Here is a 47506-nt window from a genome sequence, read left to right as displayed (position 1 = left end):
CCCCCCCCCCCCCCCCCCCCCCCCCCCCCCCCCCCCCCCCCCCCCCCCCCCCGCTGCAGTTGGGGTCGGGATCATGGGTCGACGGGGATCGATGGGGAGGGCACTGTGTCGTTCTTGGGGAACTGGCGGCGTGGCGGGGAGCCGAGGTTCGACAACGGCGGGGCGTCATATGTAGTCGAGCTCACCAAGCGGAATCCGGTCGTCTCCCTCACCAAGCAGGGGGCCGCGACCGGGCACCTGAGGGTCAATCTGCACTGGCAGATGCGGACCTCGGACATAGGGACGAAGAGCGGTCAGCGCAAGGGCAGTCTGCTGCGTCACCCGGGCAAGCTGTTCAAGCCGGAGATGGTGCAGGCGCAGGGACCGGCGGTGGTCAAGATCGATCTGGATCTGGCCTGTCTGTACGAGCTCAAGGACGGCAGCAAGGGAGTGGTGCAGCCGCTGGGCAACTTCCTGGGCGACATCAACTCCTCGCCGTACGTGAAGCTCAGCGGCGACGACCGGTTCGGCTCGCCCTCCGGCGAGACGCTCTACATCAACATGGACCACAAGGACGAGATCAAGCGGCTGCTGATCTTCGTCTACATCTACGACGGGACCCCCGCCTTCGACCGTACGCAGGCGCTGGTGACGCTCTATCCCAGCAACGGCCCACGGGTGGAGATCGGGCTGGACGAGCGGGCCCCGCAGGCCCGGTCCTGCGCGATCTTCATGCTGGAGAACGTCAAGGGCGAGATTCTGGTGCGCCGCGAGGTGAAGTACGTCTACGGCTTCCAGGCGGAGCTGGACCGGCTGTACGGCTGGGGGCTCCAGTGGGGGCGGGGCTACAAGACCAAGGTATGAGGCGCGGCCCGCCTTCTGGGGCGGGACCGCGCCCGATGTGACGGTGGGCGGGCCGGGCCCGCAGGGATCAGCGGCGCTGGAACTGCGGGCCCTGCGGCGGCAGGACGAAGTTCGGGTCCGGCACGAACGGCTGCTGCGGATAGCCGTAGGCCGGCGCGCCCGCCGGGGGCTGCGGCGGTGGTGCCTGTAGCGGCTGGTGCTGCGGTGCCTGCTGCGGGTAGCCGTACGCGGGCTGGGGCGGCGCCTGCTGGGGCGGCGGGCCGGGGTAGCCGTACGCGGGCTGCGCCGGGGGCTGAGCCGGCGGCGGGGGGACGTTCGCGGGGTAGCCGTACCCTCCGGCCGGTGCGGGCTGCTGCGGGGCCGCGGCGGGCGGCGGGGGAGGGGTGAGCGAGGCGGCGGGCGCGGGGACGGCGGGCCGGGGTGCTGTCTCGGGGGCGGAGTGCGGCTCGGCGGGCACGGGCTGGGTGGCGCCCTCGTCCGGTACCGAGGCGGCGGGCGCCTGGGGCGCGGGCAGCGTCCAGTCCTGGTCGTCCGCCGTGTTCGCGGCGGCCGGTCCGGCGGTGGTGCCGGTGCCGGTATCGGGGGAAGCGGCGGGCCGGTCGGCGGTGGCGCCGGGGCCGCCGTGCGTGACGTCCGTGCCGGGTGCCGGGTGGTTCCCGGCGCTGCTCTCGCCGCCGTCCCCGTCGACCGAGACGCCGAACTCGGTGGCCAGTCCGACCAGTCCGTCGGCGTACCCCTGGCCCAGGGCGCGGAACTTCCAGGTCTGCGCGCGCCGGTAGAGCTCGCCGCAGATCAGGGCGGTCTCCTCGCCGGTCTCCGGCACTACGTCGAACAGGGCGATCGGCTTGCTCCCGGCCGCCGAGGCGTCGTACAGCAGCACGCGCAGATTTCGTACGAGGCCGAAGGCGCCGCCGTCCGCGGAGGCGGCGAGGACGACGCGGTCGACGGAGGCGTCCAGGGCGGACAGGTCGGCCTCGATGGTGTCGGTCAGGGCATCGGCGGTCCGTACCTTGGGCAGGTGCCGGACCAGCCCGCTGGGGTGCCGGGGCTGGTTGTAGAAGACGAAGTCCGCATCGGAGCGCACGCGCCCTTCGGCGCCCACGAGCAGGGCCGAGGCATCGACATCGGGGACGCCGGCGCCGGGGGTCCAGCGGAGTACGGCCCGTACCGCCGTGGCGTCGAGGGGTACGTTCGACCCTTTCAGCATCGCGTGCGTCATGCCGTCATCCTGCCTTCCCGGAGGTCGGGCGGACAACGCGGGGGCCCGCGCGGCGCGGCCCGAAGGCGGCCGGAACGGGCGCGCGCCGCGGCCCGGGGCGCTGTGGTGCGGTACGGGGGTTACGCGATATTCACCTCCAGGGGAACTTTCGATTGCTGCCCGCACGTACGATTACCGGCCGGATCCAGACAGTGGAAGTACGTGTGGGCGCCGGGAACCTGCCTGCACACGGGGAGTTGTATGCGTCATTTTGGGCACCTTGCGCCCGATATCCGGAACGAGTTGTTCCACAAGGAGCCGGCCGAGTTCACCGCCGACTCCCCGGCCGGCGCGCTCGCGGTCGCGCTCGGAGCCACGCTCTACAGCCCCGCCACCCGGCCCCGGCTCGCCGAGGACATCGTCAAACAGGCCGGACGCGGAGTGGTCTCCATGGTGCTGTGCCTGGAGGACTCCATCGGTGACGGCGATGTGGCGGCCGGTGAGGACAATCTCGTACGGCAGTTCGCGGAGCTGGCCGAGGCGGCCGCGAGCGGGCTGGCCCTGCCGCTGCTGTTCATACGGGTCCGCACGCCCGAGCAGATAGGCGACCTGGTCCGGCGCACCGGACCGGCCGGGCGGCTGCTGTCGGGATTCGTGCTGCCGAAGTTCACCGCCAAGCGCGGCGAGCCCTTCCTGGAGGCGCTGGCCAAGACCGAGGCGGACTGCGGACGGCGGCTGCTGGCGATGCCGGTGCTGGAATCGCCCGAACTGCTGCACCTGGAGAGCCGCGCCGAGACGCTGCGCGGCATCGCCCGCACCCTGGACGCCTATCGCGAGAGGGTGCTGGCCCTGCGGCTGGGGGTCACGGACTTCTGCTCCGCCTACGGGCTGCGCAGGGCACCGGACATGACCGCCTATGACGTACAGATCGTCGCGTCCGTGATCGCGGACGTGGTCAATGTGCTGGGCCGGGCGGACGGCACCGGCTTCATCGTCACCGGGCCGGTGTGGGAGTACTTCCGGCTGCACGAGCGGATGTTCAAGCCGCAGCTGCGCCAGAGCCCCTTCCTCGGCCGGGCCGAGGAACTGCGGGCGGCGCTGATCGAGCACGACATGGACGGGCTGCTGCGCGAGATCGAGCTGGACCGGGCCAACGGCCTGCAGGGCAAGACCTGCATCCACCCCTCGCATGTGGCGCCCGTGCACGCGCTGTCGGTCGTCAGCCACGAGGAGTACAGCGACGCCCAGGACATCCTGCGTCCCGACCGCACGGGCGGTGGGGTGCTGCGCTCGGCGTACACGAACAAGATGAACGAGATCAAACCGCACCGCGCCTGGGCCGAGCGGACCCTGCTGCGCGCCGAGGCCTTCGGGGTCGCGCGCGAGGGCGTGGGGTTCGTGGAACTGCTGGCCGCGAGCCTGCCCGGCACCTGACGGACGGCGCGCCGCCCACAGACGGGAGCGGCGGGCGGGCCGGGCGGGCCGAGGGGGATGAGCGGTATCGAGCGGGAAGAGAAAGGGAACAGCGCAGTGGTGTGGACGGGAGAGTGGGTCGCGCGGCGGCTCGGGGTCTCGCTGAGCGGCGGGGACGAACTGCCCGGACTGCTGGGGCTCGCGCTGCGGCGCAACCCCAGACGGGCCCATCTGCTCGTGTCGAACGTGCTCGGCAAGCATGTGCCGCAGCGCCCAAAGGCGGTCTACGGAGCGGGCCTGGGCCTGGGGCGCCGGGTACGGGAGCTGCTGGGCGACACCGAAGCGGCGCGCGCCGTCGTGGTGGGCTACGCCGAGACCGCGACGGGCCTGGGGCACAGCGTGGCCGACGGGCTGGCACTGGCGCCCTGTCTGCACTCCACACGACGGCCGGTGGCCGGAGTCGAGCAGGCGGGCGGCTTCGAGGAGGAGCACAGCCACGCCACCTCGCACCTGCTGCTGCCCGAGGACCGCGAACTGCTCGCGGGCGAGGGGCCGCTGGTGCTCGTGGACGACGAGTTCTCCACCGGGCGGACGGTCCTGAACACCATCCGGGCGCTGCACGCCCGCTACCCGCGCCGCCGATACGTCGTGGTCGCGCTGGTCGACATGCGCTCGGAGGCGGACCGCGAGCACCTGGAGAAGTTCGCGGCCGAACTGGGCGCGCGGGTCGACCTCGTGGCGCTGGCGGCCGGCGGCGTAACGCTGCCCGAGGACGTGCTGGAGCGGGGACAGGAGCTGGTCGCGGCGCAGGACGGCGCGGCGCAGGATGGCGCGGGTCCGGAGCCGGGGGAGGGGCCGGGCGCCCCGCTCGTACGCGTCGAGCTCGGCTGGCCCGAGGGGCTGCCGGACGGCGCGCGGCACGGATTCACCCCCGCGCACCGCGAACGGCTCGAGGCGGCGCTGCCCGGCATGGCGGCCCGCCTCGCCGGACCGCTGGCCGGCGCGAGGCGCGTACTCGTCCTGGGCAACGAGGAGTTGATGTACGCGCCGCTGCGCCTCGCCGCCGCCCTGGACGACACCCTGGACGCCGAGGTGTGCTTCTCGACCACCACCCGCTCGCCGGTACTCGCCGTCGACGACCCCGGCTATGCGATACGCACCCGGCTGGCCTTCCCCGCGCACGACCGGCCCGCCGACGGCCCCGGCGAGCGCTACGCCTACAACGTCGCGGCCGGAGGGGACCCGCGGCGCCGCTTCGACGCGGTCGTCGCCGTGGTCGACTCCTGCGGTGACACCCCCCAACTGCACGCCCCCGACGGCCTGTTGAGCGCCCTGTCGGCCCACACCGACCAGCTGCTGCTCGCGACCGTGCCCACCTACGCGCCCGCCCGCGCCGAACGACAGGCCTGATCCATGCCCCAGCCGCACCCGCTTCCCCGGCCGCTGCGCGGTCCCGACTTCTCCTCCTACGCCCCGGACGAGGTCGGCTGGCTGCTCCAGGACCTATCCGCCGTCACGCTCGAAGCGCCCACCGAGGAGCGCGAGGAGGCGATCCAGAGCGGCGGCGCACACTACGCGGAGTCGCTGCCCGTCGAATACCAGCCCAGCGAGGACTACCAGGCGCTGTACCGCGGCGCGCTGGAGTCCTGCGCGGTGCGGATCGCACGGGCCGTCGGAGCGGTCACCGAGATCGTGCTCGCCGAGCGGTCGCCGCGGCCCGTCCTGGTCTCCCTCGCCCGCGCGGGCACCCCCGTCGGCATCCTGATGCGCCGCTGGGCGCACCGCCGCCACGGCCTGGACCTGCCGCACTACGCCGTCTCGATCGTGCGTGGCAAGGGCGTCGACGCCACCGCGCTGCGCTGGCTGGCCGCGAACCACGACCCGGCGGACGTGGTCTTCGTCGACGGCTGGACGGGCAAGGGCGCCATCACCCGTGAACTGGCCCAGGCGCTGCGCGACTTCCCCGGGGCGGACTTCGACCCGCGCCTGGCCGTGCTGGCCGACCCGGGCCGCTGTGTGGAGACCTACGGCACCCGCGACGACTTCCTCATCCCCTCCGCCTGCCTCAACTCCACCGTCTCCGGGCTGATCTCGCGCACCGTGCTGCGCGACGACCTGGTGGGGCCGCACGACTTCCACGGCGCGAAGTTCTACCGCGAGCTGACCGGCGCGGATGTGTCGCGGGCCTTCCTGGACACGGTCGCCGCGCGCTTCGACGAGGTCGCCGAACAGGCCGTGGCCGACGCCAAGGAGCTCACGGCCACCGACCGGACACCCACCTGGGAGGGCTGGGCGGCAGTCGAGCGGATCAGCGCGGACCAGGGCATTCATGACGTCAACCTCGTCAAGCCGGGGGTCGGCGAGACCACGCGGGTCCTGCTGCGCCGGGTGCCCTGGAAGATCCTCGCCCAGCGGGGCGCGGGCGCCGATCTGGACCACGTACGCCTGCTGGCCGAACAGCGGGGCGTGCCCGTCGAGGAGGTCGACGGCCTGCCGTACACCTGTGTCGGACTGATCCATCCGCGCTTCACCCGAGGGGCGACCGGCGCTGACGGCAAGGCGGTGGCGGGACAGTGACGACGGTGAACGACGGCGCGGGGAACGCGTCGAGGGCCGAGGGCGTCGCCCGGACGGCGAAGGCTCTGATCGCCAGCGACCTGGACCGTACGCTGATCTACTCGGCCGCCGCGCTGGGCCTGGCCATGCCCGACGCCCAGGCGCCCCGCCTGCTGTGCGTGGAGATGTACGAGCACCAGCCGCTCTCCTACATGACCGAGACCGCCGCCGCACTGCTGGCCCGCCTCGCCGGGAACGGCGTGTTCATGCCGGCCACCACCCGCACCCGCGAGCAGTACCGGCGCATCCATCTCCCGGGCCCCGAGCCCGAGTTCGCCATCTGCGCCAACGGTGGCCATCTGCTCGTACGCGGGGAGTCGGACGCCGCCTGGCAGCGCACGGTCGCCGCCCGGCTGGCCGCGGAGTGCGCCCCTCTCGACGAGGTCCGTACGCACCTGCTGCGCACCGCCGACCCGGCCTGGCTGCTCAAGGAGCGGGTCGCGGAGGACCTGTTCGCCTACCTGGTCGTGGAGCGGTCGCTGCTGCCCGAGACCTGGGCCAAGGACCTGGCCGAATGGGCGCAGGGCCGCGGCTGGACCGTCTCCCTGCAAGGGCGCAAGATCTACGCCGTGCCCCGGCCGCTCACCAAGAGTGCCGCGGTCGCCGAGGTCGCGCGCCGCACCGGCGCCGAGGAGATCCTGGCGGCAGGGGACTCCCTGCTGGATGCCGATCTGCTGCTGGCCGCCGACCGCGGATGGCGGCCGGGACACGGGGAGTTGGCGGACTCCGGCTGGGACGCCCCGCATGTCACCGCGCTCGCCGAGCGCGGGGCGGCCGCGGGTGAGGAGATCCTGCGGGCCTTCACGGCCGCCGCCGCTGCCCCTGGCCGCGCCGGCTGAGGCGCAGCGCGAGGAAGGCGAGCACCGCCAGCCCCGCGACGGCCGCCACCACCTTGGAGTAGGTGTCCACATATCCCGTCACTTCCTCCCAGTTCTCGCCGAGCCCATAGCCGGCGAGGACGAAGACCGTGTTCCAGATGAGACTTCCGAGCGTGGTCAGGGCGAGGAAGACCGGCAGCGGTATGCGCTCGATGCCGGCCGGTATCGATATCAGGCTGCGGAAGACGGGGATCATGCGGCCGAAGAACACGGCCTTGGTGCCGTGCCGCTGGAACCAGCGCTCGGTCTTCTCGATGTCGGAGGGCTTGACCAGGGGCAGCTTGGCCGCGATCGCGATCGTGCGCTCGCGGCCGAGCAGCGCGCCGACGCCGTACAGCGCGAGTGCGCCGAGGACCGAGCCGAGCGTCGTCCAGACCAGCGCCGAGATCAGCTGCATGCTGCCCTGGCTCGCGGCGAAGCCGGCCAGTGGCAGGATCACCTCGCTCGGCAGCGGAGGGAAGAGGTTCTCGGCGGCGATGGCCAGGCCCGCGCCCGGCGCGCCGAGGGTGTCCATGAGGCCGGTGATCCAGCCCGGTGCGGTGCTCTCGTTCATGCTTCAACGGTAGGAAATCCGCGACTTCGCACGCATTGCGGAAGTCCGCAGGAAAGAGTGTGGTTTTCCGCAATGCGCGGCCGTCACGAACCCCGCTAGCTTCGTGATCATGCGCACGGTGATGCGGCGCGGACTGCGCCTGACGATGAGCCTGGGGATCGGTGCCTGCACGGCAGCGGTCGAGTTCCCCTTCGCGCTGCTGTGCTCGCTCGCCCTGTTCCCGGTCCTGGCCTGGCCGCGCGGGCGCCGGGCCGTGCTGCGCCCGCTGGCGACCGTCGCGGGGCGGCTGGCGGAGGTGGAGCGGGGGCGGCTGGTGCGGTTCGGCGAGGCCGAGGTCTCGCGCGCGTACGACCGCGAGCGCGCGATCCCCTATGTCATGCTGCGCTGGCCGTTGGGCGTGCTGGGCGCGCTGATGCTGGTCGTCCCGCTGCTGGCGACGGCGGTCTGGGCGGTGGCGGTCTGGCCGTTCACCGACCTGCGCCACCCCGGCGATGTCATCCTGACCGGCTTCGCCATCCTCTTCCTCGTCTTCCTCGCCGCCCAGGGCGTCTTCGCGGTCGCCGGCCTGGACGCGAGGCTGGCGCGCCACTACCTCGGCCCGCGGCACGAGGAGGAGCTGGAGCGCCGTATCCAGGAGCTGGCCGCCTCCCGGGCCGGTGTCGTCGCCGCCGTCAACGACGAGCGCCGCCGCATCGAGCGCGATCTGCACGACGGTGTGCAGCAGCGGCTGGTCGCGCTGGGCATGCTGCTCGGCCGTGCCCTGCGCAGCCAGGACGGGCAGCGTACGGACCAACTGCTGCGCCAGGCCCACGAGGAGAGCCGCCAGGCGCTGACCGAACTGCGCGAGGTGGCCTGGCGGGTGTATCCGACGGTGCTGGACGAGGCGGGTCTGCGGGCCGCGCTGGAGACCGTCGCCGAGCGCTCCGCCATCCCCGTGCGCCTGGAGTACGCCCTGGCCCGCGAGCCGCAGACCGCCGTGGCCACCGTCGCCTACTTCGTGGTCTCCGAAGCCGTCACCAACGCCGTCAAGCACTCCGGCGCCAGCTCGATAGACGTCTGTGTCGCCCCCGGCGAGGCCGGGGTGTTCCTGCGGATAACCGACGACGGAGTGGGCGGCGCGGACTCCCGCGGCAGCGGGCTGTTCGGGCTGGCCCGCCGGGTCGCCGCCCTCGACGGCTGGTTCACTGTGAACAGCCCGCTCGGCGGGCCCACCACCATCACCGCGGAGGTGCCGTGCGGGTAATGCTGGCCGATGATTCGACGCTGTTGCGGGAGGGCCTGGTGCGCCTCCTGGACGACGAGGGCCATGAGGTGGCCGCCGCGGTCGGCGACGCCGTCTGTCTGATCCAGGAGCTGGAGCGCGCGGATCGGGCCGGCCGGCGGCCCGACGCGGTGGTGGTGGACGTCCGGATGCCGCCCACGCACACCGACGAGGGCCTGCGCGCCGCGATGGAGATCCGCGAGCGCTGGCCCGGCACGGGCGTACTGGTCCTGTCCCAGTACGTCGAGCGGCGCTATGCGACCGAGCTGCTGACCGACGACAGCGAGGGGGTGGGCTATCTCCTCAAGGACCGGGTCGTGCAGGTGGACGAGTTCCTGGACGCGCTGGAGCGGGTCGGCTCGGGCCAGGCGGCCTTCGACCCCGAAGTCGTACGGCAGTTGCTGGCCCGCAGCCGCCGCAGCGACCCGCTGGGCACGCTCACCGCGCGCGAGCGGGACGTCCTCGCCGAAATGGCGCAGGGCCACACCAACGCGGCGATCGCGGCCCGGCTGCACATCTCGCAGAGCGCGGTGGAGAAGCACGCCAACGCGATCTTCGACAAGCTCGGGCTGACCGGTTCCTCCGGCTACTCTCGGCGGGTGCTGGCCGTCCTGCGCTTTCTGGGAACGTGAGGAGAATCGGTGACCGAGAGCAAGAGCACCCCGATCACACCCGAGCTGTACGACTACGTCCTGGCGCACAACCCGCCGCTGGACGCGGTGCAGCGAAGCCTTGTCGACCTCACCCACCAGCGGTTCCCCGAGTCCGCCGAGATGCAGTCGGCCCAGGAGCAGGGCCCGCTGCTCGCCTTCCTGGTGCGCCTGGTCGGCGCCCGGCACGTCGTCGAGGTCGGCACCTTCACCGGCTTCTCCGCGCTGTGCATGGCCCAGGCGCTGCCCGCGGACGGCACGCTGATCGCCTGTGACATCTCGCAGGAGTGGACGGCGTACGGCCGCGACGCGTGGGCCAAGGCCGGTGTCGCCGCCCGTATCGACCTGCGGATCGCGCCCGCGCTGGACACCCTGCGCGCCATGCCGGCCGAGCCGCACATCGACCTGGCCTACCTCGACGCCGACAAGGGCAACTACATCGCCTACTGGGAGGAGTTGGTGCCGCGGATGCGGGCCGGCGGGCTGATCGTGGCGGACAACGTCTTCTTCCACGGCCAGGTGGTCGCGCCGGTGCCGTCCGCCTCGGGCACGGCGATCCGCGCGTTCAACGACCATGTGCGGGCCGATGAGCGCGTCGAGGCGGTGATGCTGACCGTGGCGGACGGACTCACGATCGCCCGCAAGCGGTGACGTCGGCGACGGCTCACGAGCGGTGGCGTCGGCGACGGCTCGCCTGCGGCGACTCCTGCGATGGCCCGCGAGCTCTGACTTCGGCGGGGCGGTCCGCGAGGCCTGACTTCGGTGGGACGGCCTGCGAGCCCGGGCCTCGGCGGGACGGCCCGCACGCGGTGACCGGGCGCGGGGCCGGGCGGGCTCAGCCGCAGCAGCCGCCACCGCAGCAGCCGCCACCCTGGCCGCCACCGCTCGGCGCGGGCGCCGAAGCGGTGCCGCCCACCGCGACCGTGGACAGCAGCTTGACGGAGTCCACATGCCCCTGCGGGCACATGGCGGGCGCGTCGGACTGCGCCATCGGGCGGCGCATCTCAAACGTCGTGTCGCAGGAGCGGCAGCGGTACTCGTATCGAGGCATGGTCACAGATTAGCCGCAGCCGGGCCGCCGGGCGCAGGCGCCCGCGTACCACGGAGGCGGCCGCGCCCGCCCCGGAGCCACCGTCCGGCGCGCCGCTCAGCGCACCACCGTGCCGGGCCCCGCGCCCAGCAGGCCCAGTTCCGCGCGGGTGGGCGCGCCCTCCCAGTCGCCGTGCGAGGCCACCGCGAACGCGCCCGTGGTGACGGCCCGTTCGAGGCGCTGCGCGGTGTCCGCGCCGTCCAGCAGCGCGGAGAGATAGCCCGCCACGAACGCGTCCCCCGCGCCCACCGGGTCCACCGCCCGTACGCAGCGGGCGGGCCGGTGCAGGGAGCCGCCGCCCGTATGGGCCGTGGCCCCGTCCGCGCCGAGCTTCACCACGACCTCGGCCACCCCCAGGTCCAGCAGCACCTGCGCCTGCCCCGCCACATCGCCACCGGCCGGGCCGGGCCGCGCGTCCTGCGGCAGGCACAGGGGGAGTTCGTCGTCGGAGGCGATCAACGTGTGCACGTACGGAATCCACTCCCGCAGCTCCTCGGCGGCCTCCCGCGCGTCCCACAGGCGGGAGCGGAAGTTGACGTCGAGGCTGACCGGAGTGGCGTGCTCCCGGGCCAGACGGAGCGCGCGACGGCAGGCCGCGCGGGCGTCGGGGCCGAGGGCCGGGGTGATGCCGGTGAGGTGCAGCATCGCGGGAGGCGCGGCGCTGAACGCGCGCTCGACCGCGTCCGCCGACAGTCGCGAACCGGCGGACCGCGCACGGTAGTAGTGCACCCGCGTCACCTCCGGCAGTCTCGGCTCGAAGAGGATCAGCCCCGTCGGCGCTCCGGCATCGAGCGAGGCGCAGGAGACGTCCACGCCCTCGGCCCGGAGCGTACGCAGTACCAGCTGCCCCGCCTCGTCGTCGCCGACCGCCCCCGCCCAGCGCACCGCGTGCCCCAGGCGGGCCAGCCCGATGGCGACATTGCTCTCGGCGCCCGCGACGGAGACCTGCATCGTGCCGCCGAGCTTGAGCGGCCCGCTGCCGCGCAGCGCGACCATGCTCTCGCCGAGGGTCAGGACCGGGCGTGCGGGGGCCGTGGGGGGTGCGGTGGTGAAGTCCATGGTCCTTCCTAGCGGTTCGCCCGAGGCCGCCGGGACGCCAGGGGTGGCCCCAGCACCTTTTGGGTTACTTCGTCACCACACCGCGGCTTGGTCGCCGCACCGCAGCTTGACCACCGCACCACGCCTTGACCAGTACGCCGCGCCTTGGTCACCACACCTCGACTTCGCCACCACACAGCACCTTCGTCACCACACAGCACCTTCGTCACCACACCGAACCCTCCGTCAAAGCGGAACAAGCTCACGTCACCACTCCGCGAAGGAGCCGTCCTCATGGCGCCAGACGGGATTCCGCCAGGCGTGCCCCTTCCTGTCGGCCTCCCGTACCGCCCGCTCGTCCACGTCGACGCCCAGGCCCGGCCGGTCGGTCCGGACCAGTGAACCGTTCTCGAAGCGGAAGGGCTCCGGGTCGGTGACGTAGTCGAGCAGTTCGGCGCCCTGGTGGTAGTGGATGCCGAGGGACTGCTCCTGGATGAGGAAGTTCGGCGTGGTGAAGGCGACTTGGAGGCTGGCGGCCAGGGCGAGCGGGCCGAGCGGGCAGTGCGGTGCCAGCTGCGCGCCGTAGGTCTCGGCCAGCGCGGCGATCCGGCGCAGCTCGGAGATGCCGCCCGCGTGCGAGATGTCCGGCTGCAGGATCGCGACCCCGGCCCGCAGCGGCGCCAGGAATTCGTGCCGGGAGAAGAGGCGCTCGCCGAGGGCGATGGGGATGCCGGAGGCGTTCACCAGGTCGGGCAGGGCGTGTACGTGATCGGCGAGGACCGGTTCCTCGACGAACATCGGCGCGCTGTCGGCCAGTAGCGGCAGCAGCCGCCGGGCGTTGGCGGGGGAGACCCGGCCGTGGAAGTCCAGCCCGAAGTCCCGTTCTTCGCCCAGGACTTCGCGGGCGGTCTCGGCCCGCCGCAGGCACGCGCGCACCTCCGCGCGGGTGGCCACCGGCGTCATCCTGCCGCAGCCGTTCATCTTGACGGCCGTGAAACCCGCCTCGACCTGGGCGGTGACCGCGTCCCGGATCGCGTCCGGCTCGTCGCCGCCGACCCAGGAGTACGCGCGCACCCGCTCCCGTACGGGGCCGCCGAGCAGCTCGTACACCGGAGCCCCGTACCGCTTGCCCTTGATGTCCCACAACGCCTGGTCCAGGCCCGCGACGGCGGAGGACAGGACGGGCCCGCCACGGTAGAAACCGCCCTTGGTCATGACCTGCCAGTGGTCCTCGATGCGCGACGGGTCCTGGCCGAGGAGGTACTCCGACAGCACCTCGACGGCCGCGCGCACCGGCTCGGCACGCCCCTCGACCACCGGTTCGCCCCAGCCGACCAGGCCCTCGTCGGTCTCCACACGGACGAACAGCCAGCGCGGCGGCGCCAGAAACGTCTCGATACGGCCGATCCTCATACGGGTCCCGCCCCTTCCAGCAGCGTCACCATGGCCGCATACGCGCGGTCCGCCTCCTGCGCCCGCACCGCCTCGGCGACCGCGACATGCGCCGCGGGCGATCGCCTCAACTCGCCCGCGCCGTCGGCGGATTGGATGCCCTCCTGCCCCGCCTGGTGGTCCCACCGGGCCAGGGTCGGCGCGATGATGCGGTGCAGCTGCGCGTAGAAGGGGTTGTGCGAGGCGGCCAGCAGCGCCGTACGGAAGGCGGCCTCGGCCCGTACGTGCAGCGCGGCGGAACCGGCGCCCGCCGCGCTCATCGCTCCCAGCGCGGCATCCAGCGCGGCGAGATCGCCCTCGGTACGGCGCCGCGCGGCGAGCGCGGCAGCGGCCGGCTCGACGGAGCGGCGCAGCTCCAGCAGATCGGCGTAGAAGCCGGGGGAGGCGCCCGCCGCGCACTTCCAGCGCAGGACGTCCCCGTCCAGGAGATTCCAGTCCTCCCGGGGACGCACGAACGTGCCGCGCTTCTGGCGCGCGTCCAGCAGCCCCTTGGTGGTCAGCACTTTGATGACCTCGCGCAGCACGGTCTGGCTGATGTCCAGCTCCGCCATCAGCTCCGGCAGGGCCAGGGTCTCGCCCTCCCCGTACGTGCCGTCGACGATCCGCCGGGCGAGGGACTCGACCGCGACCCCGTGGATGCCGCGTCCGGCGTAGGAGGCGGTGTTGCGCGACTGCCGCATGGTGCTGCTCCCCTGATCGTCCGGCTGCGCCATGCTTGTCGCTGCCCGCCGACAGGTGAAGACTTGCACAAGTAGTCGTTATTTAGCAGTTATTGCGCAAGCGATGAGCAGTTACCGCGCATGCGCACGCCGGGCGGCCCTGTGGTCCTCGCGATCGGCTTCGTCGGGGTGCCGGGCGCGCCAGTACGGGTTGTCGTGCGGCAGCCCGCCGCTGACGCGTCCGTACATTCCGAAGACCAGCAGCATCAGGCCGACCAGGAAGCTGAACAGCACGTTCTGGATGCGGAAGGCCAGGAAGTTCAGGCCGGTCTCCAGCAGCGCGAGGTTGACGAAGCCGCTGAGCAGGAAGGCCGTGCCCAGCACGATGTTGAGCGTCGAGGCGAAGTTCCCGCCGATCACCATGCCGCCGAAGAGCAGCACGCCGACGACGATCGACAGCACGCTCAGCGCGCCGTTGGTGTTCAGGCCCGCGACCGTGTCGCCGCGGGTGTCGAAGAAGCCGATCTTGTCGATCAGGCCGAGGATGCCGAAGGCGACGAGCACCAGGCCCGTCAGCCCGGCCCCGATCCGGTAGACCCGGCTGAGCCGGTGGTCGACGGGCAGATGCTCGTCGAGCTTGATGTGCCGGGCTCGCAAGCGGAGGGTCTTGTCGTGGGAGGGCCCGTGCAGGGCGTGGCCAGCAGCCATGTCCGGCCTCCTTCGCGCAGGTGTGCCGCTTGGGCCGTACGTAATTCCAGGATCCGCCCGCCGGTGACATCACGCCATCGCAGGGGCACGGCACCGACCGCGGGCGAGCGCGGGGCGGCCGTGCCACGCCGTCGACGGCCCGGGACGCGCTCCTCAGCCCGCGCCCGCTCCCCGCTCCTCGCGGATCTCCTGCACCACCCGGGCCGCGGTCTGGCGCACCGCCTCCGTCTCGGTCAGGAAGTGCCACCAGTCCGGATGCCTGCCGTGTCCCTCCAGGTCCGCGAGCGCGCGCTCCAGCCGGGCCACCGCGTCGTCCAGCGGGCGGGCGTGGCGCGGGTCGGGGGTACTGCGCCCGGCCATCGCCAGGCGCTGGGCGTCACGGATGGCGAACCGGGTGCGCTCGACCTCCCTGTTGCGGTCGAAGGAGACCTCGTCCAGCCGCCGCAGCCGGTCCCCGGCCGCCGAGACCGCCTCGCCCGTGGTGTTCAGCAGCGCACGCACCGTCGCCAGCAGGCTCGTCGCATCCGCCCACCGCTGCTCGTCGCGCGCCGTCTGCGCCTCCCGCAGCTTGGCCTCCGCCTGCTTGACCGATTCGGCGGCCCGGTCGGGCACCTGCTGGAGGTCCTGCCAGCAGGCGGCGCTGTACCGCCGCCGCAGCTCGCTGAGCACCGGGTCCACCTGGCTCGCCCGGGTGGTGATCGCCTGGGCCCGGGTACGCAGTGAGACCAGCCGCTTGTCGATCTCCGCCGCCCGCTCGGGCAGCCGCTCCGCCTCGGTGCGTACGGACTCGGCCTTGCGCAGTACGTCGTCGGCGCGCCGGATCGTGTCCTGGACGCCGTGCTGCCCCGCACCCTGGTTGAGCTTGGTCAACTCCGGCCCCAGCGCGGCCAGTCGGGCCGCCAGGTCATCGGCCTTGAGCCCGCGGGCCCGTACGGCGTCCAGCGCGTTGCTCGCCGCCAGCAGCGCCTGCCGGGCCCGCTCCACGGCCGGCGCCAGCCGCGCCAGCTGCGTCTCGGCCTGCGACAGCAGCGGCCCCAGCCCCTGCGCGAAGCGGTCCAGATCCTTCTTGACCTGCTCCAGCTCCTCCTTGGCGCGGGTGAGATCCGCCCGGGCTCTGGAGGCGGCCGAGGCCTCCAGGTCGTCGCGGTCCAGGTCGTGGGAGTCCACGGCGCTGATGTAGCGCTGGCTCACCTCGTCGATGCGCCGCCCGAACCCGGCGTAGTGCTCGGCGGACCGCCGCGCGGCCGGGGAGTCGTCCACCGCCGTGATGGTCTCTATCGAGATCCGCAGGTCCCGCTGCGCGGAGTCCAACTCGTAGAACGCGGCCGCCGCGGCGTCCTTGGCCGCCTGCGCATCGGCCCGCTGGCCCTCCCCGCGCCCGAACCAGCGGCGGGTGCCCCCGCCCGTGAACGCCCCCGGCACCGCCGCCACCAGCAGCGGCAGCGGGAGCACCATCAGCGCCAGCACATCCCGGACCGGCCGGCCAAGACCCACCGGCCTCCGGGGGCGACGGCGTGCTCGCTGCTCGTACGGCTGCGTGTGTGTCGCCGTCACATCCCTCTCCCGATCGCATCGCCCCAGGCCCGGTTGCCATTCTCCCATCCGTGAACAACGAACACAGCGTCCGGTCCGTTCGCACTTCCCCCGCCGAACCGGACCCCACCCACGTACTGGTTTGCAGATCAGCCCCCATGGCAAGGTAGTGTGTCGATTCGTCCAGGGCGCATAGCTCAGCGGTAGAGCGCTGCTCTTACAAAGCAGATGTCGGCGGTTCAAATCCGTCTGTGCCCACCAGCAGAAAGACCCCCAACCGATCTCGGTTGGGGGTCTTTGTCGTGTTCGGAGTCCACAAAGAATCCACATCCCCGTGGCGTGGGGGCGGTGGGGTGGACGGTGTCGGGGTTGTTGTTCAAGGTTTAAGCAGTGTGTATCGTCGAGAGTGAGACTTGAAGTTTCAAGTACTTGTTGTCGATGTACCTCGTCCCCCCACTCAGGAGTGCTTTCATGACCTCCCCCATCAGTGCTTCGCGCACCTCCTCGTCCTCGCGCGGTTACGACGCCGGGCTTCTGCTGTTGCGGGTCGTGTTGGGGGTGATCATGGTCGGGCACGGTGCGCAGAAGCTGTTCGGCTGGTTCGGTGGGGGAGGGCTGGACGGGACCGGGAAGTTCTTCGAGATGAGTGGTTACCCGTCCGGAAAGGCCATGGCCGCGGTGGCCGGGCTGAGTGAGACGCTGGGCGGGCTCGGGCTCGTCTTCGGGCTGCTGACGCCGCTGGCCGGGGCGGCCGTCGTCGGGACCATGGTCAACGCCCTGGCCGTGAAGTGGGGCGGGGGCTTCTTCGCGCCCGAGGGTGTGGAGTACGAGATCTTGATCGGCGCCGCAGCGGCCGCCATCGCGCTCGCCGGGCCCGGGCGGTATGCCCTGGACCGGTTCGTACCGGGGCTTCGCGTGCACCGGCCCGTGTACGGCGCCGCGGCGGTGGTGCTCGGGCTGGTGCTGGCGGGCGTGGTTCTGCTGCTGCGTAAGTGAGCAGTGTGAGTGAGCGGTGTGAGTGAGCAGGATGAGTGAGTGAAGGCTTCGGGGGTGGAGAAGTGGAAGGGAAAGGAAGGGGAGCGTTGTGGCTGTTCGGCGGTTGAATCATGCGGTGCTCTACGTCCGTGATGTGGCGCGGGCCGTCGAGTTCTACCGGGATGTCTTCGATTTCGCGGTGGATTTCGAGATCCCGGGGCGGGCCGCATTCCTCAGGGCCCGGGACACGCTCAACGACCACGATCTCGGTCTGTTCGCGGTCGGGGAGCAGGCGCCGGGGCCCGAGCACGGGCGGGTGGGGCTCTACCACCTGGCCTGGGAGGTGGGCACGCTCGGTGAACTGGCCGAGACCGCGGACGAGTTGACCCGGCGCGGCGCGCTGGTCGGCGCCAGTGACCACCTGGTGTCCAAGTCGCTGTACGCCAAGGACCCGGACGGCAACGAGTTCGAGGTGATGTGGCGGGTGCCGCGCGAGGACTGGCCGGAGGCGGACGAGCAGGACCGCGTACAGCCGCTGGATCTTCAGGCCGCGCTCGAGCGGTGGGGCGCGGACCGCAGGACGGGCGCCGCCGCGGGGTCCGTCACCTGACGGGAGCCTGCCCAGCAGGGCAGCGGCAGGGGCAGCGGCAGGGGCAGGAACAGGGGCAGCAGGAGGGGCAGGAGGAGGAGCAGGAGCAGGAGCAGTGCAGGGGCCGCTCGCCGGTGAGGTGGGCGGCCCCTCGCTGTCGTGTCGGCGTCGTATCGCTGTCGTACTGCCGTCGTGCGAAAGTCCGTCGTCTGACTATGGCGGTGAGTCCGTCTGCCCTCAGTACGTCAGCGACGACAGGAACGCGTGCAGTTGGTGGTCGAAGAGGGGGGTGTTCTCCAGGTTGACCATGTGGGCCGCGCCCGGGACGCGTACGCGGTGGGCGCCCGGCACGGCCAGGGTGATCGCATGGGCGTTGGCCGAGATGTCGGTGCTGTCCAGGTCGCCGTCCAGGACGAGGGTCGGCACCCGGATCTCGCCCAGCCGGTCGGCGGCGCCGACCTCCAGCATGGCGCCGGCCCCCATCCCCTCCGCGTGGGCCATCACGGTCGACTCGGCCGACGCGCGCATCCGCTCGCGCAGTTCGGGGTGTACGGCGGACGGCTCGCGGTGCGGCCCGTCGACCCACATGCGCAGGAAGTGCTCCACATAGCGGTCGATGCCGTCCGGCTCCTCGGCGGCGGCGATCTGCTCCTTGATGTGGTGCAGCACGAACGGGTCGGAGAAGGGCCGCCCGCTCACGCCCGGTGAGGCGAGCGCCAGCGCCGTGACCGATCCGGGATACGCGAGGGCCGTATCGAGGGCGACCCGGGCCCCGTGGGAGTGGCCGACCAGTACGGCGCGGTCCGCGCCGAGGTGGGCGAGCAGGGCGATGAGGTCCTCGTGATGGGCCCAGTCGCCGTTCACGGTGGAGGAGAGGCCGTGGCCGCGGGCGTCGTAGCGGATCGCGCGGAGCCCGGAGCGTACGAGCCAGGCGAACTGCTCGTCCCACATGCGCTGGTCGAGCATGCCGCCGTGCAGCAGCACCACGGCGGGTCCGTGGCCGGCCACCTCGTAGAACAGCTCGCCGTTCTCGACGGGTGCGAGGCCGTTGTCGACCTCGGGCGCGATCTGGGCCCATATGCCGTTTGCTTGCGTCATTCGCCGTGCAGTCCTTCGTGTCGCGGATCTACGGGGGGAACGGCGAGCTCGCACGCGAGGTTCCGGATTTCGGGGCCGAGCCGGGCCGAATCGAGCCGAGCCTGCCACAGGCCGGGCGAAGGGGTCCTCCGGGGGGCCTGAGGGCGCCCGGTACGCAGGCTCCGGATGGCCGATTCCTGTATGCACTCCAGGTATGCGCCCCGCGTATGCACAGTGTGTGTACTCGCGGTGTATAGTTCCCCGTGTTCATGCATCGCGCCACGAGTGCGATCACTGTGCCGTTCCTCATGGCGAGCGGCGTTCTGTGCAGGCCGTGGCGTTGCTCGGTCGCTGCTCGGTCAGTGCGCGATCACCCGTCTTCACGGGCCGTTTCTCCTACCATCGTTCAAAGAGAGATGAAGTATGCCTAAAAGCATGTCAGTGGGCCGATTTAAGCCGATTGCCGGGCTGCTGGCGGCTGCCTCCCTGGCTCTGACGCTGAGCAGTTGCGCCTCGTACGACACCACCTCCCCGCGCAGTGCCCGGGAGAAGGCGATGGAGGGGAACCAGGGCGCGGCCCGCCCCGTGTCGGACACCAAGAGCAAGGGCGCGGCCGAGGAGAAGCCCGTCGACTGCAGCAAGGCCAAGTGCGTCGCCCTCACCTTCGACGCCGGCCCCAGCGAGCACACGCCCCGCCTGCTGGACATCCTGAAGAAGGAGAAGGTGCACGCGACCTTCTTCATGCTCGGCAAGAACCACGTCGTCAAGCGCCCCGCCGATGTGCGCCGGATCGATGCCGAGGGGCACGAACTGGCCAACCACACCTGGTCGCACGGCATCCTGACCGATCTCAAGCCCGACGAGATCCGCGAGGAGCTGTCCAGCACCCAGGACGCCGTCGAGAAGATCACCGGCAAGAAGCCCGCGCTGATGCGCCCGCCGCAGGGCCGTACCAACGACGAGATCTCGCAGATCAGCAAGGATCTGGGGCTCGCGCAGGTGCTGTGGAGCGTGACCGCCAAGGACTACCAGACCACCGACTCGGAGCTGATCAAGAAGCGGGTGCTGGAGCAGACCAAGCGCGACGGCGTCATCCTGCTGCACGACATCTACGACGGGACGGTGCCCGCCGTGCCCGGGATCATCAAGGAGCTCAAGGAGCGCGGCTTCACGATCGTGACCGTCGGCCAGCTCCTGTCCCCGGCCAAGCCGGAGCCGGGCGTGGTCTACAAGCCCTGACGCAGAGGGACAAGGACGTGTGATCTGCGTGCCCTGACGCGGGGATGCGGTCTACGCGTCCTGGCGCGGCGGTGCCTCGTCGGGTGCGAAGGTCACGACGAGGTCGGCGCGGGACCGGCCCGCTTCCACCAGGCGCGCGTTGGCCTCGTCCGAGGCGTGGACGAAGCGCCGGGCCAGGTCACGGGGCTTGCCGAAGTGCTCGTGACGGTCGATCAGCCGCCGTACCCGCTCCGCGCCGTCCAGCTCCACGTACCAGACCTCGTCGAGCAGGCCGCGGGCCCGCGGCCAGGCGCCCTCCTCCAGGAGGAGGTAGTTGCCCTCGGTGATCACGAGCGGGACCTGCGGGGGTACGGGGATGCTGCCCGCGACCGGCTCCTCCAGGCGGCGGTCGAAGGCCGGGGCGTAGACGGCGCAGTCCTGATCCGGGGTGCGCAGCCGGGCCAGCAGGGCGGCGTACCCGGCGGCGTCGAAGGTGTCGGGGGCGCCCTTGCGGTCGGCGCGGCCCAGCCGGCGCAGCTCCGCCTCGGCCAGATGGAAGCCGTCCATCGGCACCAGCGCCGCCAGGTCCGGGCCCAGCCGCTCGACGAGATGGGCGGCGAGGGTGGACTTCCCGGCCCCCGGCGGCCCCGCGATGCCCAGCAGGCAGCGCTCTTTGGGGAGCGCGGTGGCCGCCAGGCGACGGGCGCGGGCGAGAAGCTGATCCGGGTGCAGCCGCACGGCGGTCTGGCGTACGGCGCCCTGCCGCGCGGCGGTCTGCCGCACAGCGCCCTGCCTCGCGGCGTTCTGCCTCACGGTGTCCCGCCTCACGCCTTCGCGCTCAGCCGCCACAGCGAGGTGACCTCGGCGGCGCGGGCCGCGTGCAGCGGGTCGGCGGCGTCGCGGGCGCGCGCGTGGCGCGGTGCGATGTCGTGCCGGTCGACCACCGTCAGGCCCGCCGACTCGAAGGCGGCCAGAAGTTCGGAGCGCGGGCGCAGCCCCAGGTGCTCGGCGAGGTCGGAGAGGACCAGCCAGCCCTCGCCGCCCGGTTCGAGGTGGTCGGCCAGGCCGTCCAGGAAGCCGCGCAGCATCCGGCTGCCCGGGTCGTAGACCGCGTACTCCACGGGCGAGGTGGGCTTGGCGGGCACCCAGGGCGGATTGCACACCACCAGCGGCGCGCGCCCGGCGGGGAACAGATCCGCCTTGACGACCTCCACCCGCTCGGCCACCCCCAGCCGGCCGGCGTTCTCCCGCGCGCAGGCCAGCGCGCGAGGGTCCTGGTCGGTGGCCACCACGCGGCCCACGCCCCGGCGGGCCAGCACACAGGCCAGCACGCCCGTGCCCGTACCGATGTCGAAGGCCAGGGCAGGCGCTGCGTCGGGTGCCGACTCGCCGCCGGGGAGCGGCGCTTGGGCGACCAGGTCCACGTACTCGCCGCGCACGGGCGAGAAGACGCCGTAGTACGGGTGGACGCGGTCGCCGCCGAGCGCGGGGATCTCCACGCCCTTCCTGCGCCACTCGTACGCGCCGATCAGACCCAGCAGTTCGCGCAGCGGGACGACCGAGGGCCCCGCGTCGGGCCCGGCCGGTCCGTACGCCTGCGCACAGGCCTCCCGTACGTCGGGGGCGCGGTGCAGCGGGACGGTGTAGTCCCCCTCCAGCGGGATCAGGAGCATGCCCAGGATGCGGGCGCGCTGGTTCTGGGAGGCGCGGTGGCGGTGGAAGGCCTGGGCGGGGTCGGTGGACAGCGGTACGGGCTTGCGCGGGCGGCGGTCGATGCGGCGGGCCAGCGCGGACAGCAGCTGGCGGGCGTTGTGGAAGTCGCCGCGCCAGAGCAACGCCGTGCCCTCGCAGACGAGTTTGTAGGCGGCGTCCGCCTTCGTGCGGTCGTCGGCCACCGCCACCCGACGCGGGGGGAGCGCGCCGTTCTCCGATCGCCAGCGCGCGGACCGGTCCTCGTCGGACTCGGTCCATTCAACGGTCTGCGGAACCTGGGCGGGCTGGGGTGAATTCATCGCATTCCATCGAAGGGGCCCGTCTCGGGGCGTGGCGGGGTCGGCCCTCGACTCTACTCCGTACCCGCACGGCGCCCGCGGCGTGGCTTGATCCCTTCCGGTGCGGGACGTCAGCGCTTGTCCTCGGGCCCGGCGAGGGAGCAGGGTGGAGATAGATGGGCATAGCACACGCTCTTGGTCGTATGGAGGCGTATATGGACACCCTGCCGGTCATTGTCGCGGTGGACGGATCCCCGGACAGCGAACGGGCGTTGCGCTGGGCGATGGAGACGGCCCGTCTGCGGACGGCGCCGCTCCAGGTGGTCCATGTCTGGCCCTACGCCACCGCCGAGCGGGCCGCGGCCGCCGAGTCCGGCACCGGCGATCCGGTGCTGGACGACCTGCGCGAACGGTTCGGCGGGGTGGCCGGAGTGGAGGCGTCGGGGCCCGCGGAGATCGAGTTCCGCAGCCTGAGCGGTCTGACCGACACCCTGCTGCCCTCGCTGGGCGAGGAGGCGCAGCTGCTGGTCCTCGGCTCGCGCGGCCGCGGCGGCTTCGCCAGCCTGCTGCTCGGCTCCAATGGCATGGCCAGCGCGGCCCACGCGTCCTGCCCGGTGGTGGTCGTGCCGCGCCCGGACCGCGCCGGCACCCTGCGCGGCGCGGACGGCGAGGCGCTGCGGCCCGCCGAGCGGCAGGTGACGCTCGGCGTCGACGCGTCCTCGGAGGAGCCGGGCGCGCTCGGCTTCGCCTTCGAGGAGGCGAGCCGCCGCGGCGCGCGCCTGAAGGTCGTCTCCGGTTACTCCTGGCCGATGCTGGTGCCGCCCGCCTTCGAGTACGTGGCGGTGTACGAGAACACGCAGCGGGAGTACGAGGACGCGCTCACCAAGCAGCTGCGGGAGGTGCTGGCGCCGCACCGCGAGCGGTACCCCGAGGTGGCGGTGGAGGTCGAGCTGCGGGAGGCGGACGCCGCGGGGCAGCTCGTCGAGGCGTCCAAGGAGAGCGACCTGGTCGTGGTCGCCCGGCACCGGCGCAGGCTCCCGGTCGGCCGCCGTCTCGGCTCGGTGGCACACGCCGTACTGCTGCACGCGCTCTGCCCGATCGCCGTCGTACCGGAGGAGACGGAGGAGCACTGAGCGCTCCGGGGGAGGCGCCGTCGTCGCGCCGCGGGCCGGAGGGAGGGGTGGTCGTGCCCACACGGCGGAGCCGCGGATCGGCGGGGTTTCGTGCCCCTTACGGGGCCCGGACCGCGACGGCCGTTTCAGTGGGCGGTGCGCCGCGGCCTGCGCATCAGGAAGACCGCCGCCGAGCCCGCGGCGAACAGGGCGAAGACCGAGACGGCGGTGCTCACCCAGGTGGCGCCGAGCCACTGCCCGCCGAAGTAGCCCAGGCTCACGCTGTAGGCGGCCCAGGCCAGGCCCGCCAGCGCCGACCAGGGCAGGAACTCGCGGACCGTACGGTGCGCGGCGCCCGCGCCGAGGCTGACCACCGAGCGCCCCGCGGGGGCGAAGCGGGCCAGGACGACGATGCCGCCGCCGCCCCGCGTCAGCGCGGTGCCGAGTCGTTCCTGCGCGGCGCTCAGGCGGCGGGAGCGGGCGATGGCGCGGTCGAAGCGGTCGCCGCCGCGCCAGGCCAGCCGGTAGGCGACCATGTCGCCCAGTACGGAGGCGGTGGCGGCGCACAGCACCAGGGCGAGTATCTCGGGGAGGTCCGCCCGGCCCGGTACGGAGGCGGTCACGCCCACGGCGCCGGCGGCGGTACGGGTGCCGGCCGCCGTGGTGGCCGCGGCGATGACCAGGACACCGCTGGGCAGGATCGGGACGAACACGTCCAGGAGGACGGAGAGCCCGATGACCGCGTAGACCCAAGGGGTGTCGGTCAATGACCCCAGGCTTTCCAACAACGCACTGCTCCCGGTCCGGTCCCCGCCGCGACGTCGCGTGGGGGCGGCAGGGGCGGCTCTACAGCCATACAGCGTACGCCCGGCTTGTCCGTGGACGGGTGCTGGGGCGGCTTGTGTTGTCCGCGTCATGCGAGCGGGAACGGTGTGTGGCGTAATGCGTGCAATGAGTGATTACGGCCGCGCCGGGCCGGGCCCGGCGCCGGAACCGAGTGGAGGAGCGGGCGATGGGCGAGCGGCGGACGCGGAAGGCGCGGGCGGGCAGGGCGGCGGGGATGGCAGCCGTTGCGGCGGGGCTGGTGCTGGCCTCCGGGGCGGGGCCGGCCGCCGCGGACGGCGGGCCGCATCACGGCGGGGCGTACTGGCTCCATACGGAGGCGCGGTTCGCGCCGCCCACCGCCTTCATCCCCTCCCGCGCGGTGACGTACGACATGAAGCGGGTGCCGGCGGCGTCGCGGATCGCGGTGAGCGAGTACGCCGATGACGAGGGCATGCTGATCGCGCTGCGGGTGGGGGGCCTGCTGCCGAAGCGGACGTACGGGGCGCATGTGCACACCAAGCCGTGCGGCTCGCGGCCCGACGACTCGGGCCCGCACTATCAGGACCGCAAGGACCCGCGGCAGCCCTCGACCGACCCCGCGTACGCCAATCCGCGCAACGAGGTGTGGCTGGACTTCACCACCAACGGCAAGGGGACCGGCCATGCCGTCGCCCGCCACGACTGGCGCTTCAGGCCGGGCGGCGCGGCGTCCGTGGTGATCCACGAGCGCAGGACGTCGACGGGGCACGGCGAGGCGGGCGGCGCGGGGGCGCGGCTGGGGTGCTTCACCGTGCCCTTCGACAAGCCCCTCGACAAGTCTGCGGGCGAGATCGCCGACTGAACCACCGGCTGGACCGCCGACTGGACCACCGGCTGAACCGCCGGCTGGACCGCCGGCGAACCTGCCGACAGGGCCGTCGACGCGATCTTCGGCGTACAGCACTGAGCGCCGGGCCCGGAGCGGCCGGCCGACCGGCCGCGGGACCCGGCGCTCACGCGCTCACGCGGTCAGGCGGTGCTGGGCTTCTGCGAGGTGCCGGCCGGGGCGGTCTTCGCCGCGGCGTGGCGCGCGCCGAAGAAGAGGCGGTCCAGCGACCAGGAACCCGGGCCGGTGAAGACGATCAGGAAGAAGGCCCAGCAGAACATCGCGGAGGCCTCGCCGCCGTTCTGGATCGGCCACAGGGCCTCGCCCTGGTGGGCGGAGAAGTAGGCGTAGGCCATCGAGCCCGAGCAGATCAGGGCTGCGGTACGGGTGCCCAGGCCGAGCATGACCAGAAGGCCGCCGACGAGCTGGATCACGGCGGCGTACCAGCCGGGCCAGGCGCCCGCCGGGACGGTGCTGCCGTTGCCCATGGCGCCGCCGAGGATGCCGAAGAGCGACGAGGCGCCGTGGCAGGCGAAGAGCAGGCCGGTGACGATGCGGAACAGGGCCAGCGCGTGCGGCTTGGTTCTGTCGGCGAACGCGGTGGCCGGAGCGGTTGCAGGTGCGGACATGAAGGGGGACTCCTTCGGTCTCGGTTTCGGGGACGGGAACCGATGAGGCCACCAGGTTAGGGATCCCTAATTATGCTTGCAAGTTCAACAAGTGGATGTATGGGCCCGCTATGACTTCGCTATGACCCCGCTGTGACCAGCGGAGATCGTCCTATGCGCCCGCCCGCGGGCGCAGTCCGGAAGGTCAGCGTCCGTCGTCCGGGGCGTCCTCGAAGCCGAGGAAGGCTTGCTCCCAAGCCCTGGCAAGCCGTGCTCTTTCCGGCGACGTGCGCGGCCCCGCTCCTGGCCCCGGCTTCTCGTGCCGAGCCTGGTCCAGCCGGATCTGCCACGCCCGCCCCCGCAGCGTCAGCGTCATCAGCTGATTGCCGAACCACGGCCCGCCCGTACGGCGCCAGCTCACCGGCGGCGGCGTCACCCGCCCGTGCCGGGCCAGCACCCTGCCCAGCCACCGGCCCGCCCGGCTCCAGCCGAAGCGGAAGCCGACCCGCATCGAGGCCGGGATGCTGTTGTGGACCGGGGAGCAGGTCAGCTGCATCACCCGGCTGTCGGGTCCGGTGCCCTCGGGCCACTGCGGCTCGGCGACATAGGCGTGGTGCACATCCCCCGAGAGCACGCACACCGTCGCGGGCGCGGGGTGCAGCGCGTCCCCCGAACCGGCCTCGGCGATCAGCTCGGTGAGCGCGGCGAAGGACTCCGGGAAGGCCGCCCAGTGCTCCAGGTCGGCGCGCTGGCGCAGGTTCTCGCTGTGCCGGGCCCAGCGCGCGCCGCGCCGCCCGCCGCACAGCGCGGCGTTCCAGGCCTCCGCGTCGTGCACCAGGTGGGGCAGCAGCCACGGCAGCGAACTGCCGATCAGCAGGTGGTCGTAGCTGCCCGGGTCTGCCAGCAGTTCCTGGCGCACCCACTTGGCCTCGGCCGGGTCCAGCATCGCCCGCTGCCCCTCGTCCAGGACGCGGGTGGCCCGGGTGTCGATCATGACCAGGCGCACCCGGCCGAAGTCGCGGCGAAAGCTCCAGCGCGCACACGCCGGGTCGGCGTCCGCGACGGCCGCGAACTCCCGTACCAGGTCCGTCCCGTCGGGCAGCGCCCGCACCCGCTGGTAGAGCTCGTCGGCGGCGAGGGCCGCGGGGGAGAGATTGCCCAGGTGCTGATGGACCCAGTACGACATCAGGCCGCCCAGCACCCGCTCGCGCCACCAGGGGGTCGCGCGCATGCGGGTCTGCCAGGCGGCGGAGGTGTTCCAGTCGTCGATGACGTCGTGGTCGTCGAAGATCATGCAGCTGGGGACCGTGGACAGCAGCCAGCGCACGTCGGGGTCGAGCCAGGACTCGTCATAGAGGTGGGTGTACTCCTCGTAGTCGGCCACCTGCGTCCAGGGGGCCTGCGCGGTGTCGCGCCGCAAGGAGAGCAGCTCGGCGATGCGCTGGGAGGTCTGGTCGGCGTAGACCTGGTCGCCGAGCAGGAGCAGGACGTGGGGGCGTTCGCGCTCGGGGTCGCTGCCCAGTTCGTGCGCGAGGGTGTCCAGGGCGTCCGGGCCCACCGGGTCGTGGCCGTGGCCCCCGCCGTCGGCGGAGGGGGGCGCGGCCCAGCGGCAGGAGCCGAAGGCTATCCGCAGCTCCGGAGCCTCCTCGGGCCGCTCCCCGGCCGTCTTGGCGGGCGGCAGCGTACGGATCGTGCTGACGGGATACGGGCTCTCGGGCAGCGGCCAGACCTCCTGGCCGTCCAGCAGCACCCGGTACGGCGTCTCGCTGCCCGGCGTCAGGCCCACGACCGGCACCAGGGCGTAGTGGTGCCCGGCCACCTGCCAGGTGCGCTCGGCGCCGCCCGCCCCGCTCTCGCACCGGACGTGCACCTCGCACGGCCGGTCCGTCTCCACCCACACCGTCGCGCTGTCCTCGTCCACGTAGCGCAGCAGCGGCCCCAAGCGCAGCCCAGCCATCGACGGCCCTCCCCTGAAGCGGTCCCACCGGGATCATGCGGGCCGGCGCCCGCAAGTCGTGATCAGAGGATAGGAGTTGACGGCGAAGCGCGGGTCGTCGAGCAGGGCGGAGAAGGCGGACAGCTCCTCGGGGGCGGTGCCCGCGGCCAGCAGCGCGTCGTGCAGCTGCGCGGCGTTGGCCCGGATGACGTCCACCTCGGCCGTGCCGCCGCGCCACACCTCGGCGAAGGTGGTGCACCGCAGCTCGCCCAGGCCCGCCCGGCCCAGCGCGTCGTACGTGCGCAGCCCCCAGCGGAAGTCGGCGCCGTGCGCGCCTATCTCGGCCAGCATCCGCCCGTGCACGGTGTTGAACAGTACGACCGACTCCGGGTCGGGCGCGGCCAGCACCTCCACCCACGCGGCGTCGAACTCCTCCAGGACGAGCCAGCCCTGGGTTCTGAGGGCGGGCACCAGCCGCTCAAGGACCTCCAGGCGCTGCGGGAGATGGTGCAGCACCAGCCGGGCGTGGATGAGGTCGAAGGCCGCCTCGGGCAGCGGGTCGGCGACGATGTCGTGCTGGACGACGCGCAGTTGGGGCGGGCGGGCTGGGTCCTCGGCGGCCTTGGCCATCCAGCGCGGGTCGATGTCGGTGACCAGGACGCTGCCGGAGGGCCCGACGCGCTCGGCGAGCCAGCTGCCCACCGAGCCGCCGCCACCGCCGATTTCCAGACAGTGCCAGCCCGGTGCGAGGCCGGTGCCCTCCAGGCCGCGCCGGGTGGCGGGGTCGTACGCGGACTGGAGGGCGTTCAGGCGCAGCTCGTTGGAGGAGTGCGCGTTGTCGAAGACGTACCGGGAGCGGGTCATGGGGCCTCCTGACGGGCGGTTGCGCCTCACGTTAGAGAAGACGGCGCGGCCCGGCGGTTCAGTTGCCCCGAGAAGTCCTCGGGGTATGTCAGAAAGGCCCGGGAGGGACCGGTGCTCAGCAGCCGTCGAGGATCTTCTTCAGCGCGGCCTTCTCGGCGGAGTCGGCGCTGAGCTGGTACTCGTGCTTGACCCACACCCACATCCGGGCGTACTCGCAGTGGTAGCCGGCCTTCGGCGGCAGCCACTCGGCGGGGTCCTTGTCGCCCTTCTCCTGATTGACGTTGTCGGTGACCGCGATCAGCTGGGAGTGGGTGAGGTCGTTGGCGAATTGTTTGCGGCGCTCGGTGGTCCACTGCGCGGCGCCCGACTTCCAGGACTCCGAGAGCGGTACGACATGGTCGATGTCCAGGTCGGAGGCCTGCGTCCAGGTCGCGTCGTCGTAGGCGGAGACCCAGGTCCCGCTCACCGCGGCGCACTTGCCGTCCTGCTGGACGTCCTTGCCGTCCCGCTTGAGCACGACCTCGCGGGTGTTGCAGTTGCTCCCCTGGTCGCTCCAGTGCGGGAACTTCTCGCGGCTGTAGCCGTCCTGCGGCCCTTCGGCCTGCTCCTTGATCTGGGCGAGGTAGGTCCGGGCCGTGGCGGCGTCCGGAGGGGTGGGCGGGGCGGCCTGGGCGCTCTGCGCGCTGAGGGTCAGCGTGCACAGCAGCGCGGCGGCGGAGCCGGCGGCGACGGACACGCGACGCGCGTAGATCTTGGGCATCGAAACTCCAGTGGTGTGGGGGGAGTTGGCGGTCACGGAGCGCCCATGGTGGCGACGTGGGGTTTCCACCAGGTGGGCGCCAGGTAACAGAGTGACGACATGCCCACGTCAGTTCAAGGGTTTGTGACGTCCGACGCGGTGCCATGCCCGGCCCGCGGCGGGCCAGTTGGGGCGTACGGGGTGGTACGCCCCCATAAGGTGAGCGCGTGCTGCTGCCGGTCAACGCCACCCTCGGGGTCGTCCTCGCCGTCCTGCTGGTCCTCGCCGTCGCCGTCGCCGCCCTCGCGCGGCTGGGCCACGCCCGCTCCATCGCCGTCGCCGGAGTCCGCGCGACGCTCCAACTGGCCGCCGTCTCCTACCTCATCGGCTGGGTCGTACGCACCGTCCCCTGGCTGCTGTGCTTTCTGGCCCTGATGTTCGCGGTGGCCGTACGCACCGCGGGCCGCCGCATCACCCGCAACCGCACCTGGTGGTGGGCGGCCGCGCCGATCGGCGCGGGCGTGCTGCCGGTGGTGGCCGCCCTGCTGCTGACCGGGCTGGTGCCGCTGCGCGGGATCGCGCTGATCCCCGTCACCGGCATCCTCATCGGCGGTGCGCTGACCGCCACCGTGCTGAGCGGGCGCCGGGCGCTGGACGAGCTGGAGACCCGGCGCGGGGAGGTGGAGGCGGGCCTGGCGCTGGGGCTGCTGGACCGCGACGCCCGGCTGGAGATCGCCCGGCCCGTCGCCTCGGACGCGCTGCTTCCGGGGCTGGACCAGACCAGGACCGTGGGATTGGTCACGCTGCCCGGGGCCTTCGTCGGCATGCTGCTGGGCGGCGCCTCGCCCGTACAGGCCGGTGCGGTGCAGCTGTTCGTGCTGGTCGCGCTGCTGGCGGTGCAGGTGGTGGCGGTCGCGGTGGTGCTGGAGCTGGTGGCGCGCGGCCGGATCCACCGCGTACCCTTGGCCGAAGCGAAGGGGAGTAGCTCCTAGCCGGACCGTCGACATACTGCTCGGATTTCTCCGGGGTTCTCACAACTCCTGGGATCTCCCAGCCGGCGCCCGGAGCCCCGTACGTCCCGTACGAGGCCAGCGAGACCTTCGGCCGCAGTGTTTGACGCTGCCGTGCCGAAGCGACCCCTTTTCCCCGGGCCCCTTTGGTGCGGCCCGACCGATCGAGGTATCCAGCCCCGTGTTCAGCATCACCGTCGCCGCCGTCGTCTTCGGCGTCGTCTTCCTCGCCGAACTCCCCGACAAGACGGCGCTCGCCGGACTCATGCTCGGCACCCGCTACCGCGCCTCCTACGTCTTCGCCGGTGTCGCCGCCGCCTTCGCCGTGCATGTGGCCCTGGCCATCGCCGCGGGCAGCGTGCTGACCCTGCTGCCGCACCGCCTGGTCCAGGCGGTGGTGGGCGTGCTGTTCCTGGCGGGCGCGGCCATCTTGCTCTTCAAGAAGGACGAGGGCGAGGAAGAGGTCAAGAAGCCCGCCGACCAGAGCTTCTGGAAGGTCTCCGGGGCGGGCTTCATGATGATCCTGGTCGCCGAGTTCGGCGATCTGACCCAGATCATGACCGCCAACCTCGCGGCCCGTTACGAGGACCCCGTCTCCGTCGGCGTCGGCGCCGTACTGGCGCTGTGGGCGGTGGCGGGCCTGGGCATCGTCGGCGGCCGGACGCTGATGAAGTACGTGCCCCTCAAGCTGATCACCAAGATCGCCGCCTGCGTGATGATCGCGCTCGCGGGGCTGAGCCTGTACGAGGCGATCGCGGGCTGAGGGGCCCGCCGTGCCCGTCTCAGAGCGTGCGGCGGATGACGTCCAAGGTGGTGGCCACCGTCCGCCGTACGCTCTCGCGCATCGCCCGGAGCGTCGCGCCGCCGTCGTTGCGGGCGGCCTCCACGGCCGGGCCCGCCGTCATCTCGGTGGCGAAGGTCAGGGTGAGCGCTCCGTCGGCGTCCTGGCCGATCACGTTGTGGATGACCCAGGAGGCGCGGTCGTCGCGGCGGGTGAAGCTGACCCGCTCCTGCGGGACGAAGACGACGTCCTCGCGCAGCGTCTCGCCCTTGACGACGACCTCGCGCACCAGCCCGTCCGAGGTGCGCTCCAGCACGGTGCAGGACTGCATGCCGGGCACGAACGGCACCGCGTTCTCCGCCTTGCGCAGCAGCCCCCGCCACACCTGGGCGCGGTCCAGGCGCACCGCGTCCGGCCGGGCCGGGTCGTTGACGGGCAGGGTGACGCCGAGGCTGATCACGGTGACTCCAAGGGGCTCGCAGGGCCGGTGTCCGGTGGGCCGTACGCCCGCCGGAGACGATCTTGCGACGTCAAGTGCCCTTGAGGTCAAGCGGCTGCGGAGAGGATCTCAGGCGCTGATGTGCAGGGCGATGGCGCCGTCGGGCAGCGCCTCCACGCGGACCTGGGTCAGGTCCCGTACGGCGGAGGTGGGCGCGAAGGCCGCGGCCCGCTCGCCGACGCCGACCACCCGCATACCTGCCGCCTGCCCCGCCCTGATGCCCGCCTCGGAGTCCTCGAAGACCACGCAGTCCTCGGGCGCGAAGCCCAGCTCGGCGGCGCCCTTGAGGAATCCCTCCGGGTCGGGCTTGCTGGCGCTCACGGACTCCGCGGTGATGCGCACCCGCGGCATCGGCAGCCCGGCGGCGCCCATGCGGGCGTCGGAGAGCGCGACGTCGGCGGAGGTCACCAGGGCGTGCGGGAGGCCGGTGAGCGCGGCCATGAAGGCGGGGGCGCCGGGGACCGGCACGACGCCCTCGACGTCGGCGGTCTCCTGCTGCAGCATCCGCGCGTTGTCCGCCATGTTGAGCTCCATGGGGCGCTCCGGCAGCAGGGCGGCCATGGTGGCCCAGCCCTGGCGCCCGTGCACGACCTTGAGCACCTCGTCCGCGTCCAGGCCCTGCTCGGCGGCCCACTGCAGCCAGCAGCGCTCCACGACCGCCTCGGAGTTCACGATGGTGCTGTCCATGTCGAGCAGCAGGGCGCGGGCGGTGAGCGTGGTGGTGGCCGTCATCGGCGGGCTCCTGAGCGCTTGGTGCAGGAAAGAGTCAAGCGGTCCCGCCCACCGGTCAGGGAGTGCGGGCGGAACCACTTTGTTCATCCAACATACAAAGCGAGGGGGGCCAGCGCCAAGCGGCCCCCTGTTTTAGGTGCGATCCGGGCCGGCGGGCGGGCGCGCCCGGCATCGGGAGGCAGGCGTCACGAGGGCGCTTCCGTCGATCGGGCCCGTACGGGAGACGGCCTCACGGCTCGGTCGTCCGCGCCTCCAGGGAACGCCGGGTCGGCAGGCCGTAGACGCCCTGGGCATCGCCCTGCACGCCATAGGCGCGCTGGTAGGCGGCCACGGCATCGCGTACGTCCCCGTCGTAGCGCCCGTCCGCCGGAGCGGCGTACAGCCCCACCTGCCGCAGCCGCAGCTGCAACTCCACCACCTCGGGGCCGCCGGCCCCTTCGCGCAGGACGAGCGGGCCGCTGGGCGGCGGGCTGGGGGAACGGCTGCCGGGGGAGTCGGTGACGCTGCCGGAGGCCCGGGCCGTGGAGGGGGCCGTCGACGGCGCGGGGGGCACGGGGGCCGGTGCGGTACGGGGCGCAGCGCTGGCCGCGCGGGAGCGGGAGGCGCGCGGGGGGACGGGGGCGGCCGGGGAGACGGCGGGGGAGTGGCCGGTTTCGGCGCGGGGGGTTGCGGTGGTGCGGGAGGGGCCGGGTAATCGCGTGCGGTCCTCGGGCAGGCCGCGGGCGTCGCCGGAATCGGCGGGCGGGCCGCCGGCCAGGAGGACGGCGGCGCCGGCCAGCGCGGCCACGGCGGCGGCCGAGACGGCCAGCAGGGTGCGTTTGCGGGGACGGGAGGGGCGCGGGGGCGGGCCCGCCGCGCCGCCGCTCCCGTACGGGGCGCCGGGGAGCGGCTCGGCGGCCTCGTGCTCGGCGCGGTCCCGGCTCCTGGGAGGGGCGGCGAAAGGCGAGGGGAACGGTGGCGGGACGCCGCCCGCGTCCGGCAGCGTCCGCTGCGGCTCCTGCGCGTCCTCCGGCTCCTCCGCGTCCGGCAGCGATACGTACGGCCGTATCCGCAGCGGGTCGAAGTCCTCGGCCGCGGCCGCCTCGCAGCCGCAGCTCGGTCTGCCGTCGGGGCGTGCGGGCGCGAAACAGTGCGCGCAGGCTCGTGCCGTCACCAGTGGTCCCCTCCCCGGAGCCCGGGGGCCGAGGCCCCCTGTGCCCTATGGAGCCGCCGGATCGGTGCGCCCCATGGAGCCGTCGGATCGGCAGTGATTATGCAGTCGCCGCCGCCCCCTGCACAGGGCGCGGGCTCGAACAGCGCTGTCGTCAGGCCGTATCCGTACGCCGCACTCAGCGGGCCGTACCGCAGCAAACCCACCAGGATGGGTACTGCAGTCTCGAATGGAGGAGACGCTCATGGCGCAGGACACCCACGCTCCCGCCGTCCCCGGCGAGGGGCAGTCCAAGCGGACCGTCCTCGTCGCGATCGGCGCGCTGCTGCTCGGCATGCTCATCGCGGCGCTCGACCAGACCATCGTCGCCACCGCGCTGCCCACCATCGTCAGCGACCTGGGCGGCCTGGACCACCTGTCCTGGGTCGTCACCGCCTACCTGCTCGCCTCCACCGCCGCGACCCCGCTGTGGGGCAAGCTCGGTGACCAGTACGGCCGCAAGAAGCTCTTCCAGGCCGCGATCGTCATCTTCCTGATCGGCTCGGCGCTGTGCGGACTCGCCCGGAACATGCCGGAGTTGATCGCTTTCCGCGCCCTCCAGGGCGTGGGCGGCGGCGGGTTGATGGTGCTGTCGATGGCGATCGTCGGCGACATCGTGCCGCCCCGCGACCGCGGCCGCTACCAGGGCCTGTTCGGCGCGGTCTTCGGCGGTACGAGCGTGCTGGGGCCGCTGCTGGGCGGCCTGTTCGTGGACCACCTCAGCTGGCGCTGGGTCTTCTACATCAACCTCCCCATCGGCGCCATCGCACTCATCGTCATCGCGGCCGTCCTGCACATCCCCGCCAGCCGCACCCCGCACAAGATCGACTACCTGGGTACGTTCCTGATCGCCGCGGTCGCCGCCTCCCTGGTCCTGATGACCTCGCTGGGCGGCGTCAGTTACCCGTGGGGCTCCTGGCAGATCATCGGCCTCGGCGTGCTGGGGGCCGTCCTGCTGGTGGCCTTCGTCTTCGTGGAGCGGCGCGCCGCCGAACCCGTCCTGCCGCTGCGGCTGTTCACGCTCCGCACCTTCGCGCTGACGTCCGTGATCGGCTTCGTCATCGGCTTCGCGATGTTCGGCTCGATGACCTACCTGCCGACCTTCCTCCAGGTCGTACAGGGCGTCTCCCCCACCATGTCCGGTGTGCACATGCTGCCGATGGTGCTGGGCATGCTGATCTCCTCCACCGCCTCGGGGCAGATCGTCAGCCGTACGGGCCGCTACAAGGTCTTCCCGATCGCCGGCACCGCCGTCACGGCCCTGGGGCTGCTGCTCCTGCACCAGCTCGCACCCGCCACCGGCGTCTGGCTGATGAGCCTGTACTTCTTCGTCTTCGGCTTCGGGCTCGGCCTGGTGATGCAGGTCCTGGTGCTGATCGTGCAGAACGCCGTCGCCTACCAGGACCTGGGCGTGGCCACCTCGGGGGCCACCTTCTTCCGCTCCATCGGCGCCTCCTTCGGCGTCTCCATCTTCGGCACGATCTTCGCCAACAAGCTCGGCCCGCGGATCGCCGACGCGCTCGCCGGGCAGCAACTGCCGCCCGGCGTCGACGCGTCCAAGCTCGCCGAGGACCCGCGCGCGGTGGCCCAGCTGCCGCCGTCGGAGGCGAAGGGCGTCCTGGACGCGTACTCCCTGTCCATCACGGACGTCTTCCTCTACGCGGTCCCCGTCGTGCTCATCGCCTTCGTACTGGCCTGGTTCCTGCGCGAGGAACCGCTGCGCGGCAGCGTCACCGCGCCGGACACCACCGAAGTCCTCTCCTCCAACCCCGTGCAGCGCTCCTCCTACGACGAGTGCGCCCGCGCCCTGAGCAAGCTCGGCAGCCTGGAAGGCCGCAAGAAGATCTACGAACGGATCACCGAGCGGGCGGGCCTGGACCTCAAACCCGCCGCGAGCTGGATGCTGCTGCGCATCAACCGCTACGGGTCGGTGGAGCCCGCGGTGCTCGCCGAGCGCAGCACCGTGCCCTTCACGGTGATCTCCGAGGCCGCCCGGCAGATCGAGGAGCGCGGACTGGCCGTACGCGAAGGGCTGCCGCTGGTCCTGACCGAGCGCGGGCGGGAGACGGCGGCCCAGCTCTCCGCCGCCCGCCAGGAGGCGCTGGCCGAACTGCTCGGCGACTGGTGGACCAAGGACCGGCCCACCGATCTGGCCGAACTGGTCGAGCAGCTGACGGCGGAGATGGGCGGCTCGGACGCCGAGCAGCCGCGGGACGGGGACGCGCGGCGGAGGCCTCCGGGGGCGTGAGGCGGCGGCCTTCGGGGCTGCTCGGTCTTCGCGGCCGCTCGGTCGTCAGAGCCGCTTTTCGAAGAAGATCTCCGCGTAGGGGTCGCCGAAGTGGTACGGCGGGATCTCCCGGAAGCCGTGCGCCCGGTACAGCGCGACGGCCTCCGTCAGGTCCCGGCGGGTGTCCAGCCGCATGCGCCGCGCGCCCAGGTCGGCGGCGAGCGTCTCCAGGGCGGTCATCAGCTCGCCCGCGCCGCCCAGTCCGCGCTTGTGCGGCCGGACGAAGACCTGCTTGACCTCCGCGGTCACCCCGCCGTCGAGGAGCCGCAGGCCCGCGCAGCCCGCGGGCTCGTCGCCGTGCCGGGCCACCAGCAACGCGCCGCCGGGAGGGGCGAGTTGACCGGCCGGGTACTCCGCCAGGCCCTGGTCGATCTCCTGCGCGGTGGAGCGGCGCCCCTCGTGCAGCTCGTAGTAGCGGTCCGCCACCTCGGTGTAGTACTCGCGCAGCAGTGCCCTGGCGTCCGGCGAGTCGGGGGACGCGGGCGAGATGACCCAGGGGAGGCGGGTGGTGGCGGAGTTCTTCATGGGGACATTGTGCCGACACGGTGCGAACAGCGGCCCGGTGGCCCGGGTTTGGGACGGAGGGGCAGGGCTACCCGTCCGCCATGTCTGTTGGCACGATCATTCTGCTGGCCGTCGCGGCGGTACTGCTCGCCGCGATCATCTTCTTCGTGATGACGAAGACCCGCAGCGACCGCAGGGGACTGCGGCGGCGCTTCGGGCCGGAGTACGACCGCACCGTCGATGTGCACGACGGCGACACCAAGGCGGCGGAGCGGGAGCTGGACGGGCGGCTGCGCCGGCACGGCGACTTCCACCCGCTGCCGCTGGCCTCCGACGCGCGCCGCGCGTACAGCAGCCGGTGGGACGCCGTCCAGGAGCGCTTCGTGGACGAGCCGCTGCGCGCCGTCGTCCAGGCGGACGCGCTGATCTCGGCGCTCGCCCGTGAGCGCGGCTACCCGGCCGACGGGTACCGCGAGCAGGTCGACGCGCTGTCCATCCACCACGCGCACACCGTCCACGGCTACCGGGAGGCCCACGAGGTGGCCGCGCACGCCCATGAGGACCGGGGCGCGGCCGATGCGAGCGCCGCTGCGCAGACCGGTGCCCGTACCGGAGCGAACGCCGGGACCGAGCACCTGCGCGAAACCCTGGTCCACGCCCGCGCGCTGTTCGAGGAACTGCTCAGGACGGCGCCGGAACAGAGCACCGGCCGCTACCGCCGCCGCGGCAGCCGGCACGGCACATCAGGGGGCACCGGACGCCTGGGCAAGCGGCTGCACCTGCCGGGCGGCGGGCGCGGCGGGCACCGGCCCGGCCACGCGGCCCGGTCGGCGAACACCCCCGGCACGGCACAAGGAGGCGCACGATGAGCGGCTACGACAAGCGGCGCCCGGGCGGCCCCGCGACGCCGCACGGCCCCGCCGACCCCGGCTCCCGTACGGTCTCCGGCCCCGGCCCCGAGGTCGAACGGGCCGCGGGGGAGGGCATGGTGGCCCCCGAGACCGGCCAACTCGCCGCGGATCCCGATGCCTTGGGGCGCGGCACCCCCTCGGCACCCGACCCCGCGGACCACGAGCGGCACGGCAACGGAGCGCTGCTGCGCTCCGACGCCCGCGACAAGCTCGCGCAGCGGCTGGAGGGCGCGGTCAACGGCTTCGTGGACCGGCCGAAGGAATCGCTGCGCGAGGCCGACGCCGTCTACGAGGAGATCACCGAACTGGTACCCCAGGCCCTCGCCGCCCGCCGCCAGGCCCTTCGGGCGTCCTGGGAGGACGCGGCGGACACCGAGAACCTGAGGCTGGCCCTGCGCCGCTACCGCGAAGCCACGGAGCGCCTGCTGGGCCTGTGACCCGGGCCTGAGTGCCCCCGAACCACGGCTGTGGCCGGCCGTCCCGGCCGCAGCCGTGCCATGTCGGCCCCCGCCGTCAGCCACGGCCGCAGCCGTGCCATGTCGGCCCCCGCCGTCAGCCCTGCTTCGGCGCTGCCTGCTGCACGACCTCGAAGGACCACAGCGTGGAGCCGTTCGCGGCAGGCTTCGGACGGTCGCCGCCCCCCTGGTGCGCGGCCTTCATCGGACCCTCCATCCAGGCCTTGAACGACTCCTCGTCCCGCCACCGGGTGTAGACGAGGTACTGGTCGGTCCCCTCGACGGGGCGCAGCAGTTCGAACCACTCGAAGCCGTCGGAGGACTCCACCGAACCGGCACGCGAGCCGAACCGCTGCTCCAGTACCTCTCGCTGCTCAGCGGGAACGGACAGCACATTGATCTTCACGATGCTCATGCGGCCATCCTGCCTCACGCGTTTTCCGCAGCCCCGGGCGGATGGCCGTATGCCGCCGCTTACATCCTTTAACGCCCTTTTTAGATAGTTCTCAGCTAGTTTTTGCGCTATCGGTAGCGGTATCGAGATGTGCTCTCGCTGAGGAGTCCCATGAGCGGCAAGGCCGAACCCCTGATCGTCGTCGGTGTCGACGGGTCCCCGCACTCGCAGGACGCGCTGCGCTGGGCAGCCGAGCAGGCCCGGCTGACCGGTGGCACGGTGCACGCCGTGATGTCCTGGGACTGGCCCAACGCCTTCTCCCTGGCGGGGCTGACGCTCAAGCCGGACCCCGGGAGCCTCACCATCGAGCAGGCCACCACCGAGAAGCTCGACGAGACGGTCGCGGCCGTGCTCGGCGCCGAGCCGTCCGTGCCGGTCCGCCGGCGCGTGCTGCAGGGCGCCCCCGCCAAGGTCCTGCTGGAGGCCTCCGAGAGCGCCGATCTGCTGGTCGTGGGCACCCGTGGCCACGGAGGGTTCAAGGGCGCACTGCTCGGTTCGGTCAGCCAGCAGGTCATGGAGTACGCGCACTGTACGGTCGTGGTCGTACGGACCGGGGGCGAAGCGGCGCACTGACGCGGGGGCGGGCGATGGCCGGCGGGGGCGAGGACCGGGCGGGGGACTGGGCGCGGTACTGGCGCGACCCCCGGCGCCCGTTGGAGGCCATGCACGCGCACTTCGTCCGCCATGTCTTCCACCCGCACAGCCACGACGCGTACTCCTTCGGCGTCACCGAGGACGGCGCGCAGCGCTTCACGTGCCGGGGTGGTGACCACACCAGCGCCGCGGGGCTGGTCATGGCCTTCAACCCGGACGACCCGCACGACGGCCGGGCCGCCGTCGAACTCGGCTTCACCTACCGGGTCGTGCGCATCGGCCCCGAGATCGTCCGCGGCATCCTCGCCGATGTGACCTGCGGGCGCGCCGAGATGCCCCTCTTCGACCGCCCGGTGGTCGACGACCCGGCGCTGGCCGGGGCGCTGCGCGGCCTGTACCCCGCGCTCGTCGGCGGCGCCGAGCCGCTCGTACGCGACGAACGGCTCACCGCGGTCGTCACGGCGATGGTCCGGCGCGGCGCGACCCGCCCGCCGCGCGCCCGCGACCTGCCGCCCGGCGCACGGGCCCGCACCGCCCGCCGGGCCCGCACCCTGCTGGAACAGGCCTGGGACCAGGAGCTGTGCGCACAGGACCTGGCGGACGCGGCGGGCTGCAGCCGCTTCGCGCTCTACCGCGCCTTCCGCGCCGAATACGGCCTCACCCCCAGCGCCTTCCAGCGGCTGCTGCGCCTGCGCCGGGCCAGGGCCCTGCTCGTCGCGGGCCACAGCGCCGCGTCCGCCGCGACCGCGACCGGCTTCGCGGACCAGGCCCATCTGCACCGCTGGTTCGTACGGTGCTTCGGGGTGACCCCTGGCACCTTCCGGCGGGCGGGCCGTCCCGGCCTCGATCGCTGCCTCCAACACCGCTCCGAATAAGCGGAGTTGAGCGGCCTGTTCCTTGTGACCGGCCCCGCTGTGAGGTGCCGCCGGGCCCAGGAGCATGATCGTCGGTAGCGCCGCGGGAGTTGCCGGAACCGGTGGACGCGGCGGGGAGGGTGATGCAGATGGCCACGCAGACAAGGTGGCAGTACCCGACGCCGCCTCTGTTGCCGCCCCGGATCCCCTCAGTGGGTCACCGCACCGGCTGGACCGGCGGGGCCGTCGTGGCGGCGGCAGCGACCTTGCTGGCGGAGACGTTCGTCGCGGGCGTGGGCCTGGTCCTCTTCGCGCTGACGCAGGAGGAATCCGGCGGCTACGGCGGAGTGCTGTTCGTGCTGGTGATACCGCTGTCGGCCGTGGTTGTCGGGCTGCTGTGCCTGTTCATGACGGTTGTGCTGGTGCTGCCCGCGGTCTCGCTCGCGCGCTGGGCGGCGGACCGCTGGAGCCCGGCGGGGAAGCGGACATGGTGGTGGGTGCTGGTCGCCGTACCGGTGGTGTCGGCGGTTCCGGTCCTGGCGGCCGGCGGTATCCGCGCGGCGGCCGGGGGGTCGGCGGGAGCGCCGATGGGGTACGTGTGGTGGTGGCTCGCGCTCGCCGTGACCACCGTTCCGGCCGCGCTGAGCGGCTGGAACGCCCCGCGGCGCACCGAGCGGCTGGGCGGTCTGCGGCTGGGGCTGCGCGCGCTCGCCGTGGGCGCCGTCGCCGCTCTCGTCCTCGCCGTACTGGGCGCGGTGGCCTTCAAGACCGGGGTGCTGAAGCTGTACGAACCGCCGCGGCTGAGCCATGCCGAGGTGGTGGGGGCCTGGCGGGACGGCAAGGGCGGCACTCTTGAGCTGGCCGGTGACGGCCGGGCGACCGCCCGCGGGCTGGACGACGGCCGGTCGGACGACGATCGGCGGGATGCGGGCTGGGGCCGCTGTGAGGGCACCGGCACATGGAAGATCGACGCCGGCGGGAAGTACGGCAGCGATGTCGTGCTGCGGATCCTGGACGGCTGCCGCATCGAGGACCGGTGGCGTATCCGCGGCACGGACGAACACCCCACGCTGGTCATCGATGTGGGCGACCCGGACGAAGGGCGGACCTACACCCTCACGCGCGGCGACCGGCAGGCGTAAGCCGCGGTGAGCGTCTCACCGCGGCTTACGCACTCGTCACCAGCGCCCGTCAGACGCGGTTGCGCCCCCGCGCCAACGCCCGTGCCTCCGCCTCGGTTTCCACCGCGGGCGGTGAGCCGGGCAGCGGGCGGCCGGCGCTCTCGGACATCAGGAGTACGGCGATGCCGCCGACGACCGCCGCCGCCATCATGTAGTAGGCGGGCATCATCGTGTCGCCGGTGGCGCCGATGAGCGCCGTGACCACCAGCGGGGTCGTACCGCCGAAGACCGACACCGAGATGTTGAAGCCGATCGACAGCGAGCCGTAGCGCACCTTGGTCGGGAAGAGGGCGGGGAGGGTGGCGGGCATGGTCGAGGTGAAGCAGACCAGCAGCAGGCCGAGGGCGGCCGTGCCCAGGCCGATGGCCACCAGGGAGCCCTGGCGGATCAGCAGCAGCGCCGGGATGGACAGGAGGAAGAAGCCCAGGCAGCCCGCGGCGATCACGGGCCGCCGCCCGACGCGGTCCGACAGCCGTCCCGCGAACGGCTGGACGCACATCATCAGCGCCATCACCGCCAGGATCACCAGCAGCCCGTGCGTCCGGTCGTAGTTCAGCTCGGCCGTCAGATAGCTGGGCAGGTACGACAGCAGCATGTAGTCGGTGACGTTGAAGACCAGGACGAGACCGACGCACAGCAGCATCGCGCGCCACTGCCCGAACACCATCTCGCGCAGGCCCATCCGCTTCTCGGCCTCTCTCCGGGCCTTCTCCTGCTCCCGCGCTTCCTTCTCCAGCTGCGCGAAGGCCGGGGTCTCCTCCAGCCGCATCCGCAGATAGAGGCCGATCAGGCCCATCGGCCCGGCGATCAGGAACGGGATGCGCCAGCCCCACGAGACCATCGTGTCGTCGCCGAGGAGCTGGGTGAGCAGCAGGACCATGCCGGCGCCGCCGATGTAGCCGGCCAGGGTGCCGAACTCCAGCCAGCTGCCGAGGAATCCGCGCTTCTTGTCGGGCGCGTACTCGGCGATGAAGGTGGACGCGCCGCCGTACTCGCCGCCGGTGGAGAAGCCCTGGACGAGACGGGCGAGCAGCAGCAGGGCCGGTGCCCACACGCCGATGGAGGCGTAGGAGGGGATCAGCCCGATGGCGAAGGTGCCCACCGCCATCATGATCATGGTGAGGGCGAGGACCTTCTGGCGGCCGATGCGGTCGCCCAGCGGCCCGAAGACCATGCCGCCGATGGGGCGGACCAGGAAGGCGGCGGCGAACGTTCCGAACGTCGCCAGCAACTGCGCGGTCGAGTCGCCGGACGGGAAGAAGACCTGTCCGAGCGTGACCGCGATGTAGCTGTAGACGCCGAAGTCGAACCACTCCATCGCGTTGCCGAGGGCGGCGGCCGAGACCGCGCGCTTGACCATGGCCGGTTCGACGACGGTGGCCTCGGCGGACGTGGATCCGGCGGTGGTGCCGGTCCCCGTATCGCCGGGGTCGGTACGCGTGGCCACCCCGGGCCTCATCGGTGCGACGGAGGACTGCGTCGGCACGTGTTCGCTCGCCTGCGCTCTCTGGGTCGACTGCATGGCAGCGCCCGCCATGGCGCGACGGGCAAAGGACGACCATAGGGGCAGAGCCGATCATCACGGGCTGTGTGTGAATGGCTACGGAATCAACCGGAATGCCGCTCCCTCCAGGGGAAACGGAAGGTCCGGCTCCGTTGTACGGGGCATCAAACTGTGATCCTTCTCGCGATCATCGCGGCGGCGGAGGGGAACCGGAGGGGGGTCGTTCGGCGTATCGCGAGGGCCTTCGCGGGGCGCGTTGCGTGGCCCTGCGTGAACGCGCCACGGGTGCGGGGGCGGGGGGCGGAGTCGGGCGGGGGCGGGCGGGGTCGGCGCGATGTGCGCCAACGCGCGGTACCCGTAAGGGATTTCGGCGTTCGCGCGCCGCTCCCGGCGGTGCAGGGGCCGACCCTCGGCGCCTGTTTACGTAGAGCGACGATTTGCGCACGCAGGGTCGGGTATTTAGCGTAATTCGGGCAAGCGGGTAGTTGACTCGATACGCATCGTGTTGGCTCATCCTGCCGGGAACAGGGCTGGAGTGCGGCCCCTCCCCGGGGCCGCACTCCAGCCGGCGACCGCACTCCGGCCGACTCTCCAGGCCACGGCGTCCAACGCCCCCCGGTATCCCCCGGACCCCAACGGGTTCCTTCCCCCTCCGCAGGAGGCAACGGATGCTTCCGCAGTCCAAGTTCGGCAAGTTCAGCAAGATGTCCCTCGCCGCGGCCACCGGCGTGATCGCGGCCGCCGTCTCCGCCACTCCGGCCCTCGCGGCCGCCGCCGCCCCTGACAGCGACGGCCCGTACAAGGGCCGGGTCACCAGCAAGAGCGGTCTGCTGATCCGCACGGCGCCCACCGCCCACTCCAAGGTCGTCGGCTCGGTTCCGCACGGCGCGACGGTCAAGATCGCGTGCAAGGTGCGCGGCGAGGCCGTCGGCGGCAACGCGCGCTGGTACAGGCTGAGGGACGGCCGCTACGTCGAGGGCTTCTCCGCCGCCCGCTTCATCGCGAACATCGGCGCGGGTCCCCAGTGGTGCAGCGGCCCGGCGCCGTACAAGGGCAAGGTCGTCTCCCACGCCGGCGTGAACGTCCGCACCGGGCCCGGCAACGGACACCGGATCGTCGGCATGATCCCCAACGGCGCGGTGGTGCACATCATGTGCAAGGTGCGCGGTCAGGCCGTCGGCGGCAACGCGCGCTGGTACAAGCTGAGGGACGGCCGCTACGTCGAGGGCTTCTCCGCCGCCCGCTACATCGCCAACATCGGCGCGACTCCCAAGTGGTGCTGACCTGGCACCGGTTCCCCATCGACCGGCGGGGAGTTTGGCGGCGCGGTGGCGTAGTCGGCCACCGCGCCGCCGGATCGTCGCGTCCTTCCAGGGTCGCTCCGCCGGCCGCCGCCCGCCACTCAGGCGGGGTTACGATCGCCTCCGGTCACTGTGGAGCCGGTCCGGCACGTCATGGGGAACGGGGGAAACGCCGTGGGGAGCGGTTTTCAGGGGGTCGGGGTCCGTACGCTCGGCCGGGGCGGGCCCGCGGTGTCCGCGATCGGCCTCGGCTGCATGGGGATGTCCGTCGCGTACGGCCCGGTCGACGAGCAAGAGGCCCACTGGACGCTGGAGCGCGCCGCCGAGCTGGGCGTCACGCTGCTGGACACCGCGGACGCCTACGGCCGCGGCGCCAACGAGAACTTCCTCGGCCGGTGGCTGCGCGGGCGCGGACGGGGCCGCTCCCGTGAGGGGAGCGTGGTGGTCGCCACCAAGTTCGGGCTGCGGCACGACCCCGCCACGGGCCGGGTCGACACGGTCGATACGACGCCCGCGTACGTCCCCCAGGCCTGCGAGGCCTCCCTGCGGCGCCTCGGCGTCGAGCACATCGACCTCTACTACGCCCACCGCCGCGCCCCCGAAGTCCCCGTCGAGGACACGGTGGGCGCCATGGCGGAGCTGGTGGCGGCCGGCAAGGTCCGCCACCTCGGGCTGTCCGAGGTCAGCGCGCAGACGTTGCGCAGGGCCCACGCGGTGCACCCCATCAGCGCCGTACAGCTGGAGTACTCCCTGTTCACCAGGGACGTGGTGGAGGGCGAAATGCTCGCCACCTGCCGCGAGTTGGGCATCGGCATCGTGGCGTACTCGCCGCTGGGGCGCGGGATGCTCACCGGCGGCATCTCCTCCCGCGCGGACCTCGGCGCGGGCGACAACCGGCTGCGCTGGCCGCGCTTCGCCGACACGAACATCGACCGCAACCTCGCGCTGGTACGTGAAGTGCGGCGCGTCGCGGCGCAGATCGGGGCCACTCCGGCGCAGGCGGCCCTGGCGTGGCTGCTCGCGCAGGGTGACGACATCGTGCCGATCCCGGGCACCGAGCGCCCGGAGTATCTGGCGGAGAACGTCGCGGCGGCCGGACTGCGGCTCACAGAGGCCCAGTTGACGGCGTTGCGGCAGGCCGTGCCGACCGAGTCCGTGGCCGGTGCCCGCTATCCGCAGCAGGCGCTGGACCGCCTGGGGCAGTGACGTACAGTGACTGACTTAGGGTGAACGGATGGCTACCGTCGTTGAATTGACCACCTACCCCGTCAAGGGGTGCGCGGGGATACCGCTGACCGACGCCGTACTGACCGAGGCGGGCCTCGCACACGACCGCAGCTTCATGGTCACCGACGAGGACGGCGTCTTCCGTACGCAGCGCAAGGACCCGCGGCTGGCCGTCATCCGGCCCACGGTGGACCCCGACGGCCGCTCGCTGACGCTCGCCGCGCCGGGCGTCAAACCCCTCACCATCGACGTCGACACCGTCTCGGCGCGGCGCGAGGTGAACCTGTTCGGGGCGCCCTACCAGGGCATCGACCAGGGCGCCGCGGTGGCCGGCTGGCTCTCGCACGTCCTCGGGGTGCCCAGCCGGCTCGTCCGCGTACCGCCGGAGCACGACCGGGTCACCGACGGCTGGATCCCGGGCACGTCCGGCTACGCCGACAGCAGCGCCGTACACCTCCTGTCGCGCTCCTCGCTGGCCGCGCTGAACCAGCGGCTGTCCCAAGGAGGCGGCGAGCCGCTGCCGATGACCCGCTTCCGCCCCAACATCGTGATCGACGGCTGGGACGAGCCGCACCGCGAGGATCTGGTACGCCGGGCCGCCATCGGCGACACCGAACTGGGCTACACCAAGCTCGCCCAGCGCTGCCCGGTCACCACCGTCGACCAGGAGCACGGCGTCAAGCGCGGCCCGGAGCCGCTGCGCGCCTTCGCCGCCTACCGCAGGGCGTCCGCGGGCGGGGTGATGTTCGGGGCGAAGTTCAGCGTCGTACGGACGGGGAAGGTGGCGGTGGGCGATGCGTTCACGGTCGGGGAGTGGGGCGAGGCGGAGCTCTGAGCGGCGGGCCGCCGGGGGTGCAGCGGAGCTCTGGGCGGAGCGGGCCCAAAGCTCCGGCGGTGGGTCACACGGCGCGCAGGGAACTCCAGGTCTGCGGACCGACGACGCCGTCGACCCGGAGGCCCCTCACGTCCTGGAAGTAGACGACCCAGCTCTCCGTGCGCGGACCGAAGACGCCGTCCACTTGCAGGGGGGTGCCCCCGTTCCAGAGGTTGATGATGCACTGCACTTCCTTGACCCGGTCGCCGCGGTCACCGCGCCGGGTCGTGGTATTGCCGCTGTAGTAGCCGCAGTTCGCGGCGGCGTCCTGCACCGAGACGGCGGCCGCGGTGGGCGCGGCCTGCGCGCTGGTCGGTGCGACGGCGGCCAGCAGCAGTCCGCCGAAGACGGCGGCCGTGGCCACGGCCCCCCGCTGACGGCGCATCAGATGACGTGCGAGCATGCGAGATGCTCCTTTCCCCTCGTTGTCCCTCGTTGCGGGTGCCCGGATACCGGACGCCCGCCAACAGCTTGACGTCCGCAACGTCCCGGAGCGGGCGCATCGTCCGCTATCCGCTCTTGTGGGTGATCGAACGGGGGCGCGCACAGGGGGCGTGAGGGGAGCGAGTGAGGCTACGGCAGCCACGCCTCGTAGGAGAGGACGTCGCCGGCCTTGATCTTGAAGTCGGGCAGGTCCTTGGTGAAGGTGGCCTCGATGCCCAGGACCTGGCCGGTGCGGGGGGCGAGGATGATCATGTGGCGGGTGGCGTCGGAGGCGCCGTCGGGGCCGTCGTAGACGTAGGCCTGGCCGGTGCGGCCGAGGCGGTCGGTGATTTCGCCCGCCGGGCGCAGGCCCTTGGCGTCGACCAGCAGCTTGGTGATGGCGGCCGTCTCGCGGGGGCCCGGGGTCCACTCCTGGAGGAAGGTGGAGAGGGCCAGCAGGAGCTGGGGGGTCTTGGTGTCGGCGCCGCCGTACAGGCGCGAGAGGTACTCGCGCAGGCCGTCGGGGTCGGCGGGCGGCGGAGTGGCGGCGAGCCCGCGGCGGCTGCCGGAGCCCGCCGGGTAGGTCTTGCGGTGCAGGACCTTGCCGTCGTTGACCGTACGCCAGGCGCTCTCGGAGTCGGAGCCGGTGTTGGCGATGACGGGGCGGCCGGGGTGCTGCGGGTCGGTGGCGACGACGAGTTCGGATCCGCTGCCGTCGGCGTTCCAGCGGGTGATGCGCTCCTCGGGGACGGTGACCGGCGGCGCGGCGTCCGGGCCCGCCTGCATGCTCAGGGACCAGGTCTGCAGATGGCTGCCGCGGTGCGGGCCCGCCGTGCTGCCCGCCGCTTTGCCCGCGGCCCTGCGGGAGATCTCGCCCAGCGGGACGGCGGAGGAGCCGGTGTCCGGGAGGAGCGGGGTGGGGGTGGCCAGGGCGGGGACCGCGGTGCCGAGGGTGGAGAGCATCAGGGCCAGTACGCCGACCACGCCCAGTACGGCGGCCTCGGCCCGCAGGACGAGGCGGCGCCGGGCCCGCCGGGTGTGCCCGGTGCGCAGCAGGCGGTCCAGGGCGTGTTCGGCGCGGGCGGTCAGGGGGCGGTCGCGCCAGGGGCCTTCGTCGGCCGGTACGGGGTCGGCCGCGCGCAGCAGCTCCAGTTCGTCAGCCATCGGCGCGGCCTCCTGCTCGTACGGTCACGGTCATCTGCATACGGTCGATCTCGGCGCGCAGGCGCTTGCGGGCGCGGTGCAGGCGCATGGCCGCCGCGCTGTGGCTGCAGCCCAGGGCCACGGCCAGCTCGTCCAGGGAGAGCTCCTCCCAGGTGGTCAGGCGCAGCGCCTCCTGGTCGGCGGGGGAGAGGCGGGCCAGCGCCTCGTGCACCCAGGAGCCGGGGCGCTCGGCGTCGGGGCTCTGGACGGTCTGGCGGTCGTGAGCGGCTTCGTGGTGGCCGAGCCTGAGCAGCAGACGGCGGTAGCGGCCCAGGCCGCGGACGGTGTTGGCCAGGCAGTTGCGCGCGACCCCGTACAGCCAGGGGAGCGGCGACTCGGGAAGCTCGGTGCGCCGCCGCCAGGCTATGGAGAAGACCTCCGCGACCACTTCCTCGACATCGTGTGCCTGGCCGTCCAGCCGTCGCGCCACGAAGCGGCTGACCGCCCAATAGTGCTCGCGATAGGCAGCGGCGAAGGCTTCGTCCGTGCTCATGACCCGTTGGTGTCCGGCATGCCACCGATCTTCACACATGCGTCGGGTGAGTTTTCGAACACCGGCCCGCGGTGACACCGCGGGGGGTCGCGGACACCTACGGGGCATGAGGTATCCCAAGTCCCCCGTGAAGTGGCTGACGACCACGGACCACAAGACGATCGGCACGCTGTACCTGGTCACGTCGTTCGCGTTCTTTTGCATCGGCGGCCTGCTGGCGCTGCTGATGCGCGCCGAACTGGCGCGGCCGGGCCAGCAGCTGATGTCGAACGAGCAGTTCAACCAGGCGTTCACGATGCACGGCACGATCATGCTGCTGATGTTCGCGACGCCGCTGTT

Annotated in this window: 48 protein-coding genes, 1 tRNA gene and 1 pseudogene; 25 read left to right on the top strand and 25 right to left on the bottom strand. The window is 72.6% G+C overall.

Annotated features, from left to right (window positions below; all coding sequences use genetic code 11):
• The first annotated feature begins 105 nt into the window (after positions 1-105).
• Positions 106-843: a TerD family protein gene (locus tag AC4IJH_RS33165; protein WP_490855639.1), complete on the top strand. Its 738-nt coding sequence runs from the start codon at positions 106-108 to the stop codon at positions 841-843.
• A 67-nt stretch (positions 844-910) separates the two neighbouring features.
• Here the strand turns inward: AC4IJH_RS33165 and AC4IJH_RS33160 are convergent, their stop codons facing one another.
• Positions 911-2062 carry a TerD family protein gene (locus AC4IJH_RS33160; RefSeq protein WP_490855638.1) on the bottom strand — a complete coding sequence of 384 codons (1152 nt, stop codon included), beginning with the start codon at positions 2060-2062 and terminating at the stop codon, positions 911-913.
• Positions 2063-2302: 240 nt separating this feature from the next.
• Between AC4IJH_RS33160 and AC4IJH_RS33155 the strand changes: the two genes are divergently transcribed.
• The 3 genes and pseudogenes from AC4IJH_RS33155 (at position 2303) to AC4IJH_RS33145 (ending at position 6909) form a co-directional block, all read left to right on the top strand.
• Positions 2303-3475, top strand: coding sequence for an HpcH/HpaI aldolase/citrate lyase family protein (locus AC4IJH_RS33155; protein ID WP_490855637.1), 1173 nt, complete (start codon positions 2303-2305; stop codon positions 3473-3475).
• 57 nt (positions 3476-3532) lie between these two features.
• Positions 3533-6031: pseudogene (locus AC4IJH_RS33150) on the top strand (phosphoribosyltransferase).
• 125 nt (positions 6032-6156) lie between these two features.
• Complete coding sequence (locus tag AC4IJH_RS33145) at positions 6157-6909, top strand: HAD family hydrolase (protein WP_490855642.1); 753 nt, start codon at positions 6157-6159, stop codon at positions 6907-6909.
• On the opposite strand, the gene AC4IJH_RS33140 is transcribed toward AC4IJH_RS33145, so the two are convergent.
• Entirely contained in the window at positions 6872-7501 is a 630-nt protein-coding gene (locus AC4IJH_RS33140; RefSeq protein WP_490855636.1) for a DedA family protein, read from the bottom strand. The two genes, AC4IJH_RS33145 and AC4IJH_RS33140, sit on opposite strands and share 38 nt — an antisense overlap.
• A gap of 109 nt (positions 7502-7610) precedes the next feature.
• On the opposite strand from AC4IJH_RS33140, the gene AC4IJH_RS33135 reads away from it, so the two are divergent.
• The 3 genes from AC4IJH_RS33135 to AC4IJH_RS33125 are packed head-to-tail and all read left to right on the top strand — an operon-like array spanning position 7611 to position 10063.
• A complete protein-coding gene (locus tag AC4IJH_RS33135; protein ID WP_490855635.1) occupies positions 7611-8744 on the top strand; it encodes a sensor histidine kinase in 1134 nt (377 codons plus the stop codon).
• A complete protein-coding gene (locus AC4IJH_RS33130; protein ID WP_490855634.1) occupies positions 8744-9394 on the top strand; it encodes a response regulator transcription factor in 651 nt (216 codons plus the stop codon). The genes AC4IJH_RS33135 and AC4IJH_RS33130 overlap by 1 nt, the downstream gene beginning before the upstream one ends.
• Positions 9395-9403: 9 nt before the next feature.
• Positions 9404-10063: an O-methyltransferase gene (locus tag AC4IJH_RS33125; protein ID WP_490855633.1), complete on the top strand. Its 660-nt coding sequence runs from the start codon at positions 9404-9406 to the stop codon at positions 10061-10063.
• Positions 10064-10247: 184 nt separating this feature from the next.
• Here the strand turns inward: AC4IJH_RS33125 and AC4IJH_RS33120 are convergent, their stop codons facing one another.
• The 6 genes from AC4IJH_RS33120 to AC4IJH_RS33095 form a co-directional block, all read right to left on the bottom strand.
• Positions 10248-10463 carry an FmdB family zinc ribbon protein gene (locus AC4IJH_RS33120; protein ID WP_490855632.1) on the bottom strand — a complete coding sequence of 72 codons (216 nt, stop codon included), beginning with the start codon at positions 10461-10463 and terminating at the stop codon, positions 10248-10250.
• A gap of 96 nt (positions 10464-10559) precedes the next feature.
• Positions 10560-11561, bottom strand: coding sequence for a sugar kinase (locus AC4IJH_RS33115; protein WP_490855631.1), 1002 nt, complete (start codon positions 11559-11561; stop codon positions 10560-10562).
• A gap of 246 nt (positions 11562-11807) precedes the next feature.
• Positions 11808-12953, bottom strand: coding sequence for a galactonate dehydratase (gene dgoD, locus AC4IJH_RS33110; protein ID WP_490855630.1), 1146 nt, complete (start codon positions 12951-12953; stop codon positions 11808-11810).
• On the bottom strand, positions 12950-13672 hold the full coding sequence (locus AC4IJH_RS33105; RefSeq protein ID WP_490855629.1) for a FadR/GntR family transcriptional regulator: 723 nt from the start codon (positions 13670-13672) through the stop codon (positions 12950-12952). Before AC4IJH_RS33105 ends, dgoD begins: the two co-directional genes overlap by 4 nt.
• Before the next feature lie 111 nt (positions 13673-13783).
• Entirely contained in the window at positions 13784-14359 is a 576-nt protein-coding gene (locus tag AC4IJH_RS33100) for a DUF4383 domain-containing protein (RefSeq protein ID WP_490855628.1), read from the bottom strand.
• Positions 14360-14512: 153 nt separating this feature from the next.
• A complete protein-coding gene (locus AC4IJH_RS33095; RefSeq protein WP_490855627.1) occupies positions 14513-15853 on the bottom strand; it encodes a hypothetical protein in 1341 nt (446 codons plus the stop codon).
• A gap of 225 nt (positions 15854-16078) precedes the next feature.
• Between AC4IJH_RS33095 and AC4IJH_RS33090 the strand changes: the two genes are divergently transcribed.
• The 3 genes from AC4IJH_RS33090 to AC4IJH_RS33080 all read left to right on the top strand — a co-directional run bounded on the left by AC4IJH_RS33090 (position 16079) and on the right by AC4IJH_RS33080 (position 17477).
• Positions 16079-16153 (top strand) — tRNA-Val (locus AC4IJH_RS33090).
• A 210-nt stretch (positions 16154-16363) separates the two neighbouring features.
• Entirely contained in the window at positions 16364-16888 is a 525-nt protein-coding gene (locus AC4IJH_RS33085) for a DoxX family membrane protein (RefSeq protein ID WP_490855626.1), read from the top strand.
• A gap of 88 nt (positions 16889-16976) precedes the next feature.
• The gene (locus AC4IJH_RS33080; protein WP_490855625.1) at positions 16977-17477 is read left to right on the top strand and encodes a VOC family protein; all 501 of its coding nucleotides are present in this window, start codon (positions 16977-16979) and stop codon (positions 17475-17477) included.
• Positions 17478-17693: 216 nt separating this feature from the next.
• On the opposite strand, the gene AC4IJH_RS33075 is transcribed toward AC4IJH_RS33080, so the two are convergent.
• Positions 17694-18554, bottom strand: coding sequence for an alpha/beta fold hydrolase (locus tag AC4IJH_RS33075; RefSeq protein ID WP_490855624.1), 861 nt, complete (start codon positions 18552-18554; stop codon positions 17694-17696).
• A gap of 414 nt (positions 18555-18968) precedes the next feature.
• Here AC4IJH_RS33075 and AC4IJH_RS33070 point away from each other — a divergent pair, with 414 nt between their 5' ends.
• Positions 18969-19772 carry a polysaccharide deacetylase family protein gene (locus tag AC4IJH_RS33070; RefSeq protein ID WP_490855623.1) on the top strand — a complete coding sequence of 268 codons (804 nt, stop codon included), beginning with the start codon at positions 18969-18971 and terminating at the stop codon, positions 19770-19772.
• Positions 19773-19823: 51 nt separating this feature from the next.
• Here the strand turns inward: AC4IJH_RS33070 and AC4IJH_RS33065 are convergent, their stop codons facing one another.
• Both AC4IJH_RS33065 and AC4IJH_RS33060 read right to left on the bottom strand, forming a co-directional pair.
• Positions 19824-20483 (bottom strand): nucleoside/nucleotide kinase family protein, encoded by a 660-nt coding sequence (locus tag AC4IJH_RS33065; RefSeq protein ID WP_490855641.1) that lies wholly within the window; start codon positions 20481-20483, stop codon positions 19824-19826.
• Between the two features lie 92 nt (positions 20484-20575).
• On the bottom strand, positions 20576-21763 hold the full coding sequence (locus AC4IJH_RS33060) for a methyltransferase (protein ID WP_490855622.1): 1188 nt from the start codon (positions 21761-21763) through the stop codon (positions 20576-20578).
• Positions 21764-21957: 194 nt separating this feature from the next.
• On the opposite strand from AC4IJH_RS33060, the gene AC4IJH_RS33055 reads away from it, so the two are divergent.
• Positions 21958-22875, top strand: a complete 918-nt coding sequence (locus tag AC4IJH_RS33055) for a universal stress protein (RefSeq protein ID WP_490855621.1) — start codon at positions 21958-21960, stop codon at positions 22873-22875.
• 125 nt (positions 22876-23000) lie between these two features.
• Here AC4IJH_RS33055 and AC4IJH_RS33050 read toward each other — a convergent pair whose 3' ends face one another.
• Positions 23001-23642: a DedA family protein gene (locus AC4IJH_RS33050; protein WP_490855620.1), complete on the bottom strand. Its 642-nt coding sequence runs from the start codon at positions 23640-23642 to the stop codon at positions 23001-23003.
• Positions 23643-23914: 272 nt separating this feature from the next.
• Between AC4IJH_RS33050 and AC4IJH_RS33045 the strand changes: the two genes are divergently transcribed.
• Positions 23915-24520, top strand: coding sequence for a superoxide dismutase family protein (locus AC4IJH_RS33045; RefSeq protein ID WP_490855619.1), 606 nt, complete (start codon positions 23915-23917; stop codon positions 24518-24520).
• 167 nt (positions 24521-24687) lie between these two features.
• Here the strand turns inward: AC4IJH_RS33045 and AC4IJH_RS33040 are convergent, their stop codons facing one another.
• The 4 genes from AC4IJH_RS33040 to AC4IJH_RS33025 all read right to left on the bottom strand — a co-directional run bounded on the left by AC4IJH_RS33040 (position 24688) and on the right by AC4IJH_RS33025 (position 28712).
• A complete protein-coding gene (locus AC4IJH_RS33040) occupies positions 24688-25173 on the bottom strand; it encodes a DoxX family protein (protein ID WP_490855618.1) in 486 nt (161 codons plus the stop codon).
• Between the two features lie 184 nt (positions 25174-25357).
• Positions 25358-27109, bottom strand: coding sequence for an alkaline phosphatase D family protein (locus tag AC4IJH_RS33035; protein ID WP_490855617.1), 1752 nt, complete (start codon positions 27107-27109; stop codon positions 25358-25360).
• 33 nt (positions 27110-27142) lie between these two features.
• Entirely contained in the window at positions 27143-27952 is an 810-nt protein-coding gene (locus tag AC4IJH_RS33030; RefSeq protein WP_490855616.1) for a methyltransferase, read from the bottom strand.
• Positions 27953-28067: 115 nt separating this feature from the next.
• Complete coding sequence (locus AC4IJH_RS33025) at positions 28068-28712, bottom strand: HNH endonuclease family protein (RefSeq protein ID WP_490855615.1); 645 nt, start codon at positions 28710-28712, stop codon at positions 28068-28070.
• A 206-nt stretch (positions 28713-28918) separates the two neighbouring features.
• On the opposite strand from AC4IJH_RS33025, the gene AC4IJH_RS33020 reads away from it, so the two are divergent.
• Together AC4IJH_RS33020 and AC4IJH_RS33015 are read left to right on the top strand one after the other, a co-directional pair.
• Positions 28919-29683: an ABC transporter permease gene (locus tag AC4IJH_RS33020; RefSeq protein ID WP_490855614.1), complete on the top strand. Its 765-nt coding sequence runs from the start codon at positions 28919-28921 to the stop codon at positions 29681-29683.
• Between the two features lie 199 nt (positions 29684-29882).
• Positions 29883-30464, top strand: coding sequence for a TMEM165/GDT1 family protein (locus AC4IJH_RS33015; protein WP_490855613.1), 582 nt, complete (start codon positions 29883-29885; stop codon positions 30462-30464).
• Between the two features lie 19 nt (positions 30465-30483).
• Here AC4IJH_RS33015 and AC4IJH_RS33010 read toward each other — a convergent pair whose 3' ends face one another.
• The 3 genes from AC4IJH_RS33010 to AC4IJH_RS33000 all read right to left on the bottom strand — a co-directional run bounded on the left by AC4IJH_RS33010 (position 30484) and on the right by AC4IJH_RS33000 (position 32866).
• Positions 30484-30942, bottom strand: coding sequence for an SRPBCC family protein (locus AC4IJH_RS33010; RefSeq protein WP_490855612.1), 459 nt, complete (start codon positions 30940-30942; stop codon positions 30484-30486).
• Positions 30943-31050: 108 nt separating this feature from the next.
• Positions 31051-31713, bottom strand: a complete 663-nt coding sequence (locus AC4IJH_RS33005) for an HAD-IA family hydrolase (protein WP_490855611.1) — start codon at positions 31711-31713, stop codon at positions 31051-31053.
• A 229-nt stretch (positions 31714-31942) separates the two neighbouring features.
• On the bottom strand, positions 31943-32866 hold the full coding sequence (locus AC4IJH_RS33000; RefSeq protein ID WP_490855610.1) for a peptidoglycan-binding domain-containing protein: 924 nt from the start codon (positions 32864-32866) through the stop codon (positions 31943-31945).
• 241 nt (positions 32867-33107) lie between these two features.
• Here AC4IJH_RS33000 and AC4IJH_RS32995 point away from each other — a divergent pair, with 241 nt between their 5' ends.
• Positions 33108-35150 (top strand): MFS transporter, encoded by a 2043-nt coding sequence (locus AC4IJH_RS32995; RefSeq protein WP_490855609.1) that lies wholly within the window; start codon positions 33108-33110, stop codon positions 35148-35150.
• Positions 35151-35195: 45 nt separating this feature from the next.
• Here AC4IJH_RS32995 and AC4IJH_RS32990 read toward each other — a convergent pair whose 3' ends face one another.
• The gene (locus tag AC4IJH_RS32990) at positions 35196-35714 is read right to left on the bottom strand and encodes a GNAT family N-acetyltransferase (protein ID WP_490855608.1); all 519 of its coding nucleotides are present in this window, start codon (positions 35712-35714) and stop codon (positions 35196-35198) included.
• Between the two features lie 80 nt (positions 35715-35794).
• On the opposite strand from AC4IJH_RS32990, the gene AC4IJH_RS32985 reads away from it, so the two are divergent.
• Both AC4IJH_RS32985 and AC4IJH_RS32980 read left to right on the top strand, forming a co-directional pair.
• On the top strand, positions 35795-36562 hold the full coding sequence (locus AC4IJH_RS32985) for a hypothetical protein (RefSeq protein WP_490855607.1): 768 nt from the start codon (positions 35795-35797) through the stop codon (positions 36560-36562).
• Positions 36559-37041 carry a hypothetical protein gene (locus tag AC4IJH_RS32980; protein WP_490855606.1) on the top strand — a complete coding sequence of 161 codons (483 nt, stop codon included), beginning with the start codon at positions 36559-36561 and terminating at the stop codon, positions 37039-37041. The genes AC4IJH_RS32985 and AC4IJH_RS32980 overlap by 4 nt, the downstream gene beginning before the upstream one ends.
• Before the next feature lie 115 nt (positions 37042-37156).
• Here AC4IJH_RS32980 and AC4IJH_RS32975 read toward each other — a convergent pair whose 3' ends face one another.
• Positions 37157-37474, bottom strand: a complete 318-nt coding sequence (locus tag AC4IJH_RS32975) for an antibiotic biosynthesis monooxygenase family protein (protein WP_490855605.1) — start codon at positions 37472-37474, stop codon at positions 37157-37159.
• Between the two features lie 150 nt (positions 37475-37624).
• On the opposite strand from AC4IJH_RS32975, the gene AC4IJH_RS32970 reads away from it, so the two are divergent.
• The 3 genes from AC4IJH_RS32970 to AC4IJH_RS32960 all read left to right on the top strand — a co-directional run bounded on the left by AC4IJH_RS32970 (position 37625) and on the right by AC4IJH_RS32960 (position 40103).
• On the top strand, positions 37625-38086 hold the full coding sequence (locus AC4IJH_RS32970; RefSeq protein WP_490855604.1) for a universal stress protein: 462 nt from the start codon (positions 37625-37627) through the stop codon (positions 38084-38086).
• 14 nt (positions 38087-38100) lie between these two features.
• Positions 38101-38982: an AraC family transcriptional regulator gene (locus AC4IJH_RS32965; RefSeq protein WP_490855603.1), complete on the top strand. Its 882-nt coding sequence runs from the start codon at positions 38101-38103 to the stop codon at positions 38980-38982.
• 191 nt (positions 38983-39173) lie between these two features.
• Positions 39174-40103: a hypothetical protein gene (locus AC4IJH_RS32960; protein ID WP_490855602.1), complete on the top strand. Its 930-nt coding sequence runs from the start codon at positions 39174-39176 to the stop codon at positions 40101-40103.
• A gap of 49 nt (positions 40104-40152) precedes the next feature.
• On the opposite strand, the gene proP is transcribed toward AC4IJH_RS32960, so the two are convergent.
• Positions 40153-41628, bottom strand: coding sequence for a glycine betaine/L-proline transporter ProP (proP, locus tag AC4IJH_RS32955; protein WP_490855640.1), 1476 nt, complete (start codon positions 41626-41628; stop codon positions 40153-40155).
• Between the two features lie 686 nt (positions 41629-42314).
• On the opposite strand from proP, the gene AC4IJH_RS32950 reads away from it, so the two are divergent.
• The 3 genes from AC4IJH_RS32950 to AC4IJH_RS32940 all read left to right on the top strand — a co-directional run bounded on the left by AC4IJH_RS32950 (position 42315) and on the right by AC4IJH_RS32940 (position 45009).
• On the top strand, positions 42315-42929 hold the full coding sequence (locus AC4IJH_RS32950) for an SH3 domain-containing protein (RefSeq protein ID WP_490855601.1): 615 nt from the start codon (positions 42315-42317) through the stop codon (positions 42927-42929).
• Positions 42930-43100: 171 nt separating this feature from the next.
• Positions 43101-44153 (top strand): aldo/keto reductase, encoded by a 1053-nt coding sequence (locus AC4IJH_RS32945; protein ID WP_490855600.1) that lies wholly within the window; start codon positions 43101-43103, stop codon positions 44151-44153.
• A gap of 28 nt (positions 44154-44181) precedes the next feature.
• Positions 44182-45009: an MOSC domain-containing protein gene (locus tag AC4IJH_RS32940; protein WP_490855599.1), complete on the top strand. Its 828-nt coding sequence runs from the start codon at positions 44182-44184 to the stop codon at positions 45007-45009.
• 64 nt (positions 45010-45073) lie between these two features.
• Here the strand turns inward: AC4IJH_RS32940 and AC4IJH_RS32935 are convergent, their stop codons facing one another.
• From AC4IJH_RS32935 to AC4IJH_RS32925, 3 genes are all read right to left on the bottom strand, one after another.
• A complete protein-coding gene (locus AC4IJH_RS32935; RefSeq protein ID WP_490855598.1) occupies positions 45074-45451 on the bottom strand; it encodes a peptidoglycan-binding domain-containing protein in 378 nt (125 codons plus the stop codon).
• A 170-nt stretch (positions 45452-45621) separates the two neighbouring features.
• Positions 45622-46635, bottom strand: coding sequence for a CU044_5270 family protein (locus tag AC4IJH_RS32930; protein ID WP_490855597.1), 1014 nt, complete (start codon positions 46633-46635; stop codon positions 45622-45624).
• Positions 46628-47167 (bottom strand): RNA polymerase sigma factor, encoded by a 540-nt coding sequence (locus AC4IJH_RS32925; protein WP_490855596.1) that lies wholly within the window; start codon positions 47165-47167, stop codon positions 46628-46630. The genes AC4IJH_RS32930 and AC4IJH_RS32925 overlap by 8 nt, the downstream gene beginning before the upstream one ends.
• 106 nt (positions 47168-47273) lie before the next feature.
• Here AC4IJH_RS32925 and AC4IJH_RS32920 point away from each other — a divergent pair.
• The coding region (locus AC4IJH_RS32920; protein ID WP_490855595.1) for a cbb3-type cytochrome c oxidase subunit I at positions 47274-47506 on the top strand (233 nt) is incomplete at its 3' end.

The organism is Streptomyces sp. UF-297 (assembly GCF_058245575.1).
The sequence above is the reverse complement of the archived record's forward strand: the minus strand, read 5'-3'. Positions and strand labels throughout refer to the sequence as shown.

What these genes read in the sequence shown, in the direction of transcription:
- AC4IJH_RS33135 (WP_490855635.1), top strand. Translation starts at nt 7,611, where the DNA reads ATGCGCACGGTGATGCGGCGCGGACTGCGCCTGACGATGAGCCTGGGG.
- AC4IJH_RS33140 (WP_490855636.1), bottom strand. Translation starts at nt 7,501, where the DNA reads ATGAACGAGAGCACCGCACCGGGCTGGATCACCGGCCTCATGGACACC.
- dgoD (WP_490855630.1), bottom strand. Translation starts at nt 12,953, where the DNA reads ATGAGGATCGGCCGTATCGAGACGTTTCTGGCGCCGCCGCGCTGGCTG.
- AC4IJH_RS32975 (WP_490855605.1), bottom strand. Translation starts at nt 37,474, where the DNA reads ATGAGCATCGTGAAGATCAATGTGCTGTCCGTTCCCGCTGAGCAGCGA.
- AC4IJH_RS32995 (WP_490855609.1), top strand. Translation starts at nt 33,108, where the DNA reads ATGGCGCAGGACACCCACGCTCCCGCCGTCCCCGGCGAGGGGCAGTCC.
- AC4IJH_RS33120 (WP_490855632.1), bottom strand. Translation starts at nt 10,463, where the DNA reads ATGCCTCGATACGAGTACCGCTGCCGCTCCTGCGACACGACGTTTGAG.
- AC4IJH_RS33005 (WP_490855611.1), bottom strand. Translation starts at nt 31,713, where the DNA reads ATGACGGCCACCACCACGCTCACCGCCCGCGCCCTGCTGCTCGACATG.
- AC4IJH_RS33115 (WP_490855631.1), bottom strand. Translation starts at nt 11,561, where the DNA reads ATGGACTTCACCACCGCACCCCCCACGGCCCCCGCACGCCCGGTCCTG.
- AC4IJH_RS33040 (WP_490855618.1), bottom strand. Translation starts at nt 25,173, where the DNA reads ATGTCCGCACCTGCAACCGCTCCGGCCACCGCGTTCGCCGACAGAACC.
- AC4IJH_RS33145 (WP_490855642.1), top strand. Translation starts at nt 6,157, where the DNA reads ATGCCCGACGCCCAGGCGCCCCGCCTGCTGTGCGTGGAGATGTACGAG.
- AC4IJH_RS33130 (WP_490855634.1), top strand. Translation starts at nt 8,744, where the DNA reads ATGCTGGCCGATGATTCGACGCTGTTGCGGGAGGGCCTGGTGCGCCTC.
- AC4IJH_RS33160 (WP_490855638.1), bottom strand. Translation starts at nt 2,062, where the DNA reads ATGACGCACGCGATGCTGAAAGGGTCGAACGTACCCCTCGACGCCACG.
- AC4IJH_RS33070 (WP_490855623.1), top strand. Translation starts at nt 18,969, where the DNA reads ATGTCAGTGGGCCGATTTAAGCCGATTGCCGGGCTGCTGGCGGCTGCC.
- AC4IJH_RS33060 (WP_490855622.1), bottom strand. Translation starts at nt 21,763, where the DNA reads ATGAATTCACCCCAGCCCGCCCAGGTTCCGCAGACCGTTGAATGGACC.
- AC4IJH_RS33155 (WP_490855637.1), top strand. Translation starts at nt 2,303, where the DNA reads ATGCGTCATTTTGGGCACCTTGCGCCCGATATCCGGAACGAGTTGTTC.
- AC4IJH_RS33100 (WP_490855628.1), bottom strand. Translation starts at nt 14,359, where the DNA reads ATGGCTGCTGGCCACGCCCTGCACGGGCCCTCCCACGACAAGACCCTC.
- AC4IJH_RS33055 (WP_490855621.1), top strand. Translation starts at nt 21,958, where the DNA reads ATGGACACCCTGCCGGTCATTGTCGCGGTGGACGGATCCCCGGACAGC.
- AC4IJH_RS33105 (WP_490855629.1), bottom strand. Translation starts at nt 13,672, where the DNA reads ATGCGGCAGTCGCGCAACACCGCCTCCTACGCCGGACGCGGCATCCAC.
- AC4IJH_RS33030 (WP_490855616.1), bottom strand. Translation starts at nt 27,952, where the DNA reads ATGACCCGCTCCCGGTACGTCTTCGACAACGCGCACTCCTCCAACGAG.
- AC4IJH_RS32940 (WP_490855599.1), top strand. Translation starts at nt 44,182, where the DNA reads ATGGCTACCGTCGTTGAATTGACCACCTACCCCGTCAAGGGGTGCGCG.
- AC4IJH_RS32935 (WP_490855598.1), bottom strand. Translation starts at nt 45,451, where the DNA reads ATGCTCGCACGTCATCTGATGCGCCGTCAGCGGGGGGCCGTGGCCACG.
- AC4IJH_RS32980 (WP_490855606.1), top strand. Translation starts at nt 36,559, where the DNA reads ATGAGCGGCTACGACAAGCGGCGCCCGGGCGGCCCCGCGACGCCGCAC.
- AC4IJH_RS32970 (WP_490855604.1), top strand. Translation starts at nt 37,625, where the DNA reads ATGAGCGGCAAGGCCGAACCCCTGATCGTCGTCGGTGTCGACGGGTCC.
- AC4IJH_RS33025 (WP_490855615.1), bottom strand. Translation starts at nt 28,712, where the DNA reads ATGCCCAAGATCTACGCGCGTCGCGTGTCCGTCGCCGCCGGCTCCGCC.
- AC4IJH_RS32930 (WP_490855597.1), bottom strand. Translation starts at nt 46,635, where the DNA reads ATGGCTGACGAACTGGAGCTGCTGCGCGCGGCCGACCCCGTACCGGCC.
- AC4IJH_RS33045 (WP_490855619.1), top strand. Translation starts at nt 23,915, where the DNA reads ATGGCAGCCGTTGCGGCGGGGCTGGTGCTGGCCTCCGGGGCGGGGCCG.
- AC4IJH_RS32985 (WP_490855607.1), top strand. Translation starts at nt 35,795, where the DNA reads ATGTCTGTTGGCACGATCATTCTGCTGGCCGTCGCGGCGGTACTGCTC.
- AC4IJH_RS32950 (WP_490855601.1), top strand. Translation starts at nt 42,315, where the DNA reads ATGCTTCCGCAGTCCAAGTTCGGCAAGTTCAGCAAGATGTCCCTCGCC.
- AC4IJH_RS33085 (WP_490855626.1), top strand. Translation starts at nt 16,364, where the DNA reads ATGACCTCCCCCATCAGTGCTTCGCGCACCTCCTCGTCCTCGCGCGGT.
- AC4IJH_RS32925 (WP_490855596.1), bottom strand. Translation starts at nt 47,167, where the DNA reads ATGAGCACGGACGAAGCCTTCGCCGCTGCCTATCGCGAGCACTATTGG.
- AC4IJH_RS32990 (WP_490855608.1), bottom strand. Translation starts at nt 35,714, where the DNA reads ATGAAGAACTCCGCCACCACCCGCCTCCCCTGGGTCATCTCGCCCGCG.
- AC4IJH_RS32965 (WP_490855603.1), top strand. Translation starts at nt 38,101, where the DNA reads ATGGCCGGCGGGGGCGAGGACCGGGCGGGGGACTGGGCGCGGTACTGG.
- AC4IJH_RS33035 (WP_490855617.1), bottom strand. Translation starts at nt 27,109, where the DNA reads ATGGCTGGGCTGCGCTTGGGGCCGCTGCTGCGCTACGTGGACGAGGAC.
- AC4IJH_RS33075 (WP_490855624.1), bottom strand. Translation starts at nt 18,554, where the DNA reads ATGACGCAAGCAAACGGCATATGGGCCCAGATCGCGCCCGAGGTCGAC.
- AC4IJH_RS32945 (WP_490855600.1), top strand. Translation starts at nt 43,101, where the DNA reads ATGGGGAACGGGGGAAACGCCGTGGGGAGCGGTTTTCAGGGGGTCGGG.